Below are 57,671 nucleotides of genomic sequence, written 5' to 3'. Positions count from 1 at the left end.
TAATGCAACTAACATAGCATTAGTAAAAACAAGGTCTAAAAAACATCATAGGTTTTCGAAACCTATTATGTTTGCATAAATAATACGATAAAAAAAGTGAACCACTTGGTTCACTTTTTTTATATCTAAGCATAATTTCTTTTTACGGGTTCCAGATTTTCCAACTCTTCGGGAGTAAATAATCTGTAATGTATTTTAAAAGTTTTCCCCAATGGTGTTTCCAGAGAAAACCCACCAGGTCCAAAACCATCCAGAATATCTAACGTAAAATGCGAATACTGCCAGTATTCAAACAGATCTCTGTCTACCCAAAATTCATATTCTTTTACATGCCCGAGAAGAACGTCATTCATTCTCGGAAAGAAACCTCCTTTTTCAAAGCATTGTGGCTGTGTTCCTTCACAACATCCTCCGGCCTGATAAAACATTAACGGTCCATACTTTTGCTCCAGCTCCTCTACTACTGTCAGTGCTTTATCCGTTATATCCAATCTGGAAATCATATTTACTATTATTTTAACTTGAATTCTATATAAAACTCAAAAATTATTGTCAACACAAAGACACAAAAATTTCATTTACATAATGCTTTATTAAGGCACTCAAAGCTTTTATCTTGTGTACAAGATAAACGATATTTTGTTGTATCCTAAAAGCGCATTTAAAATGCTATAAGCTATAGTGCCATTGTGCAACCTGAAACAGGCAGTTAAAAAGAATGATTTACACTATTTTTTTACACCATACCCAGATTATATTGATGGATAATAAACAACTAAACCTTTCAGAATCTTTATATCATTCTTCAGGTTTAGTTGCTCAAACACACTATTTAAAAAAAGCCTAATTTGTTTTTATTATAGGATATCAACATATTTTTAGTCTGACGGTAATGATCGAGCATCATTTTATGATTTTCTCTTCCAATTCCGGATTGTTTATATCCTCCAAAAGGTGCTCCCGCAGGATAGGAATGGTACTGATTCACCCATACTCTACCAGCCTCAACAGCTCTCGGAATACGGTACAACTGATGTGCATCCCTTGTCCATACGCCGGCACCTAGCCCATAGATGGTATCATTTGCAATAGCAATTGCTTCTTCTTCGTCTTTAAAAGTTGTAACGGCCAGTACTGGTCCAAAAATCTCTTCCTGGAAAATTCTCATTTTATTATTTCCCCGGAACAATGTCGGCTGGATATAGAAACCATCTTCCAGACCTTCCCCTACATTATTCACATCTCCCCCTGTTAATACTTCTGCTCCTTCCTCTTTTCCGAGGTTGATATAAGACAATATTTTATCCTTCTGAATTTGGGAAGCCTGTGCTCCCATCATTACGGTCGGGTCCAATGGGTTTCCAACTTTAATTTTATTCACACGGTCTATTACTCTTTCTATAAACTCATCATAGATATCTTCCTGTACCAGTAATCTGGATGGGCAAGTACAAATCTCACCCTGATTAAGAGCAAACAGAACTGCTCCTTCAATTGCTTTATCCAGGAATTCGTCATCAGCATCCATTACTGAATTGAAGAATATATTTGGTGATTTACCTCCTAATTCCAATGTTACAGGAATAATGTTTTCCGTAGCATATTGCATTACCATACGTCCTGTTGTTGTAGAACCTGTAAATGCTGCTTTAGATACTTTGGGATTGGTAACCAGTACACGGCCTAGTTCTGCACCGAAGCCATTGACAATATTAACCACTCCGGCAGGAATAAGATCTCCTATTAGCTCCATTAAAACCATAATAGATACAGGTGTACTTTCTGCAGGCTTCAGAACTACACAGTTTCCTGCAGCCAATGCCGGAGCTAGTTTCCAAACCGCCATAAGAATCGGGAAGTTCCACGGAATAATCTGAGCGATAACTCCTAAAGGTTCATTCACTATTAATGAAACTGTATCTTTATCCAGTTCGTTATGAGAACCTTCTTCCGCTCTTATAACGCTTGCAAAATATCTAAAATGATCTATTGCCAACGGAATATCCGCTGCCAGTGTTTCCCGAACAGCCTTTCCATTATCTACTGTTTCTACAGCAGCAATATAATCCAGATTTTGTTCTATACGATCTGCAATTTTGTTCAGCATAATGCTGCGTTCTGTAGCAGATGTATTTTTCCACGACTTAAAAGCTTCATAAGCTGTATCAACTGCCAGCGCAGTATCTTCTTTAGTAGAGTGTGCTACTTTAGTAAAAACTTTTCCGTCTATTGGTGAAACTACATCGAAATAACCACCTAGTACAGGGGCCGTAAATTTTCCACCGATATAATTATCATATTTTGCCTTGAACTCAGGTCTTTTTAGTGCTTTGTCTTCTGCAAGCACAGCTTCTGTAGTACTCATAATTATTTTTTTTAAATCTCCTTCAACCGAAGTTATCTACTCTAAGACCAAACACATAGCATAATATTCCATTTTTATAGCAAAATAATCTTCACCGGACAATTTTATCATTTCATTAACAGTACTTTATGGCTCTGTTTGATTTTTATTTAATACTTTTATAAGTCACAGCTTAAAAAAGAAGTCATGAAAAATGCAAAGTCTTTAGTAAATACGCTTACACTCTTACAGGAAGATCAGCTTTCTAATTTCATAGAAAATAAGACAACATTTGGTATGCAAAACTGTGAGTTCAGTATTTATGAAACCCACAGAAGTGCTGCTGATGTAAAACTGAATTTTGAAAATCTTACTTTTACCGGAATGCTTCAGGGAAAAAAACGAATGAAGCTGGATGGGAAAACTGATTATTTCGAATACCTTCCGGGGGAAAGCGTTTTGGTAGCTCCCGGTGAAACTATGATTATCGATTTTCCGGAGGCAGATAAAACGCCATCTCAGTGTATTACACTAAGCTTTAATCCCGACTTTGTGGAAAACTCTCTGAATGAGCTTAATTTCCGAACTCCAAAAGTGGATGAGACTTCTAACTGGAATATTTCTATGGATGAATTCTATCTGTTTAATACTCCTGCTTTGGCACTTACAACCAATAATATTATCCGCATAGCTATGGATGACAATCCTCAGAAGGATGTTATGGCCGATTTTGCATTGAAAGAATTATTAATCCGGTTGATGCAGACGCAAGGCCGAAATCTTGTTGAAAAGTGCCTTATGAAAAGTAAGTCCCATATAGGATATGCTATTGAATTTATAAAAAAGAATCTGCACCAAAAACTCACAATAGATCAGATTGCAAACGTGGCCTATGTAAGCAAATCTAATTTCTTCAAAATGTTTAAAGAAGAGCTGGGAATTTCGCCTAACAGATTTATTCTGGCGGAGCGCATAAAAAAAGCAAAAGAGCTTCTGGCCAGACACGAAAGCATAAAAGAAGTTGCTTTCCAAACAGGTTTTTCGGACACCAATTACTTTACCCGAATTTTCAGGCAGCATGAAGGAATCACTCCTAAAATATTTCAGGATTCTATAGAAATTCTTTAATTTATGAGATATATTAATTGGGGTTGTATGGGGAAATATTTGCTATTTCATTTGTAGTGAATTCTCATCTCTTCGTCCATCCCATAGCGCTAACACTTTCAAATAGTATTCATCGAATTAATAGAAAAGAAAGTCATCGCGGATAATTTTCACCCGAACATTTTCCAGATCGGTTTTACGTCCTATACCAGAAGTTTCAACAACCTGCTTTATAGTGCTTATTATAAGTTTGTTTAGTTTAATACTAAACTTTTTGGATTTATTTCTTTCAATCCAGTATTCAAGAATAGCTTTTCGTTCAAGATTGGCTTTTTGTGTCCAGATTATTTTCCTTGCAGCCATTCATCAATATCTTTATTTGCTTGCTCATCTGTTAAAAAAACATCTTGAGCAGCTTCAATAATTCTATTATTTTGCGCCTCACTTAACTGAAAAACCCCCTGATCTAATTCAAAATCTAATATCTTTTGAATCTCTTCAATGATGCGAGTTTCTTTAAGTTTGGTTATTTTATTTATTATGTCAATTTTTAGCTCTGCTGTATTCATTTCCATCAGTTTACTTCAAATTTACAAATTTTAATTTCCTGATTACATTATTATTCGAACACAATATTTACACTTTAATGTAGATTTTCTTTTTATCCAACCAATAGGCCAATAGCCAGCAGAATCCAAGAAAAATAAGTGCATATAGAAAAGATCCAAATTCTGGTGAATAGGATATTGGATCACATATGTGTTTGTGAAACCACCCCAAAGGGGATAAGTATTTTATTTTTCCTTTATCATCCAAACCATTTTCAATTCTGATAAGGCTGAACAACCTTGGTACTACTCCACTGATAACATAGATAAATAACGGATTTTTTCCAAATACATCAAAGAACTTCATCAGACCATTTCTTATTTCAAGAATTTCTATAAACCATATTAACACTCCCAGAACTGTTATAGCCAGCCCTGTAGTCAGTAAAGTATAAGAACTGCTCCATATTTTCTTATTATACGGAAAATCCAATTGCCATACATAAGAAATAAAAAGCGCTATAATGCCCAGAACAAAAAGCCCCGACAACATAGAGTAGATACTATTTTCTTTCAAAGTTTTTCCAAACCACTGAATATTTCCCTTTTTCTGAATATAATTACCAACCAGGTAACCGAATAAAACCTGTGGAATTGCAGGAATGGTACTAAATAAACCTTCAGGATCAAAAGGAACTCCTTCTCCTTTATATTCATGTGCAACTCCCAGTATACTGTGATCTATTGGTACACCAATAAAGCCTTCTATACTATACGGATCTGTTCCGCCCAACAGTGATGTGAGCAACCAGTAAATAACTAGCAATGCACCACTAATCCATAAAACCATTTTCTCTTTGAAGTAATAGGCAATAACCGAGGCAAAGAAGTAGGCTATTGCGATTCTTTGTAAGACTCCCATAATACGGACGCCACTTTCTTCAGAACTTTTCCAGCTCATAAAGCTTAGGCTGTTATGATCCCATTTGAAAAACGGGCACCAATTAAGAAACAGACCTATAGCAAAGATTAACAATGTTCTTTTAATTACTTTCTTCCAGAAAACAGAACTATCCTGCTGCTGAAACTTTGGTATTACAAAAGTCATCGCATTTCCTACCGCAAAAAGAAAAAACGGAAAGACCAGATCTGTAGGAGTACAACCATGCCATTTAGCATGTTCTAAAGGTGGATATATAGCAGACCAGGTTCCGGGATTATTTACTAAAATCATTAGTGCGACCGTGGCACCACGAAATACATCTAAGGAGTAATAACGGGCTGATTTCATTCAGAAGTAATAAAATTTAACTATAATATTTCTATATTCTAACAAATATAGCTAAATACTTTACAGTATAGACAAATAAAAAACCGCAGATAGACTGCGGTTTCTTTATATCGATTAATTCTGTTTAGCCGTTGCCGGTTTTTCGTCTTTCTTTTTTGCATTTTCCTGCCATCCATCTTCAGGCATTAGCATCGCAATAATTTTACTTTTTGTAAGATACTTTTTAGCCACATTCTGAAGATCTTTTGTCGTCAGTGCTTTTACTTTTTCCTGGTAGTCAAGAATTTCATATTTATCACTGCCATCATACTGGTTTTTAGTAAGAGCATTCATCCAGTACATATTGTCTTTCAGATTTGTTTTATCATCGTTATACTCTCCTTCCTTGTATTTATCGAGATCTTTTTGCTCCGGTCCGTTGTCAATAATTTTCTGAAGTTCAGTTAAAGCACTTTTAGTTAACTTTTCAGCATTCTCCGGTCCACAAGGGAAGCTTATACTGAAGTTATAAGATCCGTAAGGAACTTTACTCATTCCTCCTCTGGCTCCTCCACCATAAATACCACTCTCATCTTCTCTCAATTTCTCAATTACTTTTATTGTTGCAACTTCTCCTAATGCAGATAATGCCAATGCGTCTTTTTCGCTATAAGGAGCTTCACCATTATAAGAGATTGTTACTAAACTTTTAGGATCTTTTCCTTTTTTGTAGACTTTATTATAGTCTCCGGTAATCTGTCTGTAACCGGAATCTTTGTATGTTGTTGATTTTCCTGCAGAAGGTAGACTTGCAATGTATTGTAAAATTTCATTTTTAAACTTAGCCTCGTCTATGTTACCCACAAAATAGAATTGGAAATTCCCGGCGTTTGAAAACTTATCTTTATAAATATCATAAGCTTTCTTATAATCCGTATTGGCCCAATCTTTTTCCATCGGAATTATACCAATAAATCTAGGATTCTTCTGATTCATAAATTTAGCATGCTCACTGGAGAAATAGAATTGAGGATTGGACAGCAGATTATTTAGCATAGCAGACTGCTTTTCTTTATAAGCATTGAATGCTGCCGGATTATAATTTAGTCCTGTAAAATAAGCATAAATAAGCTCCATCGTAGCTCCCAGATCCTTTTGGGTTGTTCTTCCGGAAATTCCCTCGGTATAAGTACTTATAAAAGGATTTACGCTCACTTGTTTACCCGCCAGGTAATTGGTCAATTCTGTTTTATTCAGACCATTTACTCCCGCCTCTGATAATGCAGAAAAAGCAAACTGGGTTTTATTATAGTCTGCATCCGGAATAAGAGAGCTTCCGCCTAAGCTTCTGGCTGTAAATACAATTTCGTCATCTTTGAAATCTGTCTTTTTAAAGGTTACTTTAGCACCGTTACTTAGTGTCCATGTAGTTGTTCCCAGCTTAGCATCTGTATCCGTTTTAGCAATTTTCCCTTCAGATTTGAATGGCTTTACCAAGTTTTTAATGGTTGCTTTTTCCTCATAAGGTTTAAGATCTGCAACTTTTACATCATCAAAAGTTTTCAATACCATAGCTTCTGTAGGCATTGTAATATTATCCTTTTTAGGTCCGGTAATTACAATAACACGACTGTCGTCTTTTACCAGCTTTTTGATCACTTCATTTGTCTGAGCAAGTGTTACAGAAGGCAGGCTTTTTTTAGTGTGCTCATACTCCCATACAATTCCCGGCACAGGTTCCTGCTCCAGGAAATTTCGAACATATTCATCAACCAGAATACCACTTTCTGTTTTATCCCGGTTATTATATGATCTTTCGAGATTGGATAAAGTCTGTGCTTTGGCCCGATCTAATTCGGACTGAGTAAAGCCAAATCTTTTTGCTCTTTCTACTTCTTCTAAAAGAACCTTCAATGCATTAACCTGACCACCTTCTTTTGTCATTGCGAATCCCTGAAAAGCTTCTTTACTTCTTGCATATGTTCCGCCATGATAGACAGAACCATAAGTAAACGGCGGATTGGTGGAGTTTACAAGTTCTCTTAGTCTGTTATTCAGCATAGCTGCTGCAATATTCTCAATCAGACTTTGATTATACTGTTCTATAGTAACGTCCGGCTTATAAGTTTCTTTATCTTTTATAATAAATCGAACCATGGAGCTTGTAGCATCCGGATCTGTTTCAATAGACACTAATGTTTCCGCATGATTCGGAAGATCAAAAGACTTTCTCTCTCTTACATTTTTAGGATTCGGATATTTCCCAAAGTTTGTTTTAATCTTTTGCTCGACCTCATCTACATTAATATCTCCTACGACAACTATTGCCATAAGATCTGGTCTGTACCAGTCTTTATGGAACTTTCTGATTACATCTGGTTTAAAGTTTTCCAGAACTTCCTTTTTACCAATCGGTAGTCTTTCTGCATACTGGGATTTATAAAGCATTTTAGGAAGATATCTGTCCATCATTCTCTTATCAGCTCCTAATCCTAGTCTTAGCTCCTCTAATACAACACCTCTTTCTTTGTTTATTTGTTCATCCGAAAGTGTTGCATTAAATGCCCAATCCTCCATTACTTTTAAACCAGAATCCAGATTTCCAGGCTTGTCCAATGGTACAGGAAGCATATATACGGTCTCGTCAAAACTGGTATAAGCATTAAGGTGCTGTCCAAATTTAACACCGATGGACTGTAAGAAATCTACAAGCTTATTATCCGGGAAGTTTTTGGTCCCGTTAAAGTTCATATGCTCCATAAAGTGAGCAAGACCTCTTTGGTTTTCATCTTCAAGAATAGAACCGGCATTAATTGCCAGCCTGAAATCAACTTTCTTCTCAGGCATAGTATTCTTTTTAATATAATACTTCATTCCGTTCGGAAGTGTTCCTGTCCTTACAGTAGGATCAACCGGGATGTTTTGGGCAAAAATATTTGCTCCCGCCAAAAAGATGACAGCAAATGATAGTAAATTTTTTTTCATATAAATACCTTTTAATTTGAAAACTAAAAGTATTAATATTTTTTAATTACATAAAATTTACTTCAAAACAATATAGTTAAAATAAAGTTAATTGTACTAAAATTAAAAAAACCGCAGATAAACTGCGGTTTCTTTAACTATTTTTTATACTCATAATATCGAGCTCCTTTCAGAACCGGATTTTCAGTTTCTGTATAATCCAGCTTAAATCCTTTTTTATCAGCTGCAACAGAATTTTCAGCCTGTTTGCGGTGAAGCTTTTCATAAGTAGGGAAATCAATGGCCTGACGTTCTTTAAGATGATCAAACAGATTCCACTTTCCAACTACACTTTTCCAGTTAGTGCCTATAGTGGCTTCGAAAACTTTCGACTTGGAACCACTTCCGTAAGCAAAGAAACCGACTTTCTTTCCGCTAAGATCTTCACCATCATTGGCAGAAACCTGAAGTGCAGAAAGTAACGCCATAAATACTGAAGCAGTATACATGTTTCCTATTTCTGAGGAAGCCCGCTGGGATGTTTCTATTTTTTCATTTACAAGTGCCTTATAAGCATCACTACCGGCAACAGCTTTCAAATCATCATTTGTTGCGTAAGGCAAATTGTTTTCTATAGCAAAAATCTCACTGAAAATTCTTTTACCATGGAATGCGTAAGGCAAATGGAATATCAGGAATCTCCAGTCTGCAAATGCATTTCCGGAAATGCCTTTCTCTTCTTTAAAGTGCTGGTAAGCTTCACGGATTCTGTCTTTAAAACATTCGTTTGAATATTGTCCGTCGAAAACAGGTTCATCGGAGAACACTTCAATTTTATCAGGAAAACTTTCCGGAGCATTATTCAGCTCTTCTTTCTTATAATGTCTTCTTGGCTTGAAAAAGTCGAAAACACTTTCCATACCTACTCCCCAGTGATTTTCTATCTCCAGCAAATCTGGTTTGGAAGAGACTAATAAAGCTACAGCTCCACCTCCTTGTGTATACTCACCTCCTGAAGCCAATTCATATTTTGCATAGTCTGATGCTATAACAACTGCTTTCTTACCAGGATTTACTCTTACAAAATCAATAGCATTTTGCAAAGCATCTACTCCACCAATACAAGCAAAAGTCATATCTAAAACATCACAATTTTTGAAACTGCGACTTCCATATTCTTCTTCTAAAGCTTGTTCTACCATTTGTACAGCAAGAGTCGCTGTAGGTTTTGCGGCATCCAGAGCACTTTCTGTTCCCAGATATACTCTGCTGATTTCTTTCGGATTAATATTGTAATCATTGATCAGCCTCAACAAAGCTTCTGCAGCAAATGTCGCAGCATCTTCATGTACATCCGGAAAAGCCATTTTATGAAGTCCTAATCCTTTTTCTAATTTTAAGGGATCGATACCTCTATTCTCTGCTAAATCTTTAATTTCCAAATACAAGTGCGGCACATAATAAGAAGCCGCTTCAACTCCAACTCTCATAAATATTAGTTTTTGTAAAAAACCCTACGAAGTTAGGGAGTTGAGTTTAAAAAGAAAAAAATATGGCGTACTATTTTACACAGTACGCCATAATTATTGATGTTGTTTTTCTGTTTATTGAGGTAAATCTTCTGATATTTTCTGTTTTTTTGAAACTACTTTCTCCAGAATATATCTTATAGAAGAAGCATCCGCAGGTGGATTAGCTACTTTTTCTTTTTTCACTTTCAATACATATTCGTATCCTGGTTCATAAGTAAATCCTTCAACGGACTGATACATATAACTCCAGATTTTAGCATCTCCTTCTTTTACCAAATAGCATTTTTGCTTTCCTACACCAGTACAGTCAACTTGTTTTGAAGCAATTAAAAATGTTTCGGCATTGCTCTCTTTAGCTGTCTTTTGTACGTTACACTGCTGAAGTACAAAAAGTCCTAATCCGGCCACAAATAGTTTACTAACTGCAAGTATTTTTTTCATAGAATTTATATTTCCGGCCTTAAAGACAAGAACCGTGCTAAAAAGTCTAATTTGGATTATTTTTTTTCGAAAAAGGACAAAAATTAAAGATCGTAGTGGTTAGGATGCTGTGCTTTAATCACATCCACAGTTCCTAAAACTTTATCTTTTAATGTATCCTGATATTGCTGTAATTTTTCTGCTATCTGCTCATCTGAGCTCCCTATTATTTTAGCGGCTAAAATACCAGCATTTAAAGCTCCATTCAATGCAACTGTTGCTACCGGAATACCACCCGGCATTTGCAGAATAGACAATACTGAATCCCATCCGTCTATAGAATTACTGGATAATATTGGAACTCCGATTACCGGAAGGGTTGTACAGCTTGCCACCATTCCCGGAAGGTGTGCTGCACCTCCTGCTCCGGCAATAATTACTTGCAGACCTCTCTGTTTTGCAGACTTAGCATATTCGAACATACGTTCTGGTGTTCTGTGTGCAGAAACCACAGTCAGTTCATATGGAATACCTAAATCATTAAGAAAATTGGCTGCCTGTTCCATAATTGGTAAGTCGCTCTGACTTCCCATAATAATTCCGATCATGTTTACTTTTTTTAGATGGTCAAAGATAATGAAATTGAAAGGAAAGCTTATTGTAATTGCTCTATTCCTAAAGCCATTTTAGCAGAAAGACTAAGCAGAGGTGCAACATTTTCTTTTTTCACCAAAAAGAAGCCATAGGAATCTCCTAAAGTATTCATATTCATTAGCTCAAGATCCCTTTCCGCCAAAGCTTTCTGTATATAAGGAAAAAGATCGTGGCTGTATGTTTCTTCAGGATAATTGAAATTCCATCTTTCATCCAAAAATGCTCCGATAATTCCTTCAATATCCTCCGGATCAAATTTCCAGTCGCTGTACCAATAATTATCTTCATGAATAATCTCAAACCTTAGTGGGAAATAACCATCATCATAATACTCCCAATCTTCATCTTTTCCCTCCAGTTCTGCAATCAGCTCATCTTTATCTCTATAATTCTGCTCATACAGATATTGAGCCTTTTCTTCTAAATCTTCAATCTCCCAGTAATTTGCTAAGTCCAGAACGTCTTTAAAGTCTTGCAATGTAATTTCTCTGGAAACTCTGGCGTTCGGATATTTATCTGTAATGCCTTTATTAATCTCTACTGCGGTTTCCTGAGACATAGCTGCCAATACTTTTTCAAGTTCAGCTACAGCTGGCTCTATTTCAGGATCCGGATTATTAAGATCAACAATATCAATTGAGTTGAGTAAGCCTGCAATACTATAATCCATACCTCTCTTGTAAAAAATACGATAAGCATTTATTTCCTCTCCATCACCTACTATTACGAAAAGTACATAGAACTTGTGGAGTGCACTTTTAAAATAGCTTCGTTCTTCTTCAGAAGGATCAGTCTGGAAATTGAACTGCATAAGATTATATTGTGCGTCTTTTTTCAACCATTCCTCTGTATCTATAAGACCAATCTCTGCTTTTTCATGAACTTTATTCAGTAATTCATAAAAATTAGAAAATCCATTTTTCTTTAACACATTCAGATCAGTCTCACTATCCCGATAAGAGTTCGGAATTTCATACCAGATCATTTCTGCGACTTTATACTGCCCTTCCACCAGTGTTTCTACATAACTATTCTCTTCCTGCAGATACATAAAAAGCTTATAAAAACTTTTGAAGTCAAAGTTGTATTTATTATGTTTTATTTTTTTCTTTTTTCTAAAAGGGTTCCACATATTAAATTATCTTTTCAGCACTTGTATTTACTTGCTACAGGCTAAAATATAAAAACTAATAATATCTTTGCAATACTTTATTCCAATCCATTTTGAGAGACTATAAATTACTATTTGCTATTCTGACGGTGGCCATCGTCTGGGGAACTACTTTTATGGGGATACGTGTTGCAGTGGAAAGCATTCCCGGATGGTTTGTAGCGGGCATACGCCAGCTTCTGGCCGCAATTATAATGGGGACAATTCTTATATTCCGGAAAGAAATGAAATGGATTGGCTGGAAAAATTTAAGATATCAGATTATTTTCTCTACCCTAATGCTTGTAGGTGCTAATGGGCTAACTACAGTTGCTGAGGAAAATGTAACAAGCAGTCTTGCATCTCTGATTAGTGCCTGTGCCCCTATTTTGGTTTTTCTGGGAAGTTTGGCTGTAGGATTACAGAAGTTCAGTTTTCGGGCAATGACAGGAATTCTGATTTGTTTCTTTGGGATTATCTTCATTTTCTGGGACGGATTAAAAGATCTGGCCAATCCAAGCTACAGAAATGGTATTATCCTCATGTTTTGTGCCATTTCAGGATGGGCATCAGGAACGATTTTCACTAAAAAAATGAATATACAAAGCGGTAATATCTCATTGAACTTATTTTATCAATTTGCTTTTGCCGGAGTTGTGCAGATTATACTGGCCTTTATATTTTCAGACCATTACAATTTTGGAAACTGGACCTTAAAAAGTATATCGGCTATGATATACCTTGCAGTTTTTGGTTCTGTGACTGCTTTTTTCGCTTTTCACTATGCACTCACCAAAATCACACCGATACAGGTTTCCATACTGGCTTATATCAATACTATTATTGCTATATTTTTAGGATGGTTACTCTTGGACGAAGAAATTTCTGTTAAGTTTATTATAGCAGCATTTCTTATTATCTGCGGTGTATTCATTACGAACTATAAACCAAAATCTGAACGCAGATTGGCATAATATATTAACACCAAGACACAAATTATATTTAATTTCTTTTGATTTCAGGACATAAATTGCTTCGTAATATTAATATATTCGGTATGAGCAAAATAAAAAGAGCACTTGCGTCTAATTCCGCAAGTGCTCTTTTATCATTAATCTGTTGTTTTTTGTGAATCTTCCAGCAGGTTATTGAGTGCTGCCAATTCCTGTATACTTAGATCCCGCCATTTACCAATCGGTAAATCCAGTCTGATATTCATAATACGGATACGTTTCAGCTTTTTCACTTCATACCCCAGAAACTCGCACATTCTCCTAATCTGACGATTAAGTCCCTGTGTAAGAACAATTCTAAATGTAAAATTATCAATCTGCTCTACTTCACATTTCTTAGTAACCGTATCCAGGATAGGTACTCCGTTTCTCATTTTATCCAGAAACTTAGGTGTTATTGGCTGATTTACTCTTACGAGATATTCTTTACCGTGATTATTTCTTGACCTCAGGATTTTATTAACAATATCACCATCCGATGTCAGTAAGATCAATCCTTCACTCGGCTTATCCAGTCGTCCGATCGGAAAAATACGTTTAGGATGGTTGATATAATCAATAATATTATTCTTTTCACGCTTAGTATCGGTTGTACAAACAATACCCACAGGCTTATTGAAAGCTATATAAACATGCTCTTCATCCGTTTTGCGAATAGAAACCCCATCCACAAGGATTTCATCCTCATCCGAGACCTTAGTCCCCATCTCCGGAAGCTTTCCGTTTATTGTGATTCTGCCTTCTTCCAGTAGCTTATCTGCTGCTCTCCTGGAGCAATAACCTACTTCTGACAGGTATTTATTGATACGTGTTTTTTCCAAATCTTTAGTTTTCTGTATTATTCTGCAATTACCTGCACCATTTCTTTTATCTTCACCAGCTTCTCCATCAGTTCCTCACGGGATTCAGCTAATACGTTAATATGCCCCATTTTTCTTCCTGGTTTGGTTTCAGTTTTACCATACAGGTGTATATATGTTTTAGGTAACCTCAGTACTTCCTCCAATCCTGCATATACTACTTTTCCGGAAAAGCCTTCTGCTCCTACCAAATTTAGCATTCCACTAAAGGTAACAGCATCTGTATCTGCTAATGGCAAGTTTTTTACAACTCTGTACATTTGCTCGAACTGGGAGTTAGCATTTCCTTCCTGACTTTGGTGTCCGGAATTGTGCAACCTTGGAGCCGTCTCGTTTACCCAAACCTTAGCTTCTTTATCCAAAAATAATTCTATAGCAAATAATCCCGGAGAATTAATTGCTGCCAAAAATTTATCTGTAATTGCCGAAATCTGGTTTTGTATATCCTCAGTCAGTGTTGTCGGACAAATATTGAAATCCAGCAGATTAAGTTTAGGATCTGCCACCATTTCGGTTACCGGGAAAGTTTTGGTTTCACCATCTTCATTTCTGGCTACAATTACTGCCAGCTCTTTATCGATATCTACCAGACTTTCCAATACAGATGGAGCATCCCACAGCTTTTGAAGATCATCTTCTGTACGGATTACCTGTACTCCTTTTCCGTCATAACCGCCGGTATTCATTTTTTGTACAAAAGGAAGAGGAAAGCTTATTTCCGATTTACTTTGTACTGTCTGAAAATCCGGGCTTGGGATGTTATTTTCTTTGTAAAATTCTTTCTGAAGAATTTTTTGCTGAATGATTTTAATAATTCTTGAATTAGGAACAACTTTTACACCCTGGCTTTCTAATGTTTCCAGAGCATCAGCATTTACATGTTCGATTTCAATAGTTACAACATCTTTATCTTTTCCAAAATCCAGGACTGTCTGATAATCATTGAAATTTCCTTGTGTAAAGTAGGATATATTGTGGCATGGTGCATCGGCTGCCGGATCTAGTGTATAAAATTCGTCATCATATTTCAGAGCACTTTGGATCAACATTCTTCCAAGCTGTCCGCCTCCTAAAATTCCTATTTTCATTATTTACTTTATTAGATTTACTTTTATAATAAGTCGATTGATATTCCTATTTTACAGATTCAGTTTTACCATCCTGAATGCAGCCATCTTTTCTTCGGGTATCTATAATATACTGTATTTTCCAGTCTCCATTTTCTTTAATCATCTGAAAACTGTTTACACCACAATGCGAGAATTTCCCTTGAAAATAAAACTGATAAGGAGTCCATACAGACGCCAAATTTCCATCAATGTGAATGGCCGAAAAAGTGATTCTTTCTTCCAGTGTATTTTTCACAGCTTTTGCTACGGTTCCGGCAAATGCAGGAATTGTTTCCGTTTTTACCTCTCCGTTTTTCATTATAGTCTGTAAAATTGCCTGCTTGGTGAAACTTGATTTAATACCTGCCGAATCGGAGTTCTTCATCGCTGTAAAGAGTTTGTTAATTCCGGCTTTCACAGCTTCGGTTTCTGAAACCTGAGAGAAAAATAAATTAGAACTTAGTCCCAGTATAAGTATGAAGCTGCTGCGCATAATATTACTTAAGTTTAAAATAGCCTAAATGCATTTCATTTTCCTGAACTTCAGCGTTGCTTTTTTCCAGAACAATGCTATACTTTTCTTTCATTTTCTTTGGGAGAATATCGCTAACATTAAAGATATCATCGATATCTACACCATGCTTGTCATCGATATGGCTTACAGCTCCTGCAAATCCCATTTGCTGATAGAACTCGGTTTGCTTCACTCTTTTTACAATTTCGCCCATCGAAGTTCCTACCATCAGGTGTTGCTCATGAAACTCTTCAAAAAAACCCGGCTTGTAACCTCCCAGGTTAATAAAGTATAACTGGTCTTCGGATTTCTGAGTACCTCTTTCCGCAATTTTCACTTCGTAACCATCTGCAAATTTTACTTCCTGATGACAATCGATATGAATTTTAGCTTCTTTCCAGAACTCCTTCATTTCAGGAATAAGCTCATCCAGTGTTTCTGCAATTCCAAAAAATACATCGTGCTGTTCGATATTTCTTCCTTCAGGAGTGGCACCCAGGATTACATAGAATAATTTCATAGCTCTTTCTTTGCAAAAATAGTGAAATATTCTGCTTCCCTGAAAATCAGATTTGATAAAATTCTAACGGTAGCTGATCCGGATCCTGTGTGAAAAAGAATTCTTTACTGGTAAATTCATCAATCCGGATGTCTTCGCATACCAATCCTTTTTTTATTAATTCCTCTCTTTTGGAGTTTATATCTTCTACCGCAAAGGCCAGATGCCGCAAACCACAGGCTTCTGGTCTGGACGGACGCTTAGGTGGATCGGGAAAAGAAAATAATTCTATCACATAGTGATCTCCTATTGCAAGATCCAGTTTATATGATTCTCTTTCTTCACGGTAAACTTCCCGGATAATATTTAGTCCTAAAACGTCTGTATAAAATTTTTTGGAAATCTGATAGTCCGAACAGATAATAGCAATATGATGAATATGCATTTTTAAATTTTTATGATTAATTCTGGTTATTTACGGGAACCACGCCCTACATATATACTACAAATTCAACAAATATTTGACTTAATTAAAAAATTAACACTGATTCATATTCAATATTACGATTAATTTATAATTTTACATGAAACACTTGTAAATCTATATTAAAATTCCCAAACAGGGGAATAAATATTATGACACCCGTCAAAATATAAAAACCAAATTAACATAAAATATATCACTATGAAAAAATTTATTAACCAATTTTCGGCCAGTCTGAAGAATAATATCTTAGTATTCCTGACTTTTCCTTTTGTGTGGACATCGTGTGCACGAGACAATTCACTCTCTTCTGAGAATAGTAATATTTCACCAAATGCTGCAGTAAGAGCAGCGGTAACTGGTACAACAAAAGCGAATATTAAATTATTCAGTTTTACAGAAGTAAATGATACCAATCCTCTTAACAATCTGAATTTCACATTAAAGAATAGTGGAAAACCATTGGTGGATATGGTTGTTTTGTTTTCTGCTAATATCAATTACGATGCTGCTACTGATAAAGTTTTTGTAAGCAATAATCCCAATGTGCAACACCTATTAACCAATCGTGCAAAATACCTAAAACCTTTACAGGACAAAGGCATAAAAGTTATATTGAGTATATTAGGAAATCATGACAGATCGGGCATCGCTAACCTTTCAACAGCACGGGCAAAAGCATTCGCTCAGGAACTTAAGAATACATGCGACCAGTATAACTTAGATGGTGTATTTTTCGATGATGAATATTCTGCATATCAGACTCCACCTCCTTCTGGCTTTGTAACACCGTCCAACAATGCTGCTGCGCGCCTGGCTTACGAAACTAAACAAGCTATGCCAAATAAGTTGGTAACTGTATACGTTTACAGCAGAACATCTTCTTTCCCTACTGCTGTTGATGGTGTAAATGCTGGCAGCTATGTAGACTACGCTATTCATGATTATGGTGGCAGCTACGATTTGGCAAGTAACTATCCGGGGCTTTCAAAGTCAGGCATGGTAATGTCTTCTCAGGAATTTAACCAGGGTAGATATGCAACAGCTCAGGCGTTGAGAAATATCGTGACAAAAGGTTATGGAGGTCATATGATTTTTGCAATGGATCCTAACCGCAGTAATTTTACTTCAGGCCAGCTTCCTGCACTTAAACTTATCGCAAAAGAATTATACGGGGATGAACTGGTATATACCAATACACCATATTCTAAGGACTGGTAAAAGTTCTAACGGTAGTTTATAATAAAACAAACCTGCCTGAAAACTATGGGATGTTTTTTGGTTTCATCCTGTAAGCTTTCGGGCAGGTTTTATTGTTTAATATTATTTAGAGGCAAAAGAACGTCTCTTGTTTTGTACTTCTTAACAAAGGAGCGGACTATCAATGCCAACTTATAGCTATTTGTATTAAGACGCTTAAAGTCCTCTGTTATTCTTTTATTATTTTTCTTGATAATAATTAGCTGCGCATCTCCGGCATATAACCCGGCGGTTTTTATTCTCTTAATATCATTCCAGACAATTAGTTCTCTACCGAAGATTTTCACGCCTTTATCACTCAATGTCAATTCAGGAAATATATAACCTAGAATCAGTTTTATAAGGGCTCCAATAACAAAAATAGCAGCCATAAAAAGCCTTATAGTTAATACATATTTCTGACTTTGTTTATCCAGCATTAGTATAGCAGGAATAACAACTACTGCCACAATCAGAACAAACCAGATTTGAATATTTGTTTTCCTAAATACAGCTTTTTCCGGGAGCTGGTTCATACAGCTGAACCTTAATTTGCGAAGAAGTCTTCTTTGTACTAAAAGTGTTTTCCTTCCTTTTTTATCTGATCCTTGATTTATAAAATTAAATCTAAATTTTAGTGAACATCTTCTTTGTATTAGAAGCTTTTTTCTTCTTTCCCTATCTGGTATTTTATTAGATAACAAATAAGTAGGTCTTATTAATTTAGGCAAAACTTGCTGCCATAGAGTTCAGCATGGATCTTACCACTAGTCTGTGGAAAGGCTTAACAAAGAAAAAGTACAGTCTCCCGAAAAAATTATGATATTGCACACCGGTAGAAATGTAGATTTTATTTTCTGGCTGAGCATAGAGCAAGGATACTTTAAAATCCAGATGCTTATCATCTTCTCCCAGAATAATTTCTTTCTCTCTCTTATCCAGCACTTTAAACAATCCGAATCTTTCACCAACTGCAAAATCAGATTGTTCCGCCTGTTGCATAATTTTACTTTTCTTATCAGATCCTTTCAATCCAAATACTGCAACCAACTTATTGCGCAGTGTAAAAAGTTTTTTAATCCAAGGAATATTGCTTGTAAAGAAAGCTTTTCCTAAATCTTCCGGGCGAATATTCTTTTCCGTTGTCACTTCTTGAAAATAAACGTCAGTATAATCAAATTTTTGCTTGATTAATGCAGAAAAGGCAGGTATAGTTTTCATATTATTTATCTTGTGAATCTTTTTTAATTTTATCAAGATAGCTTTTCTCCAGATTATTAAGGTTTTGGAAATAGTTTTGCTTATCCATAAACAATTGTGGGTTGTACGGCTCTCCTTCTTTGCGTTTTTCATGCAGATCGAACTGGCTCGCATGCGATGCTACCCAAATATCAAAATCCAGTTTTTTCATCGCATTAAAGGTATAAGCATAATCGGACTGAATATTTGGATATGCTGTAACTTCAGAGAATTTATTATCAACAATAATGGAGGGCATATTGGCTATAAGCACTCTGTATTTTCTTTTTCCATCGTTTGTATCAAATACAAAACTACAGGAACCTTTTGTATGTCCAGGATGATGGAGCATCGTAAGTGTTGTATTTCCTAATTTTATTTTATCCAGATTTTTTAACGTACGATCCGGGATAATAGGTTTAAAAGTTGCACCATATTTTCCCATTTCATAATCAGACTGCCCGCCTGTTCTCAGAACATCTGCGTCTGCGGCATCTGCATAAAATTTTGCACCTGTTTCTGTTTTAAAATCCATTAACGCACCTGTATGGTCATAATGAGCCTGTGTGAGAAGCAGAATCTTGATATCTTTATAATTGAATCCTAATTTAGCAATGTTCTCTTTTATTGTAGAAAGAGAGCCTGCTAGTCCTGTATTGATCAGAATATTTCCTTTATCTGTAACGATTAGGTAAGAAGCCAAATCATAAGTTCCTACGTAATACAGGTTACCTGCTATCCTGAATGGTTCATAATTTTGAGACCATTCTTTTGGTGTATTTTCAGGTTCTTTAACAGTCTGAGCATTCCAGCCAAAACATACTAACAGAAAAAGTAAAGTCGTTATTCTTTTCATTGGACAACAATTTTAGAAGCGCATTTCATCTTTCACCACTCCTCCATTCTGAGTAAACGGTAAAAGCTCCTGCTTTATAAATATTTTTATTTTATCACTTTCAATATCGTTCGGGAACAGCAAATGAACATTAGCTCCTGCATCCAGTGTGAAAAATAATGGTAGTCCTGTAATTCTGCGGAATTCCCATATTTTATTGATAACTTCCAGAGTTCCGGTTTTCATTAATATAAAAGCAGGATCACTCATCATCATCAATGCATGAAGCGTAAGCGCTTCGTGCTCGGTAAGTTTTATAAAACCTTCCAGATCTCCGGTTTTCAGAATATCCTTAAGCGTAGCAAAGTTTTCATGTGCTTCCTGAAAACGTCTTTCAGCATATGGATTTGTTTTCATTAGTCCATGTCCTACTGTGGAAGAAACACTTTTCTCTCCTTCGTGGATTAATAATACCCAGTCATTGAAGTTTTTGAAAACAGGGTGAATTTCATCGTTTGGATATTGTACCGCATACAAATCCGAACTTCCTTCTACTTCTTTTGTATTTCCCCATACCACGAGTCCATTGTACAGACTACGGCATGCACTTCCGCTTCCCAGTCTTGCCAAAAACGAGGCTTTTTCCAGTGATACTTCTTCCGATATACTTCCTGAAAAAGCTGCATCCAGCTGCATTAGACATTTTGCTATCGCTCCAAATCCTGAAGCTGAACTTGCAATACCTGAACTATGTGGGAAAGTATTCTCGGTTCTGATTACATATTTACCTTTCAGAATCCATGGTAAATACTGTTCAATATTTTTAAAGTATTTTTCAATTTTCTCTGCAAACTTTTGCTCTTCATTTCCGGCCAAAAATGTTTGTACAGAAAATTCCTCTCCTGCCGAAAATTCCATTGTAGTATTTGTTCTGCAGTGATTAAGTGTATAACTGATACTAGGATTAGCAGGAATCTGATTTTCATATTTCCCCCAGTATTTAATCAATGCTATATTAGAAGGGCAGCTTTCTGTAACAGTCTGACTACTGATATTAAAATTTGTATTTCCTAAAAATTCTTTTTCCATAATTACTTCATTTTAGCTGTACATCTGTTCGATAAGGTCTTTATATTTCTCTGAGACGACCTTTCTTTTAATCTTTAACGTTGGTGTTATCTCACCACTTCCGATTTCAAATTCTGCCGGCATCAGCGTAAATTTCTTTACTTTTTCAAATGACGCCAAAGAAGTCTGAAATTCTTCTATTTTAGCTTTGTACAGCTTATTGATCTCTTCATTTTTTACAATCTCACTCCAGTCGGTAAAAGGAATATTCATTTTACTTAGCTCTCCCTTCAGGAATTCGAAATTTGGTACAATTAAAGCAGAAACAAACTGTCTTCCTTCTGCAATTACCATTACCTGCTGGATATAATTGTTATTGGATAGTATATTTTCTACCTGCTGAGGTGCTATATACTTTCCGTTAGATGTTTTTAATAAATCTTTTATTCTTTCTGTAATCGTAAGATTTCCCTGGTCATCGATATTTCCAGCATCACCTGTTTTAAACCATCCATCTTCTGTAAAGACAGCTTTTGTTTCTTCAGGTTTGTTGAAGTAGCCTTTCATGATACCGCTTCCTCTGGCTTGTATCTCGCTTTCAGCTCCAATTCTTATCTCTACTCCCGGTAATATTTTACCGCAGCTTCCGTATTTGTATTTTGTAAAAGGGAAAAGCGAAAGCGTTGCCGTAGTCTCTGTAAGGCCATAACCTACTGTAAGATGAAGTCCTAAGGCATCGAAAAATTCTGTAACCTCAGGTGAAATAGAAGCTCCACCACAAGGTGTAAACCATAATCTTCCGCCCAATTTTTCTTTCATTTTACTGAATACCAAAAGATCTGCCAGTCCATATTTGGCTTTTAATCCAAAAGGAATTTCTTTTTCGGTTCTTCTTAGTTCTGCATATTGTTTCCCAACACCTACAGCCCAGTTAAAGATTTTTTTCTTTGTCGGAGAACTTTTCTCTACTACATCATGAATACCTGCGTATACTTTTTGGAAAAACCTTGGAACTGTACACATCATCGTCGGTTTTACCTCCGTTAATGCATGGGCAATATTTTTAGGGTCCTCCAGAAAATAAACTTTTGCACCTCCATACAAACTCAGAAGCGACCAGCTTCTTTCAAAAACGTGTGTTAAAGGAAGAAAAGCCAATGAAAGTTCGTCTTCAAAGTTTTTGAATTTGAAAAATTCAAAATGGGCATCAAATTCTTTGCGAAAATTCCCGTGTGTAATCATTACACCTTTTGGTATTCCTGTTGTCCCGGAAGTATAAATAAGTGTAGCTGTATCGTCATCTTCTTTCGAACAGAATTCAGAAACAGAAGACTGGTCCGCAATAAACTCACGAAGAAAAACAGTATTCTCTTTTTTTCCGATTACTTTATTCTTGGCAACAACAATCGTTTTTAAATAATCATTTCGTTGTAACAACTCATAACAAGCATTGTATTGTTCCTGATTACCTGCCAGAATAACTTTAGACTGCGAATCGTTGATAATATATTCGGCTTGTTCCGCATTATTCGTAGAATAAATGGGAACAGTAATAGCACCTATAGATAATATAGCCAGATCAAAAATTATCCATTCAGCCGAGTTTTCTGAATAAATAGCGACTCTGTCATTCTCCTGAACCCCTGCTGCTTTAAGTGCATTAGCTGTTTTAGCGATCATTTCACTAAATTTCTTCCAGCTCAGTTCTTTCCACTGGTTTTCTTTTTTAAAACCAACAGCAGCTTTCAGCGCATGCTTTTCCAGGTTTCGGGTTATAATTGATTGTGCTAAATTCATTCGTTAAGACTTCAATTTTTTGTCTTTAATATAATTATTCAGGTGAAAGTCTATACTTTCGTCAAGCGGGATAAACTGATAACCCAGTTGCTCCTTTATCTTTTTGTTGGATATTTTATTATGTGCCGTTATCGCTTCTATATTGGATTTGTTAAGCATTTTAAGAGTTGGTATAAGGAAGCCCAGCTTTCCGAAAATTCGGGAAAAGTGTAACAAACCATCCGGAATAATCTTAGGAGCAGAAAGCCCTAATTTGCTGCGTACTTTCTCAGAGAAACTCTTATAAGTGCTGGTTTCGCTTATTGTAATAAAGCGTTCTCCAAAAATATTTTTTTCCATTAACTCTATTGCGATATTCGCAACATCTCTGCCATCTACATATGCAGAACTGCCGGAAAATGTATAGGGAGTTACTTCGAAAGAGCTAAATAGCTTACCACTACTTGCCTCCCAATTTCCTGTTCCCAGAATAATTCCCGGGAGTAGAATCACAGTGTTTAGTCCTTCTGCTGAAGCACGCCATACCTCCATTTCCGAAAAATGTTTGGACTTTGCATATGCAGAGTGCTCCAAAGCATGTTTAAAATCGGACTCTTCATCTAATTCTCCACTTTCATTAAATCCGTCTAAAACAGCTATAGAACTTATAAAACAAAATTTATTTACCGAAGAACCTTCACAGGCATAAAGCAAGTTTTTGGTACCATCAATATTGGTATGGTACAGCTCTTTTCTGAACTTAGGATTAAAGCTGACTCTTGCGGCACAGTGATATACCTCTGTAACGCCTTCTAATGCATGTTGCAAAGAATCTGCATCGTCAAAATCAGTATCAACCCACTGGATTTTATTAAAATATTCTTCTGCCTTATCTGTATAGGCATACCAGGAATGTTTCACATCGTTTATATTACTCGACGGACGCTTTGTAGCCTTTACACTGAATCCTTTTTCTAAAAGTTTCAGCACAATGACTCTTCCTAATATTCCTGTTGCTCCGGTAACTAAAACCATGTTATTGTGTTAAAAATTCTTTTACTTCCGCATTAAAGTCTTTCGGGTTTTCTGCTTGTACCCAATGTCCGGCATTTGCGATTTTTTTGACTTCAGAATCCGGAAACTGCTGTCTGATCAGGAGTCCGTCCTGTGGCAATATATAATTGGAGTTTGCTCCTGCCAAGAATAAAACAGGTCCGTTATAAACTCCATACTTTACAGCATTAGTTACGAAAGTAGTGTACTTATCCGTAAGTACCGGAAGGTTAAACCTCCAGTTTAGTTTTTTATCTTCTGTCCAATACAGGTTTTTCAGAAGGAATTGGATAACACCAATCTCCGGAATATATTTTTTCAGTTCTTCTTCTACCTCTTGTCTGCTGGTTACCTGAGTCAAATCTACACTATTAAGTGCTTTAAAAATCCCCTGATGATGTGGCGGGTATGCTTTTGGTGCCATATCAGCTACTATAAGCTTTTCTACTTTTTCGGGATTGGTGATTGCATATTGCATCACTACTTTCCCTCCCAAAGAATGACCCAACAGATACACTTTTTCCATTCCGTAATGATCCATATAAGCCTGGATATCGTTCACCATTGCATCTATGGTCATCTCATCGGAATGGAAGCTTTTTCCATGATTACGAAGATCGATAAGGTGTACCGGCATTAATTCGCCAAATTCACGTCCGAAAGACCCCCAATTGTCCAGCATTCCAAATAAACCATGAAACACCAATAATGGTGTTCCGGTTTTATCTTGTCCGTATATTTTTGAATGTAAAATTTCCACTTCTTTAATTTTAAATAATAAAATTTAAATTCTCAACATTATTCTAACCTTCAGTATTCCAAACCTACCACTGTGCTATGCGCTTCAGGTAAGACTGAATAGTATTTTCCAGACCCAAATATAAGGCTTCAGAAATTAGTGCATGCCCAATAGAAACTTCCAGTAAATTAGGAATCTTATCTGCAAAATATTTCAGATTATCCAAGCTAAGATCGTGTCCGGCATTGATGCCTAAGCCAAATTCTGTTGCTTTTAGTGCTGTTTCATAGTAAGACTTTATAGCGGCCTCTTTATCTTTTGGATAATTTGTAGCATAAGCCTCAGTGTACAACTCTATTCTGTCTGTTCCTGTTTTAGCAGCATATTCTACCATCGCAGGATCCGGGTCTAAAAAAATAGAAGTTCTGATACCTGCATTTTTAAATTCCGCAATAATATCAGTTAGTTTATCCAGATGAGTTTTACAATCCCATCCCGCATTAGAGGTTATTGCATCATCTGCATCCGGTACCAATGTTACCTGCTCTGGCTTCACGTCCAGTACCATATCTATAAATGAGCGGTGTGGATTTCCTTCTATATTAAATTCTGTGGTTACCAAAGGTTTAAGATCATAAACATCTTTTCTGGTAATATGTCTTTCATCCGGTCTCGGATGTATTGTTATTCCCTGTGCTCCAAATTTTTGTGCATCAACAGCTATTTGTGTTACACTCGGTACATCACCCCCTCTCGCATTTCGCAATGTTGCTATTTTATTAATATTGACGCTTAATTTAGTCATGTTCTTTTATTGTATGTAATTTACTTTCTTAAACTTTGTTCACCTGTATTACTTCCAGACCGAAGTCGTGTGTAGCAACTAACAAATGATCGAAAATATCGGATTGTACTCTTTCGTAATCTTCGAGATTAGAGTAAATGGTGAAACAGTATATTTCTAATGGCATTCCCTGTGGTGTAATTTCCAGCTGGCGTACCAATATAATCTCTTTCTGTTCTATGTTGGGATTGTTACGCAGATAATTTTCAGCATATTTTCTGAAAACTCCGATATTGGTTAGCTGCTGACCATTCAGCATATTATCTGCATTATGAAGATCCAGCTTTTCGGAATCAATCTCATTCTTTTTAGTAATGATATAATCCGAGATCAAATTTACTTTTTCCAGCCTTTCATAATCTTCTTTGGTCAAAAACTGGAAAGATTTAATATTGAAAATCATGGAACGCTTTATCCTTCTCAGATTACCTTCAGTCATTACCTGATAATTCCGGATTTCCGTGGACATCAGATCGTAGGTAGGAATTGTAGATACTGTTTTATCAAAATTTACAATTTTGGTAGTCAACAGGCTAATATCTGTAATATTCCCTTCAATATTATATTTTGGAATTCCTATCCAGTCACCTACTTTCAGATTTTTGGATGTAGCGACATGAATCCCGGTAACAAACCCCAAAATAGTATCCCGGAAAACCAATACCATCACGGCAGTTATGGCTCCTAAACTTCCCAGAATAGTACCACTATTGATTTTGAAAACAATCTTGATGGCAATAAAAAACAGAATCACACCACCAAAGATTTTAAGCGTCTGGGATACTGCTTTGAAAGCAATAAGCTTATAATTTTCTTTAATCAGAATATAGTAAATCTCTACAGATTTATACAAACGAAGTCCCGCACTACCGATTACAATTAACTGTCCTATCTGAACAATTACATCCAATATAGATTTGGTAGCCGGATGCATATTCTTATAGAAAATAGAATCCAGTGCAAAACTGCATAAACCTAATGCAATAACATGTGCCATAGCACGGGGAAACTTTGACTGATAAAGTGCTTCTACAAACGGATACTTATCTTTCTTTATAATCTTATAGAGAAAGTTGAAGAAAAGTCTTATCCCCAGGTCTACAATAAAGTAAAATGCAAGAAGAACTAAAATCTTACTGGTGACCTGAAATATCCACGCAATACTGCCATCAAAGTACTTTGCAAAGAATACATTAATGTCATAACTGATTTGCTGTAGAAAATCTCTTGTTTCCTGTAAATCATTATTCATGTAGCGGGATGTAAATTTCGTTTAATACACAAAATTAACAATTTATTCTTCACTTTCTTTAAATTCCTTACATTTAAACCAGATATTTACAATATGGAAGAGGGGCTTGTAACGCTTGTTTGCATTATTTTACTGATCATAGGAATATTGGGTACATTCCTGCCGGTATTACCCGGACTTATTGTTAGTTATGCCGGACTTCTGATTTATAAATTCGGCACCAATTCTGATATGTCCATGGGATATATCTGGATTTTCGGGATACTAACCCTTCTATCTGCTATACTGAACTATGTCATTCCTGCCAAAACCAACAAAAAATATGGCGGTACCCGCTGGGGAAGCATTGGCTCATTTATTGGCACTATATTGGGTATGTTTTTTATACCGGTAATATTCGGATTTTTAATAGGAATGCTAATCGGTGTTTTTGTTGGTGAATTACTCCACGATCGTAAAGATCATAAAAAAGCATGGAACTCTACTAAAGGAGCTTTAATCGGTTTTCTTTACGGAACCGGGTTTAATTTTGTAGTAGGCTGCGCTATGCTTATTGTAGTAATAATTGATTTATTTTAAACAAACCAAATTACATTATATGAAAGCTTATCTTTTCACCGCTTTATTAGGGCTAAGTGCTTTGTCATCCTGTAAAGCAACATCTAATACCAGTTATATAGAAGGGCCGGTTATCACTCTGAAAATGGGTGAGGAAAAATCTCTGCAAAAGGAGAAATTAAAAATAAAATTTGTGGACGTTCCGGAAGATTCCCGATGTCCTATGAATGCCAGATGCATATGGATTGGTAATGCCAGAATAAAGCTGAAGGTAAATAATCAGACTCTTATACTGGACACTCAGGATATGCCGGACAGAAAATATGCAAAAACTCAGATTTTGGGTGGATATCGGTATACTCTGGAAAGCATTCAGCCGGATAGAGTTACCAATATTGAACTTAAAAAGAGCGATTACAGCATTAGTGTAAGAGTTGAAAAAGTTTCGAAAACAAACTAACAATATAAATGTCATCCCGACCAGATATTAATAGCCTTCTCAAAGATGAAAATCTGTTTGAGAAGGCTATTATTCTAAATAGAAATGAGTACCTGAAAGAGTCAGGCAGCACCGACACCAATATTTATTTCATACGGGAAGGCAGCGTAAGAATCTTTATCTCCGACGATGCTGAAGAACGCAATATTCGTTTTGGTTATTCTGGAAATATTATTGTTTCCCTCGATTCTTTTTTAAGCAATAAACCTTCACCACTCTATATTCAGGCTCTAAAAAAAACTACAATCCTTGTTGCTTCCAAAGGCTCTTTTATGCAAATAATGAATAAAGATCCGCAACACCTTCAACTATGGAATAGTATTCTGGAAGATTTAAATCTGCAGCAGTTCGAAAGAGAAATAGATCTTCTCACCCAATCACCACGCGAGCGCTACTATCGCCTGCTAAAAAGAAGTCCTCAGGTTTTCCAACAGATTCCGAATAAGCATATTGCCAATTACTTGCGTATGACTCCGGAGACGCTCTCCCGCATTAAAAAATCTTGATCTCAATCAAGGGTTTAAAAGAACCAATTGCTGAATTTTGCTAAAAGTATCAAAGCCCATGTAGGACTATTCTTTTCTATATACTGCCATTATATCAATTAAAACAATGGCACAATTTAGTTTAGAATATTAATCCTTTTTTAAAGACACGAAGGGAAAATCATAATTTTTATCGTAAGATAAAATCTTTGTGCCTTAATAGTATGTTTATTTTGTGGCTTTGGGTTAATCTAAAATCGTATTAAAAAAATAAGAAATGAAAATTCAGTTTGATCAGTTTTACAATGAATTAACCACACTCGTACAATCGCATATACAGATTATAGAAAAACTGAAATCGAAAGCAGAAATGAAGCTAAATCAGAAAACTTCTGCTGAAAGTTGGAGTGCCTTGGAGTGTATTGAACATCTTAACCGCTATGGAAATTTCTATTTACCGGAAATTGAAAATAGAATAAAAAACTCTTCTTATCTTTCTGAAAACACGTTCAAAAGCGGAATATTAGGTAACTATTTCACCAACCTTATAAAGCCCAAGGAGAAGCTTAATAAAATGAAATCTCCTAAAAATATGAATCCATTGGGCAGTAAACTGGATAGCTTTATTCTGGATACTTTTCTTAAGCAACTTCATCAAACATTAATGTTGTTGGAGGAATCAAAAGCAGTAAGCTTAAACAAAACGAAGGTTTCTATCAGTATCTACAAACATTTAAAATTAAAACTGGGTGATACTTTTCGCTTTTTTATTTACCACAACGAAAGACATCTTCAGCAAGCGATAAAAGCTACCAGCGAAATTATAATGTAAATACTTATCAATGAAAACGTTTTCGCTATAGTTTTCATTAAAAACGAGTATCAAGTTTCTTTTTAATTATTTTTACTTTAAACTAATTAATCATGAAATATATTACTCCTATTGTATTTACATTGTTAATGTCTTTTAGCTGTGTAAATGCACAACAAAGCTTTGACGCAATTGCTTCTGTTTCTCATCCACGGTTATTTATGCAAAAGGATGAAGAAAAAACATTAATCAACGCTATTACTCACAATTCCGATTTAAAAAAGGTAGATTTTGCCCTGAAAAAATCCGGAAATTCAATAATAAATCTTCCCCTTCTGGAGCACAAAAAAATAGGAAAAAGACTGTTACATATTTCCAGAGAAGCATTGAGAAGGGTTTTTGTTCTTTCTTATTTATACCGTACAACTAAAGAACAAAAATATTTTGATGCTGCTGAAAAAGAGTTGTTACAATTGTCATCGTTTACAGATTGGAATCCTATTCATTTTCTGGATGTAGCAGAAATGACACTCGCTGTATCTATAGGCTACGATTGGCTGTATGATAAATTATCGGACACCTCGCGTGAGAAAATCAGAACTGCAATTATTGAAAAAGGATTAAAGCCTTCACTGGATAAAAAATATAACAGTTGGTTAAAAGTACAAAACAATTGGAATCAGGTCTGCAATGCCGGAGTTTCTTTAGGTGCTATGGCTGTATATGAAAATGATCCGGCAATGGCTTCTCAAATTATTTCAAGGGCAATAGAATCTATCAAAGTCCCTATGAAAAGATATGAACCTAACGGAACTTATCCCGAAGGTTATTCTTATTGGGCTTACGGAACAACCTACAATGTTATATTTCTGGATGTGCTGAAAAAATTAACCAAAAGTGATTATGGCTTAGGACATGCCCCTGGCTTTACAGCTACAGCAGAATATTTCCAGCATTTGATGGGTACATCCGGACTATCTTTTAATTATTCCGATAGCATGTCGTCTCCGGAAATGAGCTCCGCAACTTTCTGGTTCGCTAAAAATCTTAATAATCCGTCACTGGTATGGAACGATCTTCAATACATAAGAAATTCCGATAAAGCTAAACAACTTACTTCTGATCGTTTTCTTCCTCTGATTCCTATATGGGGGAAAGATATACAAAAATTATCACCTCAGCGTCCGGAAAAATTATTCTGGTCTGGAGAGGGTGATAATCCTGTAGCTATGATGCGCAGCAGCTGGACAAATCCTAAGGCTTTATTTCTGGGGTTCAAGCTGGGATCTCCAAGTGTTGAACATGGACATATGGATGTAGGTTCTTTTGTCTTTGATTCCGATGGCGTAAGATGGGCAATGGATTTTGGACAACAAGAGTATGAATCCCTTGAATCTAAAAACATTGATCTCTGGAGTTATGGGCAGAACGCACAGCGTTGGACAGTCTTCCGTTACAACAGTCTGTCTCATAACATGCTTACGTTTGACAACGATCAACAATATTCAAAAGGAAAAGCTACATTTCTGAAAAAAACAGATAATAAAAACTTCAGCTTTGCAACCTCAGATCTTTCTGACCTGTACAAAAACAAAGTCTCTAAGGTTGTCCGAGGTGTTGCTCTCAAGGATCAGGATTATGCACTTATTCAGGACGAAGTTCAGACAGGAAGTGCCTCTACAATAGTACGCTGGAGAATGCTGACTCCTGCTGATGCAGAAATTATTTCTCCAACTGAAATTTTATTAAAAAAAGACAATAAGAAATTACTCTTAAAGATTAATTCTGCCACTCCTGTCACACTTAAAACATGGAGCACAGCTCCGACAAATTCTTATGATGCCCCTAATCCGGGAACTGTACTCGTGGGATTTGAAGCCGAGTTGCCTGCTAATACCAAAAGCATATTTGCCGTACAACTAATTCCGAAAGGTAAAATGAAAAAACGCTTCGAAGCGAAAGTACAACCTTTGGAAGAGTGGAAATAAAGCATCGTTATAACTAAGGATCATTAAGTTATATAAAAAATAATTCATCTCTTCTAAAACCAAAGTCTTTCTTAAAAAGTATTATAATAATACTTTTTTGTGCTAATTTTGCATTAATGAATGAAAAAAATCTTTACATTATTGCTGGTTGTAACGGAGCTGGAAAGACAACGGCTTCTTTTACAATTTTACCTGAAATACTAGACTGTAAAGAGTTTGTAAATGCTGATGAAATTGCTAGAGGGCTTTCTCCTTTTCAACCAGAAAAAGTAGCTTTTGAAGCTGGGAGGATAATGCTTAACAGGATTGATGAATTATTTAAAAATCAGGAAACTTTTGCATTTGAAACAACCTTGGCAACGAAAACTTACAAACAAAAAATTGAGTATGCAAAAGAAAACAATTATAATACGACCTTGCTTTTCTTTTGGCTTGAAAGTTCAGAACTAGCAAAGGAACGTGTAAGGATAAGAGTTAATGAAGGTGGCCATAATATTCCTAAAGATGTCATTGAAAGAAGATATCTGAACGGAATTAAGAATTTGTTTGATATTTATTTAGAAATTGTTGATCAAATTCTAATTTTTGACAACTCAGAAGGAAAGCATATTTTAATTGCTGAAAAGTCTTATGATGAAGATATTATCATTTATGATTTAGAAAAGTTTAATAATTTAAAAACTTATTATGACAAAAGAAGCTAAAAACGAAAGAAAAACTAAAATACTACAGGGACTTGAAAAAGCATACGAAAGGATGCTTAAATTCAAAAGAGAAAAGAACAGCGAAATTGTAGTTATTCGTGAAAACAAAATCGTAAGAATAAAACCATAATTTGTTTTCCAAATATATTATGGTATGCCAATATAAAAAGCCTCATAGATCTTAGAAATCTATGAGGTTTATATATTAAGTTCAGAAAATTACTGATTACTATCCCCAAACAATAGGTTTCTTTCCTTTTGTTTCCAGATATTCATTGATTTTAGAAAAAGGCTTGCTTCCATAAAAACCTCTGTATACTGAAAAAGGCGAAGGATGTGCCGATGCCAGAATATGATGTTTTGAAGTATCTATCAGCGCAGCTTTTTTCTGTGCAAAAGCTCCCCAAAGTACAAAAACTACATTTTCTTTTTTCTCAGAAATCTGACGAATCACATAGTCTGTGAATTTCTCCCATCCCAAGTCTTTATGTGAATTAGGTTGATGTGCTTGTACAGTAAGTGTTGCATTAAGAAGTAAAACCCCTTGTTGTCCCCAGTCATCCAGTTCCTTTTTGCTTCTGGTAATGCCAAGATCATCTTTCAGCTCTGTAAATATATTTTTTAGAGAAGGAGGTGCAGTTACACTTTCGGATACGGAAAAGCACAGACCATTCGCCTGACCATCGTTATGATAAGGATCCTGCCCTATAATTACCACTTCTACATCATCGAACGGAGTAAGCTCCAGCGCCCTGAAGATCTGATTCTTCGGCGGAAAGCATTTTTGTGTTTTATACTGTTCGTTAACCTTCTTCCATAAGGTTTCAAAGTATTCAGAACTTTTAATAGGAGCTAAAACCTCAGACCACATCATTTTTCTTATTTATTTTTATAGTGTACCGAAGAGCCCGCAAAAGCTCTGTCGGTAGGCAGATTAATATGAATATTCTCTTTTCCGATCCCCAAATTTACTTCTTTTTCTTTTCTTGAAGGGTCGGAAACGAAAACTTCAGGATTTTGTGCTTCCAAATTTTCGATTAGTAATGTACAGGCACGGTCCGCCTTAATCATCTGTCCCATCAGTTCGATCTCTCCCGGTCTGAAGAAGACCAACATTAGCTTTTTAGAAGATTTCTGATACACTGCATGTACATCTTTCTGATTCCATATGGTAAAATCAGCAGTAATTTTCTTCGCTCTGTTCACATTACGGATGCCAGGTACAATAAAATACTGATAACTGCCATTATTCACTTTTTTGCCATGATTAATCCATAATTTGAATACGGCTGATTGCTTTTCTTCCGTACTTCCCAGTTCTGTCAGTTCTTTCCATGTTCCTTTCTGTATCTGGGAAGAAATAGTCAGATTAGTTTTCTCCGGAAATATGTAAGCTGTATTCCGATGTAAAAGGATCTGCTGATCATTGCTATTTACCAACTGTCCTTCTTTTACTTCATATTTATCAACACAGTTCCGATAAGTAACTTTATCTTTAAAGAAATTCTGTTCTACTGTTGTTAGTACCTCATCATCTTTATCCGTGAAAATCTGATTACCGACACAAACAATTTCTTTTCCAAACATAAACCACGATTTTTGGGCTTTTACTTCAAACTGATCTTGCAAAAATGCTGACACTCCGGTTTTACCATCACTTACCCCACCTGCAAATACAGATTTTCCCGGAGTTAAATATTTAGTATCCGGTAAAGGATAATTTTCCAGCGTAGTCGTTCCCGGGATTTTTCTCCAGTCCCATACCGGATAAATATTGTAGTACTCTGTACCATCCTGCAATAATGCATAAGAACCAATAGAGCGGTTTCCACCTTTTTTGTTTTCACCATTCAGATCGGTTTCCGCTTGCTGTGTATATTTAGACGACATTCTTACAGAAAACTGATAAACAGGATTCTGATAAAAGGTAAAATCGGTATTCCAATAGTGCTTTTGAAGTTCTGCGATATGGAAATTTGGTTTTTTCTTTTGATTAATTCTCTCAATTGCATCCTGATAAATACTTGTATTCATCTTATCCATTAAGATTAGCTTTTCAAAATAAGGAGCCAGCCATTTCATATCTGTAAAATCTTCGCGGGCAATCTGTCGTCCGAATGATGTCCAATTCGTATAACGCCCTCTGATTTGCGGAATCAATGTTCTCGCAATAAAGTTGGTGAAAGTTCTCAGTTGTTCGCCTTTCATCGCAAATTTGGTATCAGCCACCATAGCACCGATGTAAGTTTCCACTTTCAGGTATTCTGTTCCGTAACCAAAAATATGCAGCATAATTTCGTGTTGAGCATACGAGTTATCAAACTGTACTCCTTCTTTTATTGTTGCTTTATTGATAGAAAAAATATTTTCCAAGCCTTTCCGAATCTCTTCTTCATTCTGATTCAACAAACCACTATAAAAAATATGGGTATCAAAATCGGCAAGGTTAACACCAGTGACACCGTTCGTTCGTTTATAATCCATCTGTTTTACCAAACTACTGAAAAGTTCACCAGGCAATTGTTTTCCATTATTTCGTTCCAGCATAATCAATATTACACCAATGGTTCTTGGAGCTTCTATCTCATTCCACCACCAGTTAATATTTTTCATTTTGGCTTTATTCCAGAATAACAATCCATTTTGAATAGCTTCAAAAGTTTTCTCATCATTTCTCAATGAACTCCAGGGAGCTGTATATGCAATGGTCATTTCCTTTACTCTTTTCAGGTGCTGAAATGCTGTCCAGATAGCACGTGTAGGATTTTTATAGTCTACATCCTGCCATTGTTGATCCGCCTGTAATGTCTGCGTCCATTTCTGTGCATCCCGGATTATCTCGGTTCGGTTGATATCATTAGACCAGTTCCATTCCGCAATTCTTTGTTTTATTACCTCTATCTCGTCAGCTTTACAAAATCCCACAAAAACAAAGCAGCATAGTATTAGTAAGAGTTTTTTCATGTTGATTTATAATTATGGATTAGTTTTTTTATAGTGAACGGATGAAGCTGCATAATCTAAAGTAACAGGAAGCTGAATATTAATTTTTTCTGTCCCTAATTCTATATTTACTTCTTTTGCTTTCCGGGAAGGATCTGCTACATATAACTCCGGATTTTCGGATCCGGGATTTTCGATTAGTATAACACATGCCTGATCTGCTTTTATCTTTATTCCTTCGATCTCCGTTTCCGAAGGTCTGAAGAAAACCAACATTAGCTTATTAGCAGATTTACTATACACAGCCTGTACATTTGTCTGATTAAGTATCACAAAATTATCTGCCAGTTTTCTTGCTTTTGCAGGTTTGTTTATCCCGGGCATAATAAGGTATTGGTAAGCTGCTTTATCAGCTTTCTCTCCATGATTGATCCACACCTTAAATACTGCATTTTTATGTTCTTCATTACTTCCTACATCGTTAATATCTTTCCAGCGGCCATTCTGAACCTGTGTACTGACATTCAGATTTGTCTTTTGTGGAAAAAGATAAGCTGTATTATTATGAATAAGTACCTGCTCCCCAACATTATTTATCAACTGTCCGGCTGCAACTTTTTTAGTTTCTTCATTATTCTGATAAGCCAGTCGATCTTTAAAAAAACTTTGCTCCACAGTTGTGAAGACTTCCCCTTCTCTTTCAGCTGAAATATTATTGCCCAGACAAATAACTGCACCTTCAAACATAAACCATGATTTTTCAGCTCTCACACCAAACTGATTTTGCATAAATGCAGATGCACCTATCTTACCGTTACTTACCCCACCTGCAAAACCAGAAACTCCGGGAGTAAGGCAATAGGTATCCGGAATCGGTAATTGATCCAAAGTGGTTGTTCCCGGAATTTTTTTCCAGTCCCATACTGGGTATATGTTGAAATATTCTGTCCCGTCCTGTAATATTGAATAAGAGCCTATAGAACGGTAACCTCCAAGTTTGTTTTCTCCATTTAGATTGGTCTCTGCCTGCTCTGTAAATTTAGAAGACATCCGAACTGAGAACTGATAGTTTTTATCCTGATAAAACGAAAAATCGGTATTCCAGTAATGTTTCTGAAATTCTGCAATATGATAATTCGGTTTCTTCTTACCTTCAAGACGTAATATAGTGTCTTTATAAATCTGAGTATTGGCTTTATCCATCAGGATAAGACTCTCCAGATAAGGAACCAGCCACTCCAGATCAGTAAAGCTTTCCCGTGAGATCTGTCTGCCAAAGGATGTTGAATTGGTATAACGACCACGAATCTGTGGAATTAAAGTTTTAGTAATAAAATCAGTGAATACTCGTAAGTGCTCACCTTTCATGGCAAACTTTGTATCGGCTACCATGGCGCCGATATAGGTTTCTACTTTCAGATATTCGGTTCCATAACCAAAGATATGCAGCATGATATCGTGCTGTGCATAGGAATTATCAAACTGAATTCCTTCCTTTACCGTTGGTTTACTAATAGAGAATATATTATTCAGTCCGCTTTGGATTTGAGATTCATCATTATTGATTAATCCACTGTAGAAAATATGCGTATCATAATCCGCCATATTTACTCCTGTATCACCTTTATAGCGTTTATATTCCATTTGCTTTACCAGATTTGCAAACAGCTCACTGGAAAGCCTATTTTGGTTATCCTTCTCACTAAGCATAATAAGGATAACGCCCAATACCCTGGGTGCTTCTATTTCGTTCCACCACCAATTTTTATTTTTAGGCTTACTCCTGTTCCAGTAGACAAGAGCATTTTCAATGGCTTTGAAAACTTCCGGATTATTCTTCAGACTGCTCCACGGTGCAGTATAAGCAACCGTCATTTCATGAATGCGCTTCAGATGGTCTATGCCCTTCCACACACTTGGAGATGGATCTACATAATCTACATCTTTCCATTGTTGATTATCTTGTAGTGTTTGCTGCCATTTTTGTGCATTTCGTACTGTTGCAGCTTTATCCAATCCTTTTTCCCAGTGCCATTCAGCAATCCGGTGTTTAATAAGATCTATTTCATTGGCCTTACTTATGCTGATACATACAACACAGGCTATGAAAAAAAATAATTTTCTCATATTGAGGTTCGCGGTTAATTAGTTTGAAGCAAGTTAGTGAAATTTCTTTTATCATTGATTATCTTTGCATTGTGCAAGTAACAAAAGACAATTTATCGGAATTAGAATTTCCGCAACTCTTAGAACAAATCGTTCCTTTTGCATTTTCTTCGAAAATAGCAGAACAGATTACCCATATACTACCAATGCCTTTGGATGAGGCCAGAATAAGTCTTACTAAGGTGTCGGAATATGCATCTTCATACGAGAATGACAATGCTATCCCCTTCAATGAGTATGAGGATATAGAAGCAGAGCTAAAGGTAATGGGTATAGAAAACTATCGTCTGGATGCAGCATCTTTCATGAAGATAAAGAATATCTCCATGATGGTAGGAAAACTGGTGGTTTACTTCAAAAAGTTCAATGAATATTATCCTGTACTTTTTAGTGAGTCTCAGGAAATTGAACTGACTAAAGAAATTATTGAGAAGATTAATAATGTATTTAACCGCTATGGTGAGGTAAAGTCTGATGCTTCTCCGGATCTGGAAATTATACGTAAGGAGATCAGCCATGCAAGAAAAGCCATTCAGGAAAATTTCAACCGGGCATTAACAATGTACGGACAATCGGAACTTTTGGATGACATTCGTGAAACTATTATAGACGATCAAAGAGTATTAGCCGTAAAATCAGGATTCAAGAAAAGAATACCAGGCAGAACACTTGGAGTATCCAAAACAGGTTCTATTACTTACATACAGCCGGAAAGTGTTGTAAAGCATCAGTTTCGTCTTCGTGAGAGTGAAGAAGAGGAGAAAAAAGAAATAGACAGAATTCTGCGCCAGCTTACTGCAGAGATCGCTATCTTCCAACCTTTGCTGGAGGAATATCAGGCTTATATTTTTGATACTGATCTTACACAGGCTAAAGCCAGATTTGCCCATAAAGTGAATGGTATACTTCCTGAAATTAATGAAAAGAAAAGACTAAAACTTATCAATGCTTTCCACCCGTTACTATGGATGAGAAATCAGGAAGAGCAAAAGCCTATCTACTCACAGACACTGGAACTTTCCGAGAGAAACAGAATTATCTGTATCTCCGGACCCAATGCAGGAGGAAAATCCATTACATTGAAAACTGTAGGATTACTACAATTAATGATTCAAAGTGGAATTCTGGTACCTGTACACCCAAAATCTGAAATGTTCTTCTTCGATAAAATACGTACGGATATTGGTGATAATCAATCTATCGAAAATCACTTATCTACCTACTCTTCGCGTTTGAAGAAAATGGCAGGTATTATTCGTGAGGCAGATGATAATACTTTATTGTTAATTGATGAATTCGGAACAGGATCCGATCCTGAACTTGGCGGTGCTTTAGCAGAGGCTTTTCTGGAATTTTTCTACGACAAGAATAGCTTTGCTATTATTACGACCCACTACACCAACATCAAGTTGGTTGTGGAACAACTTCCAAATGCTATTAATGCAGCTATGCTCTTTGATGAAGAGACTCTGGAGCCTATGTACAAATTGGAAATTGGCCAGGCCGGAAGTTCATTTACTTTCGAAGTAGCTGAGAAAAATAAAATACCAAGATTTATTATTAAAAATGCTCAGAAAAAGGTAGAACATGATATTGTAAATCTTGATAAAACTATTGTAAAACTGCAGCAAGAGAAATATGAGGTTGAAAAACTAAAATCTGATCTTACTGAAAGAAAGGAATCTGTAGAAGACAAACGCGATAATCTGCAAAAACTAAATGAGCAGCTTCAGCAAAAACTCTTCAACTTTCAGAAGCTATATGAAGAAGAGCACCGCAAGCTACAGTTTGGAAATCGTGTAGAATCTTTTATCGATGGTTATGTAAACGGGAAGTCCCGAAAAGATATTGTAAAGGATTTTGTGAAAATCCTGGAACAGGAAAAATACCGCCGCAAGGAAACTGATAAGACTACCAATGACAGACTAAAAGTAGTAAAGCGGAAAATTACCCAACAACTGAAAAAGGATGATGTGAAAGAAAAGATTGCTGAAACCAATGAAAAGCTGGAAGAGAAAAAACAAAAAGAACGTGCGCTGTGGCTAAAAGAAGGTCAGCGTGTACGTATCTCCGGAAGTACAAGTGTAGGTACTATCGAAAAAATCTCTAAAAATAAAGTGATTGTAAATTACGGAACATTTAAGACAACCATAAATGCAGATGAGTTAGAAAGAATCTAATTCGGATTTCCGAAATCCCATACAACTTATATCAATCCCTTAGCAGCTGTGTTAAGGGATTTTTTATTATTTGAGCTAAATCCCTATTTTTACCAAAATACCAATTATGAAACCATTAAAAGTCATTTCAGATCTATTACCGATTCCCAGCTACAGTATAATTATTATATGTTTCTTCTTTCCGTTTTTTCTTGTGAAGTGTGGCAGCACAACACTAGTATCTGTTAAAGGTACCGATTTGGTGACAGGTATTTCCAAAGAAAAAATGAACAGACAAATGAAAGAAACACTAAAAAAAGATTCTCCTTTTGGCTCTTTTGGAAATGATAACTCGTCTGATGAAATCGGTTATTCTCCAATGGATAAGTCGGATAATTCCAAAGGCAATATTCCGCCAAACCCATTTATTATTATTCCATTGTTATCTGCGGTTTTAGGGACCATTCTGCATGCTATCCGAAGTATAAGGAAAAAATATATTTACCATATTGTGCTTTCTGCAATAGCATTAATATGTTTATCTGTCTTTTATTGGACTTTTCAATCTCAAATGAATGGATTGGGAGATTATAAGGTTGGTTTTGGAAGCGATTTATCTATTACATTAGGTTTTGGAGGTGCATTTTATATATGCTCTCTCCTTTTTGCCATATTGTTATTATTCCATTGCATATTTGTTTATTTCCTGCGTAATAATCCGGAGGCGATATATGGCCCAAAAAAGCCAGACACAGCACTATAACTGGGTATATTTTAGTTGTATTTTCATTTGAAAAAAAATATTTAACTTGCTATTGTACAATCATGTACTAAACTTTTATAATATTTTTTTTAACCAAAATCACTGAAAAATGAAAACATTAAAAGTAAACGCTTTAAAGCTTAAAAGCCAAAAAGCATTGTCCAGAGAACAGATGAAAAGCATTAACGGTAGTGCTGGTAACTGGTGCACCTATGAGTGTTGTCCGGAAATACCTAAACCTCTTTGCCCGGGATACAAATGCCCTGCAGTAATCTGTCCACTGTAGAAGTAATAAGAGCCTGTGAAAATTTTATTGTTAATACTCTTCGACAGGCTCAGAGTGACATTGTTCATTCAAGATATCTTACTTTTAGGAGTGTCAGACTGAGCCTGTCGAAGTCTAATATTTTTTTAATCAAAATTTAAATAGGCTCTAACAGTAATATTAAAAACAGAAAGCCCTTTTACGGGCTTTTTTGTTTGTCCATCTTTCTTTGTTCAATAACTTTTCAAAAAATATAAAAATTCTGCCTATTTTTCAGCCTTGAAATAATTTTATGAAACACCACTCCACAATACTTACAAAATACTTTCTGTTACTTTTTATGCTAATGATATGTATCCGTATTTACGGAAATATGGCAAAACCTTATTCCGACGGAACTACAAGCTCTCCTATATTCGGAAGTAAAGATTGTAAAGTACTGAGTGAAAAAATGGATTTAACTGTAGTTGCTTCAGATATGTATGATGACTATTCTGAATTTTACAGGGTGAAGTACAAGATATCTTATCAGATATATTCCGAAAAAGAAGCTAAACTCCCTTTACTCTTTATTGCACAAAACATGGCTTCCGAAAGCACGGTATCTGTTAACGGAAAAAAGATAAATACTCCGAAAATCACTAACCAGAACATTTCTCAGTTTTCATTTATACACAAAGATCAGGATAGTGAAGATTTATATAATATTAGCTTTGAGCAGAATTCTCCAAAAAATGTTAGCCTGCATGAACTTATCTATTTCGAGACCGTTCTTCAAAAAGGAGAAAACAATATTGTTGTAGAATACGAAGGTGTCCCGGAATACAATATATACGGACTATTAAGAGAATTTAAGATAGCCTATGCCCTATATCCTTCTAACTACTGGAAATCTTTTGGACCAATAGAAATAAACCTACACCTGCCATCGAATCTGGAAATAATAAAAACCAATATTGGTAAGCTTCAGGAAGGACAAAACGGAAATTATAAAATACAGATTAATAGTGTAACACAAGAACAGCTGGAAATTACTTTTTCGAAAAAGGTTTCTGTATTCGGTAAAGTTTTACTTTTTTTAGATCCTATTGGCATTATGACTATCGGATTTCTGATTATGTTTTATTTCCATATCAAATGGATGCGCAGCCGCAGGAGAAAACATCCTAAAAAATTCAATTATACTATATTGTTGGGTTCTTTAATTATTGCTATACTTACATCCCTCATTTTCATATTCTCTTACGACTTTATCCAATGGGTCGTTGACGAACAAGGAATGAAGCAAGGTTATGTTCTTCTGGCAGTATTTGTTATTTTCCCGTGTATTCTGATTTTCTACAGTGTATTTGCATGGATTACAGACCTTTGGTATAAAAACAGAATTAGTCAGAATATTCGTTAATCGAAAAATCTTTCAGGATTAATGATAAGCCTAATATTAATCCTGAAAGTTTTTATTTTTTACTGATGATTAAAATAGTTTTCAAACAATGATAGTTGATTAGATAAAGCCCGGCTCCAGTATTCAGTATTATGTTCTCCTAAGGATTCTATATAAAGGTGTTCAATTTTTTTGCTGAGCAATTCCTGATGAAAACTCTGATTCTTACTGATAAAAAAATCATTTATTCCGCAGTCCAGAATATAATATTGCCCTGTGTTCAGCATTTTATCAGTACTATCAGACAAAATATATTCTGAGTTTAAAGAAGATAATGGACCTAAAACTTTATCCACCTGATAATTGTTATAACCTTCATTGAAAGTCCGGAAATCCAAAGCTCCACAAGAGCTCCCCACAATCCCGAATGTTTCCGGAAAAGAAGTCCCGATATACAGAGATCCAAAACCTCCCATACTCCACCCTAAAATTCCTCTGGATGTTTTTTCAGCCTTTGTAGGATAGTGTCCATCGATATACTGTACCAATTCTGAACCAATAAAAGTTTTGTATTGTGATTTCTGATCAACCGGACTATCCACATACCAGCTGTTGTAATTACCATCGGGTAAAATATAGATGGTATTATAGGCTTTCGCCTTAGTCTGTAAATCCGGAATATCCTGCTTCAACGTTCTTTCCGGATTCCCACTGTAACCATGTAAAATGTACACTGTTTTGTACTGCTGATGAGGTTTAATGTCCGGAGTTACAATAATGGTGCTGATTTCTTTTTTCATCTTTGCACTAAAGATCTTTTCACGAATAACTTTTTGTGCAAAAAGTGAATGTGAGAATACCAATAAAAGTGTGAGATTAAGTAATGTCTTCATAATTTTTATTATTAATTAATGAGACAAAATTGAGGTGTAAAAAAACTAAAAGCATCTACATATGTAAATGCTTTTAATCTTTTATTTCTTTTCTTATGCGACTGAGCTGGGTTGGAGTCACTCCCAAATAAGACGCAATATGATGCTGCTTCAGCCTGTTGTACAAATCTGGATCTTTCAATAATTTCAGATAACGCTGCTTTGCTGTTTCATGCTTTAGAGAAATCTCCAGCGGCTCTTTATTTACCACCCAATTTTGCTCCAGATAGCGGATATGAAACATGGCCAGGTCATGATGTTTAGAAAGCAGATCCCGATATTCTTTTGCCGGGTATTTTATAACTGTACAATCTTCAAGTGCTATAATACTAAAATCTCCGGGCTCTTTTTTAATAATAGAAACCGTAGCTGCAGGAAAACTTTTCTCCGCAAAAAATAACTTGTAAACCTGCTCTCCATCTTCATCTATCATATAATATCCCACCAGACCGGATTTTAAATAATAATAGTATCTGGCAGTTTCACCGGATTTTTGCAGCAACTCGTTCTTTTTAAAATGGTCCTCTTTACATATACCAAGGAGAGCATCAGTTGTTTCTGCTGACAAAGGATAATAAGAGTTAATCTGTTTTATAAAGTCCTGCATAATCTGCAAAATTGAAAATTAATTTTTCAACATTCCCTCATCAATACTTTTCTGTAGCAGGATATCGAAAGCTTCTCCCATTTCATCTGAAGCACGCTTAATTGCATTTTCCAGCATATTGCGCACCTGATTTTCTGAAATTCCAGCTTCAGTCCAGCTTTTCCCGCTAGTATTAGAATTAAGAATAAAAGGCATAATTCTGTCTATAGCACAAGCAAATATGGCATCAGGAGTTTCTTCACCTTCAAATTCTATCCACAAATTGTAAAACTCAGATTGCAAAGGCTCATCTAAAATTCCGAAAATCTCTTTTGCTGCGATTTTCTCACGTTCAAACTTACCTTTCATCATTTCTTCATCAAAAAGAAATGTGTCTCCGGCGTTTATTTCTACAAGATCGTGAATAGAAAGCATACGGATAACTCTTAGTAAATCAACCTGTTCTTTATTTTTAGCGTATGGATAAAGGATTTGTGCCAGTATTACGATTTGCCAGCTGTGTTCTGCTGTATTTTCTCTGCGGGAATCATCTGCATTGTAGTTTCTGCGCTGCACATTTTTGAGTGCATCTACAGCCAGTATAAACTGGATTTCTTTCTCTAATTTCATCTATCAAAGGTACTAAACTTATTTAGTACCTTTAGATGATTACCTGTTAAATTACAGGAATATTTGTAGTACTAACCCGCTGCAAATACAGAAGCAAAAATTCGGGTAACTTTATTGTTTTTCAGTTTGAAGATAAGGATTCTTTCGCCTTTGTCTTTCTGATATACGGTAAAAGTATCGCCAGTAGTGTCTGTCGATTCTTTAGCATAAGCCTTCTTTAGTTCTGCCAACGTACTCCCGATTCCAACCAGATTTTTACCTTTACTCTTCGGATCAGTTGTTGCAACAGAATAAACCAAAGTTTTATCAGGACTGTAGAAGTCCTTTACAAAGATGATACTATACTTTGTTCCATTAATAGTTACCGGAGTAAAGTTCTCTGGTTCATCTGTAAAGTTTTCTACTACTTTTGGTTTAATATCCTGCTTGAACTTAGCATTTAGTTCTGTTAAAGGCATGTTCACCTCTATTCCGTTAATTTCGTTTGTTGTGATTTGTGCAAAAGCGGCCCCTCCTATAAGCAAAGAAGCCAAATAAAACATTTTTTTCATAATTCTTTTTCTCAAATTTAATATTATTTTAAACTTAAACGTATTATCGTTGCAATTTCATATAGCAAAGTCAACAAAATTTCATATTTATTTTTAACCAAGTTTCATTATTTAGCATCAATTGTAATGTAGCTTCAGGATTAAATATAAAGATCCTACTTATTCAGATACAAATTTCAGGTATATAGAGAGAAAATATTACTGTTGTGAGATAGTATTCCTCTGGAATACTTACTTTTTGATACACTTGCTTTTACACAGATCAAGCTCCTCCGGAGCATCTTTCTGATTTCTCATATCATGGAAATATGGTTCAACATAATGAATGAGGAGCTCCATTAGGAGCTTTATCTTTATAGATTATAATTATGAAAATTCAGAGCGTTCCGGAGGAACGTTATCTTTATCAGGGGAAGTAAAAATCAAAAGCTATAGATTACCAATTCTAAAAAACATGAAGAATTTCAATTAAGTTTAAATATTTTGCTCAATACAAAGATGCTGAGCCGAGTTTATAATAAGCCTAACTAAATTATCGAAGTATATTATCCAGTTTGAAAAAATCAAACTAACTCTTATATCAGCAAGTTCATTTTTATCCATAATTCAAATAATTTTCATTAAAAATTGCTTTATCTAAAATAATCATAAAAATACAGTTGAAATTTTTATGACTGATCTACAAGTACTTACATTAGGTATAAAAATTATTTTACTACTTTGTATTGCATAATACCATTTAATTTATATATCTTTGTAATGTAAAATCGGAATAAGCTTAAAATCAGCTGAGAGTTTATTCTGAATATTAATTTAAAATCAAACCATTACACAGATGAATACAGAGAATACCAAAGCGCAAATGCGAAAAGGCATCTTAGAGTTCTGTATTTTAAGTCTTATCAATAAAAAAGAAATGTATGTATCAGATCTTATTGATGAGCTGAAAAAAGGAAAACTAGATGTTGTGGAAGGCACACTTTATCCGTTGCTAACCCGTCTGAAAAACGGAGAATTTCTCTCCTACCGTTGGGAAGAGTCTACAAGCGGCCCCCCACGAAAATATTATGAAATAACTGAGAAAGGAAAATTGTTCCTGAACGAATTACAAAACACATGGACGGAATTAACAGATTCTGTTAACCAAATAACAAAAAGCCAAGACAATGAATAAAACACTATCAATAGGACTTGCAGGTTTCTCCTTCACAATCGAGGAACATGCCTATATAAAGCTTAATGATTACCTTGCTGCCCTTCGTCGTTCTATGGAACCGGAAGAAGCTAATGAGGTAATGCAAGATATAGAAATGCGTATTGTAGAGATCTTCAAAACCAGACTTGGTAAACGTGAAGTGGTTAACGATGAAGATGTAGAGGCTATAATTGCCCTTATCGGTACGCCAGAGCAGATTGACGAGCAAGAGCAGGAGTATACTTCCAAAGAAAAGAGCGGAAGTTCCAGAGCCAGCGGAAGTGGCTTCAGCAGAGACAAGCAACTATTCCGTGATCCTGAAACAAAAATGATCGGAGGTGTATCTGGTGGATTAGCCGGGTACCTTGGAGTAGATATTGTATGGATTCGTTTGGCTTTTGTACTATTACTTTTCGCTAAAGGCTTCGGAGCTCTTATCTATATTATCTTATGGATAGTAGTTCCTAAAGCAAAAACTGCAGGTGATTTCTTAAAAATGAGAGGTAAACCTCTTAATTTTGACAACCTGAAAGAACAAAGCAACAAAGTTGTACAGTTTGCAACAGATTCTTCTGAGAAAGTAAATCAGTTTTACCAAAGCAATAAAGGACAGGCAAACGATGTAGGAAATGCTTTTCTAAAGGCTCTTTCTATAATCTTTGGATTATTCACTTCAGCAATTGCAGTATCATTTTTCTTAGGAAGTATTGCAGTATTATTCGGAGGGTTATCATTTGGAGAAGGCGCTATAGATATTCCTGAAAACATCAACTTTTATTTTAACGATGGTGTAACAGGTAGCGCAATTATCTTCTTCGGATTCCTGAGCATGTTCATCCCTGCTATTATCTTTACACTGATTTCACTGAAATTATTCAGTCCAAATCTGAAGATAAAATATATGGGATACCTTATCGGGACACTTGTATTGTGCTGGATTGTACTTATCGGATTCATTGGTTACTCCGCATCTAAAACTAATTTCAGATTCAACGGGCATAATGAAGAAACAGAGAATATCTCGATCAATACTAAGTCTGACAGTATAATACTGGATAACAAAAAGGTTATTATTCCGGAGAACTTCAAATCATACATCAGCGATATCTATTCTGATAAGAAAACTATCTTCGAAAAAACTTATCCATACATACATGTTGAAAGAAAAGATGTTGCTGCACCATACCTGATTGTAGAAAAATCTGCAAACGGTTATAACAAACCATTACAAATGAAGCTTCCGGTAGAAGTTATTGATAACAAAATTTTGCTACCAAATTACTTCTCTTATAACTACGACAACAGATTCCGTCACTACAGAATAGAATATAAACTTGTAGTACCGAAAAAAATGAAAGTAGTAACTGCACCAGGTGCTGATATTAGCCTAAACGAAAAGGATAACGACGATGATGACAGCTTCAATGGCAACATCTCTATCAGTACAACTGGTAATGAGGATGCTCCGGACAGTATCATAGTAAACGGTAAAAAAGTAGCTGTCGACGATATTAAAATCGGAAAATCCGAAGACAACAACAAAATTAAAATAGACAAAGATTCTATTAAAGAAGTGAACGTAAGCATCAGCAACGGCAAAAAAGAGGTTAAAATAAAAACCAGATAATCTAAATTATTGTAAAAAAATTAACACCACTTTTTGGGTAATTTTCAAAAAAAATTCTAAATTTGTGGTGTTAGTTTTAAAGAAATTTAACACCAAAACCCACAGTCATGATCCAGTTTGTTTTCGAAATAGTCCTCAAAATTATGGACTTTGTTTCATCCTTATTTTAAAAGTATAAGCATAATCTTTATATTTGTAGAACGATTGCAGCTATTGCAATCGTTTTAATTATTTATTCAAACCGGAATGAAAAAACTTATTGGTAGTACTCTTCTTAAATTACTTGGATGGAAAGTTCAGTTAGATGGTGATCTTAAAAATCTGGACCGCTGTATTCTGGTAGAAGCGCCACACACCTCCAACTGGGATTATCTGTTGGGAATTATGGTATACTGGAAATTTGGCAAACGCCTGAAAGTAATCATTAAAGACTCTCATACCAAAGCTTTCTACGGAGGCATTATTAAATCTATCGGAGCTATTGGTATAGACCGCTCTCAAAAGAATGACCTTATTAATGTTATTGCAAGAGAATTTGAGAAAGAAGACTTCAGCCTTGTAATTACACCGGAAGGCTCCCGTTCTTATGCTAAAAAATGGAAACTCGGTTTCTACCACATGGCACTGCAGGCTAAAGTTCCAATTGTACTGGCGTCAGGAGACTACAAATATAAAAAGATAAAAATAGGCTATATGATACCTTATGAAGATCTTACTAAAAGATCTTTTGAGAGTGTTATGGATGAAATTGAAAACTACTTCAAGGATATAAATGCTAAATATCCTGAAAACTACAACCCTAAGATCTACTAAGATGACAAAGGAAGAGCAGCTACAAGCATTAAATGATTGGAACAGAAATACATTATTACAGACACTGGATATAAAATTCACAGATGTTGGTGATGACTTTCTGGTAGCAACAATGCCTGTAACACCTATCGTACATCAGCCATTAGGAATGCTGCATGGCGGTGCCAGCGCTGCATTGGCTGAGAGTTTAGGCTCATGTTTGTCCAACATTGTACTGGACAGATCTGTAAATGCGGCTGTAGGAACTAACCTTAACTGTAATCACCTTAAATCTAAAAAAGAAGGAATGGTTACCGGAACTGCAAGACTTATCCGCAAAGGAAGAACACAGCACTTTACCGAAATAGAAATAAGAGACGAGAAAGGTGACCTTATCTGCCATTCTACGATGACCAATGTGGTAATTAATGTCAGGTGACGGTACAATAATAAGATAACAAGTACACATGCTTATTCCGGATTTGTTCTGCAATAAGTATGTTGTTTATTTTATTTTACTGATTATACCTTTACATTCTTTACTAACATAAAATACAAAAGTGATACTTTTTAAATTTCCTTTTAAAGAGGTTTTTTATACTCTTAACAGTGATACTCCTCTTAACAATACAATCAAATTTCATTCTTTTGACAATCTGAAGGAGATCACATTTGATGGTTCTTTTCAGCCAATTACTGAACAAGAAATTCTAAGCCTGAATATTACCAGCCAAAACATTCAGCAGGAATATTATGATATGCCTGAAACCAAGAATGATTATCTAGTCCGTATAGAAAATGTAATCGGAATTATTAAAGAAAATCAGCTACCAAAAGTTGTAATATCGCGACAAAAATGGGTTGATATTCCGGAGCATGAAACAATAGATCTGGGTAAAACTTTTTTGAAATTGTGCAAGGATTATCCAAATGCATTTATACACCTTTTTGTAGATAAGAACGAGGCATGGATAGGGGCTACACCTGAGGTATTGGGACAATATGATAAAAATACAGAAGATTTTGAAACGATGAGCCTCGCAGGAACTCTTCCTGTGTCCGAGGACTGGTCTGAAAAAGAAATTGAGGAACAAAAACCTGTAAGTACTTATATACAATCTGTACTTAGCCAATATTCTCAACAAGTACAAATCAGCCCTGTATATGACCATATATCAGGCAACATAAAACACCTGCGCAACGATTTTAAAGCAGTAATCAGCAAACAGGATATTTCCAGCCTTATAAAAGAGTTACACCCTACTCCCGCAATATGTGGCGTTCCTAAAGATTTATGCTCTCAGATTATCAAAAATACTGAAAAGTATAACAGAGCATTTTATGCTGGCTATATACAAATAGAACAGGATAGTAAAACAACCTGTTATGTAAATCTTCGCTGTGCACAACTTTTTCACAACGGCGTTTTGCTTTATGCCGGTGGTGGAATAACAGCTCTGAGTGAGCCTGAAAAGGAATGGAAAGAAACTGAGATGAAAGCTGACGCTGTATTACAACGACTAACCTTTCTTGGTGCTTAGGCGACTCCAGAAATCCAGAATAAACACAACGATTATTCCTACAACTGCAGCAGCGATGGAAAACCAAAATTTATCATTTTCTTCATTAAAAGCGCCAAGATTCCACTGAACTGCGTAAAAATTGATACCGATAAAAACAATAAACAATACTAAAAACACCTTATAAAACGTCTTCATAAAATAAAAATTTAAAAGTTGATATAGCTCTTGATCAACTGTGCAAAGTTAGCTGTAAATAATTTAATAGAGATAGCTAAAAGAATAATTCCGAATATTTTTTGCAAAACCTGCAGAGATGCATCTCCAAGCTTCTGCTCCATCCAGTTTGCAGACCTCAATACCACATAGATAAGAATAATATTCAGGATAATTCCCAGGATAATATTAATATCGTGAAAGCCTGATCTAAGTGAAAGAATTGTCGTTAGAGAACCTGCACCGGCAATTAAAGGAAAGGCAATAGGAACAATAGAAGCCGAGTTTACTTTTCCAGGTTTATTGATCTCTATTCCAAGAATCATTTCCACGGCAATAATAAAAATCACAAAAGCTCCGGCTATTGCAAATGAATTCACATCTACTCCGATTAGCTTTAGTATTTTATCACCTATAAATAAAAAGGAAATCATAATACATCCGGCCACGATGGATGCCTTCTCCGCTTCAATCTTTCCAAACTTTTGTTTCAGACCTACAATAACGGGAATTGAGCCAATAATATCTATTACGGCAAACAAAACCATGAAGGAGGTCATGATCTCTTTAATTGAAATATCTTCGAGCATACAGAAAATTAATGGTACAAAATTATAAAATAAAATTGTTTATTTTTCAATTTTCGAATATGCGGAGTAGATCTGCTGTAACAAATCGTTCATAGAATCTTCTTCCTTAAATGGAGAGAACTTCATTAGCTCAACGCGATTTTGTACATCTTTAAAGGTTTCCATATCACTTCTTCCGAAGGTATCTTCAATATAATCCAATACCGTCATATTGTGATGGATATCAATATCGTGTTCCAGATCCACATTCATTTCTGCATAAGCATTAAAGAAACCAGAGTAATCTTTCTGCTTGATGAGTGTTTCCAAATATTGAAGATGCGCAGGAATATCTACAGACATCTCTTCGCGAATTTGTCTTTCAGACTCTTCAACATTAGTTACAGGCTTAAAGTGCGGGGAATAGTTTTTCCCGGTAGGTGAAGCTGTTTTGTTGGAGCTGTATATTTTATAGAAGAAATAAAGGAAGAATGCTACAAATGCTAATGCCAAAAATAGTAACCATACAGGAATATTTTCTGAACTTTTCGGCATAAAACTATGATCAGCATCCACCTGGGCTATAACTGGTAATTTTACTTTCTGATTGAGTACATTTGCAGTATTTTCCATAACTTTTTCTACAGTCGATCTGTCAGATGCCATTTGTTCTGGTGTCTGAACAAATAATGGTATTGTAGACAAAGCCACTTGCTTATATTTCTTTTCTTCCGGATCAAAATAAGAGAAACCTTCCAGGGCAATTGGAAAATTACCCTGCTTTTTAGGTACTATAATATAGTTGGCCGTAAGTTCTCCTCTAAATCCTTTGCTTCCCGAAGGCTTTACATTATAATTTACTTTTGGCTTATATACGCTGTAATATTCGGAATTAGCAAATTTCGGCAAATTTACATCTTTAAGATTTCCCACACCAGTAAGCTTTACTTCAACGCTAACAGGTTTATTTATTTCAAGATCTCCTGGTGTTTTCACAGCAACTTTTGCATCGTATTTACCAACAGCATTCTGGAAATCTGCAGGTGCATTTTCCGGTAGTGGTTTTACATTCAGGCTTACACTGTTCGCCTTAATCTTTGTTGTACTGCCACCTTGTACTACTTTAGCACTAGCAGGAGGAATAATAGCTCTGCCTGCTTCTTCCGGGAACAAAAGATAAATAGCCATTCTCATGGAATATTCTTCTTCATGATCGTTCACCTCACCATTGCTGTCTCCTACTCTGTAGTACCGGATACCTTGTGCAGGTGGAAGCTGAACATCTTCAACGTTATCCAGACTGTTCATATTTCTGCTATATGCAGTTACTACAGCCATTGTAGCCTGATTTACATAGACATCATTATCACTAACATTTGTTCTGATATATACTTCGTTATTATTGCGGACAGGAGGTCTGTTTTCTACATACTTTTCGTTCTTAACAAAAATATCTTTTGCGTCACTTTTATACATTACATTATCTACTCTGGCTAAGGCACTACCAATTTTTAGTGCCCCAGGAACTTTAGGCTTTACAACAACCAAAGCAGAAAATCTCGTTAGAGATACACCTTTGTCATCCAGAAAATACTCCGTATTGGTAGCCGGAAGTGATACATCATACTTTTTAGGATCAAAATATGGTAACTTCATACGGACATCAAGAGAAGATTTGGAGGTAGCAATAAATACAATAGGTATTTCCTGACCAATCTTATAGCTAGGTTTCTCATCCATAACCACGTCGACTTCAACCTGTGCATGAATCTGCAGGCCAGTTAACAGAAATAATATGTAAAGGAACACGCGGTTCATTACCAGTCTTTTTCGTTGCTTATAGGGCTACTGTTTGCTTTTTGATTAAGAATTCTTTTTGATGTATTTTTTTCTTTATCCCCCATCTGACGGAGAATTTCCTTTTCTACATCTTTTGGAAGTTTGTTTTTTCCTTCATTTTTATTTTGATCCTGCCCGTCGCCCTGACCTTTATTCTTTTGGTCATTGCCTCCTTGCTTATCTTTTTTATCGCCCTGATTATTGTCTTGCTGCCCCTGATTACCTTGTTGGTTTTTATTATTCTGGTCATTTCCGCCGCCACCATTCTTCTGCTTTTTCTGTTTATCTTTCAGCATAGCAATTTCATAGTTTTTGCGGAGTGAAGAATCTGCAGGGGATAACTTCAGCGCTTCCTTATAGTATTTTGCAGCCTCTTCATGGTTGTTTTGCTGCATCATAGCATTTCCCTGATTATACAGAGAAGCCATTTTATCATTTGTATTTTTACTTAACTCCGCAGCTTTTTTATATTCAGCATGAGCCTCTTTGTACATCTTTTGTTTGTACAAAGCATTTCCTAAATTATAATGAGCCGTAAAGTCTTGTGGATTCTTTTTTATGGCATCTAAATATTTAGCCGAAGCATCATCGTACTTCTTATTCTCAAAATTTTTATTTCCTTTATAAACTAAAGCATTATAATCCTGAGCATAAAAAATCCCTGTTGCAAATACGAATAATATGAATAAAGTGCTTTTTTTCAACATCTTAATACGCTACAAAATTAGCCTTTTATATGTTAAGATCTCTTTTTGGATTTGTTAAATATATTATAAAAAACAGAATAAACGAAATCCCTAAAAACCACTGATAATAATGGATTGAAGACTGGGAATTGGTTGTAACCTCGGTATCACTTTTTAGCTTATCCAAAGCACTAACCAATTGGTTTGCTGCATTATCGTTGTTTCCGTCTATATAGGTTCCCCCTGTTCCGTTGGACATCTGTACCAGAGCCTGAGTTTCCCGTTTGGAAATTACTGGTTCGCCATAAGGTGTATTTTTATAACCCATTAACTGGCCGTACATGTAGTCAGGAACCGGAGCTCCCTGTTCTGTACCTATTCCGACAGCAGTAATCTTAATATTCTGACTTTTAGCCAAAGCAGCAGCTTCCTTATCATGCCCCTCGTTATCTTCACCATCACTTATTAATACTACGTTTCTACCACTCTTTCCTGTATTCTTATACATTTTAGCTGCTTCCCTCATAGCCACCAGAAAATCAGTCCCCTGCTGCCCGATAATGCTTGTTTCTATGGAATTGATATAAGTTTCAACAGCAGCATAATCCGTAGTCAGTGGCATAATAGATACTGCATTACCTGCAAAAACTACAATGCCAACTCTTTCATCTTTCATTTTCTTCAGCGTCTCCAGAACAATCTTTTTCTCACGACTTAATCTGCTGTCCGGCTGAACATCTTCTGCATTCATAGAGTTAGATACATCCATCAACAAGACTACATTAGCAATCTTATGACTTACTTTCATTTCCTCTTTACCCCCTAACAAGTCTGCAAAAGCAAGGATTAAAAAGGTAAAAGCAAGAATATAAAGAGGAATGAAAACATATTTATACTTGCTTTTAGGAGCAAATAAAATGGTATGAAAACCAGAATCTGCAAACAATTTTCTGCGTTTTTCGCGCCAGCGTATAAAATTAGCGATCAGCAGCCACATCAGTGGCACCAATAGTGACAGAAACAGATAATTATAATTTTCAAAAGTCCAGTCCATTACGTCAAAATTTTATACATTATCCATCTCCATAAAGCATCCAAAAGCAATACGATAAGCGCTATCCACAGAAAATATCTGAAATACTCTTTATAATCATACATTTTGGCCACTTTGATATCTGATTTCTCCAGCTGATTAATCTCTTCATAAATCTGCTGAAGACTTTCATTAGAAGTTGCCCGGAAATATTTACCTCCTGTAACTGAAGCTATATTTTGCAATGCCAGTTCATCGATTTCTACTTTCTGCTCTGTATAAATAAGATCACCAAAAAAAGGATCAATCCCCGTAGGTGTCAGTGCATAACCATTTGTTCCGATTCCGATGGTGTAAACCTTAATATGATTATTTGCAGCCAATTCTGCAGCAATAGCAGGCTCCAGACTATTTTTGATAGTCTGCACTCCATCTGTCATCAGAATGATAATCTTACTTTTTGCTTTACTGTCTTTAAGGTGATTAACCGCAACCGCCAACCCTTCTCCTATTGCTGTACCTGCTGACAATTCATTTGGATTCAGACTTGCAATTTCCTGCTTAACGGCTTCATGGTCTGTCGTAAGCGGTACCTTCAAAAATCCTTCTCCGGCATAAGCCACTAATCCTATTCTATCTCCAGGTCTGTCACCTATAAATTTTTGTGCTATTTTAGACAAAGCACGCAGTCTATCCGGCTCCAAATCCTTAGATAACATACTAAAAGAGACGTCTACCGACAGCATAATATCTATCCCTTTTCCATCATTCTGATCTTGAGCTACCGTAAATGTTCTTGGACGGGCCAGAGCCAATATAATACATGAAAGAATGATATACTTTGTACATTTCAGTATAAAAAATAAGAATCCAATACCAGAAGGACGAGCCATTCCTTCGGTTGTAGGAACTTTAATCCCCTCATTCTTCCCCCTCATAAGATCCCTTATTAAGAGTGGAATAAATAAGAGAAATAAAAGTAAAAGCCACGGGCTTTCAAACTCGAAGTTTAAACCTAAAGGAGCAAAAAGATCAGACATGTTTTCTCAAATTTTCAAATTCTATGTCTTTATAAGACCTTTTCACAAATTCTTTAATATTATTGAAATCAGCTTCCATTTCTGTATGCGAAGGAATAACCTTTGCAAATTTAGCTAAATCTCCACGTTCAAAGACTTCAGCAAGAATTTTTTCATTGGCTTCCGATATTTTGTTCTGTCCCTTCATGTAATCCAACAGGTCATCTGTCAACAACTCCTTTGCCGGGAAGCCATATTGACCGGACAAGAAATTTCTTGTAATATCAATAAGCTCTATATAAAAGCTACGGAAGTCATTATTTTCAATATAATTTTTACTTCTTAGCTTTTCCAGTTCCTGAAGCGTGAAATTGGTTTTTACAGTTGGTGAAGATTTTTTAGCTCTTCCCCATTTAACAAGCATCCAGATCAAAACAATAATCGCAATAACCACTAATGCAATCCATATATAGAATTTATACAGACTCCAGTAATCCTGCCAGCCCAGTTCAACATCCTTATTATTCATAATATCGTTGATCTGTTCACCTTTTTTGGCAGTGTTTATAACTTCTATTTCATAAGGTATTGTCGTCAGTATTTTATCTCCGGCTTTAATTTCGATTGGTGGAATCTTAAACTTCCCTTCTTCAAAAATCTGGAATTTTATAGTTCTTGTATACAGATTAGGGGTACGCTGAATACTATCACTAAGGATTTCGAAATGAAAAGGCAATATCTCATTTTTCGGAGCTGCCTGAACATCCAGTCCCGTAACATTACTAACATTAATCTTAAATTCTCCCTGTTCTCCCAAAACCAGGGTATTGTCGGACAATTGCGAGGAGAGTGTTTGTCCGAAACCTAAAAGGCTAATTGCTATAAAACAGAATAAAAAAATTCTTTTCATCATCAATTTTATCGTGTCTGAAAATAATTATACAATGGCTTGGTATAATCCTGCCCTGTATTGAGTTTCAAGAATACCGAAGCACTTTTATCAAATGCTTCTTCTGTATTTTTAATTTTTTGTTTTTGTTGCTCTGCAAACTGATACCGCCATCTTGCACTGGACGTATTCACCCATTTTTTTTCTCCGGTCTCAGCATCATTTAGTAAAGCATATCCTATATCCGGAATCTGCATATCTTTTTCATCATATATCCCGAAACCCAGAAGCTGATGTTTATTTCCTACAACCCGAAGGCTCTTTACATCAAATTGATCGTTGAAATCTGAAAGAAGAAAAACATAACTCTTCTTTTTAAAAGCTTTCATCAGGTAGCTGAGTGCACCATCCAGATTTGTTGTTGACGGAATATAATCAGCATTCAGAATACTACTGATAATAGCCAATACATGTGGTCTTCCCTTTTTAGGTGGAATAACTTTATAGACCCTATCTGCGAACAGGATAAGCCCTACTTTATCATTATTAGTAACTGCAGAAAATCCTAATGTAGCACAAATTTCGGCTACATATTCTCTTTTCAGCGAGGCATGAGTTCCATAATTCATAGAAGCTGAGATATCAACCATCAGCATTACAGTCAGCTCTCGTTCCTCTTCCATTACTTTTACATAAGGCTCCCGGAAACGTGCTGTTTTATTCCAGTCAATTCTTCGGATATCATCTCCGAACTGGTATTGTCTGACTTCAGAAAAAGTCATCCCCTGCCCTTTGAAAGCGCTGTGATATTGCCCCATGAGCATAGCATCCGTACTTCTCTTAGTCCGGATTTCTATCTGCTTTACTTTTTTTACAATATCTTTTATATCCATTGTTATGCTTCATCCAAAACACTGTCCAGACCTCTTCTGAAGCCTTTAAAAGTGTTTATCTTTTTAATCGCCAGAATTGCTCCTTGTACATAAGGTTCAGCTCCCATACCGGAATCATGGCGAATTGTTAAGCGTTCATCATTTAATCCAAAAATAGATTCTACAGAAATCATATAATTAGGAAGTCTTACTGAATGAACTCTGACTCCGTTTATTTTTTCACCTCTTGTCTTGGCATAACCAATTACATCTTCATCTTTTATCATATCAGTAGAGGTTTGTACTTCCGATATTTTCTTTGCCAATTCCAAAGTCGTTCCACTTGGAGCATCCGGCTTTGAGTGGCTGGCATAATCTATAATTTCGAAATTAGGAATATACTTTGCTGCCATTACTGAAAATTTCTGCAGCAACACAGCTGTAATTGCAAAATTTCCAACCGCTAAAACCGAAACTCCATATTGATTCGCCAACACTTCAATTTCTGCATAGTCACTATCCGACAATCCGGATGTTCCTACAATAACATCTTTTCCGGCTTTTATAGCCTGTGTAATGTTATGTTTGGCAATCGTTGGTTTAGTAAATTCAAAAAGAACATCAAAAGAAGGCCCTTCCAGAGCTTCTTCGATATCTTTGAAAACCGGAATTTCGGGAGTTGTAACATCAAGAATATCCGCAAGGTTACTCCCTGCATTACTTCTGGACATTCCTGCAACCAAAGTAATATCCGATTCCTTCAATACTCCTTTACTAAGTGCCGAACCTGCCCAGCCTGTTGCTCCGGCAATACATATCTTTATACTCATTTTATAAAATAATTAGGGAGCCTGTACTTTAGACAAAACAGCATCAATAATTTTCTCAGCCGTCATTTCTTCAGCTTCAGCCTCAAAACTTAATCCTATTCTGTGGCGTAATACATCCTTCGATATTTCTTTCACATCTTCCGGAATAACAAATGCACGCCCTCTGATAAATGCTAATGCTCTGGAAGCAATTGCTAGGTTGATAGATGCCCTTGGTGATGCTCCGAAAGTAATGTAGTTTTTAAGATCTGATAATCCATATTGCTCTGGATAACGAGTTGCAAAAACCATATCCAGAATGTATTTTTCTATCTTCTCGTCCAAATAGATTTTGTTGATAAGTTCTTTAGCCTCAACAATCTGTTCCAACGATATAATAGGATTAATTTGCGGGATATCCGATGTAGAAACCATACGCATTACTTTACGCTCATCTTCAAATGTAGGATAGTCTATACTGCACTTCATCATAAAACGGTCGGACTGCGCTTCTGGCAACAGATAGGTACCTTCCTGATCAATCGGGTTTTGGGTAGCCAATACCAAAAATGGTTTTGGTAACTTCATTGTTGTATCTCCTATCGTTACTTGCTTTTCCTGCATTACTTCCAATAATGCTGACTGTACTTTTGCAGGTGCACGGTTAA

At 35.8% G+C, this 57,671-nt stretch carries 60 protein-coding genes (1 of these 60 only partly in view); 19 read left to right on the top strand and 41 right to left on the bottom strand.

The genetic code is table 11. From position 1 onward, the window contains the following. Window positions 1-125: 125 nt before the first annotated feature. Together BAZ10_RS05295 and BAZ10_RS05290 are read right to left on the bottom strand one after the other, a co-directional pair. Window positions 126-503: a DUF779 domain-containing protein gene (locus BAZ10_RS05295; protein ID WP_078771175.1), complete on the bottom strand. Its 378-nt coding sequence runs from the start codon at window positions 501-503 to the stop codon at window positions 126-128. Window positions 504-832: 329 nt separating this feature from the next. Further along, a complete protein-coding gene (locus tag BAZ10_RS05290) occupies window positions 833-2,365 on the bottom strand; it encodes an aldehyde dehydrogenase family protein (RefSeq protein ID WP_059323898.1) in 1,533 nt (510 codons plus the stop codon). Window positions 2,366-2,551: 186 nt separating this feature from the next. Here BAZ10_RS05290 and BAZ10_RS05285 point away from each other — a divergent pair, with 186 nt between their 5' ends. Then, entirely contained in the window at window positions 2,552-3,472 is a 921-nt protein-coding gene (locus BAZ10_RS05285; RefSeq protein ID WP_078771174.1) for an AraC family transcriptional regulator, read from the top strand. 117 nt (window positions 3,473-3,589) lie between these two features. Here BAZ10_RS05285 and BAZ10_RS05280 read toward each other — a convergent pair whose 3' ends face one another. The 8 genes from BAZ10_RS05280 to BAZ10_RS05245 all read right to left on the bottom strand — a co-directional run bounded on the left by BAZ10_RS05280 (window position 3,590) and on the right by BAZ10_RS05245 (window position 11,890). Then, window positions 3,590-3,814 (bottom strand): type II toxin-antitoxin system RelE/ParE family toxin, encoded by a 225-nt coding sequence (locus tag BAZ10_RS05280; protein WP_245803761.1) that lies wholly within the window; start codon window positions 3,812-3,814, stop codon window positions 3,590-3,592. Next, window positions 3,796-4,020 (bottom strand): hypothetical protein, encoded by a 225-nt coding sequence (locus BAZ10_RS05275; RefSeq protein ID WP_059323901.1) that lies wholly within the window; start codon window positions 4,018-4,020, stop codon window positions 3,796-3,798. The genes BAZ10_RS05280 and BAZ10_RS05275 overlap by 19 nt, the downstream gene beginning before the upstream one ends. 67 nt (window positions 4,021-4,087) lie before the next feature. Then, window positions 4,088-5,290: an acyltransferase family protein gene (locus BAZ10_RS05270; RefSeq protein ID WP_078771172.1), complete on the bottom strand. Its 1,203-nt coding sequence runs from the start codon at window positions 5,288-5,290 to the stop codon at window positions 4,088-4,090. Between the two features lie 114 nt (window positions 5,291-5,404). Then, window positions 5,405-8,254, bottom strand: coding sequence for a M16 family metallopeptidase (locus tag BAZ10_RS05265; RefSeq protein ID WP_078771171.1), 2,850 nt, complete (start codon window positions 8,252-8,254; stop codon window positions 5,405-5,407). A 137-nt stretch (window positions 8,255-8,391) separates the two neighbouring features. Continuing rightward, entirely contained in the window at window positions 8,392-9,723 is a 1,332-nt protein-coding gene (locus BAZ10_RS05260; RefSeq protein WP_078771170.1) for a hydroxymethylglutaryl-CoA synthase family protein, read from the bottom strand. Between the two features lie 114 nt (window positions 9,724-9,837). Next, entirely contained in the window at window positions 9,838-10,206 is a 369-nt protein-coding gene (locus tag BAZ10_RS05255; protein ID WP_078771169.1) for a DUF4377 domain-containing protein, read from the bottom strand. Window positions 10,207-10,289: 83 nt separating this feature from the next. After that, entirely contained in the window at window positions 10,290-10,793 is a 504-nt protein-coding gene (gene purE, locus BAZ10_RS05250; protein WP_078771168.1) for a 5-(carboxyamino)imidazole ribonucleotide mutase, read from the bottom strand. A gap of 47 nt (window positions 10,794-10,840) precedes the next feature. Next, the gene (locus BAZ10_RS05245; protein WP_245803760.1) at window positions 10,841-11,890 is read right to left on the bottom strand and encodes a DUF6630 family protein; all 1,050 of its coding nucleotides are present in this window, start codon (window positions 11,888-11,890) and stop codon (window positions 10,841-10,843) included. 173 nt (window positions 11,891-12,063) lie between these two features. On the opposite strand from BAZ10_RS05245, the gene BAZ10_RS05240 reads away from it, so the two are divergent. Next, window positions 12,064-12,963, top strand: coding sequence for a DMT family transporter (locus tag BAZ10_RS05240; protein WP_078771166.1), 900 nt, complete (start codon window positions 12,064-12,066; stop codon window positions 12,961-12,963). 137 nt (window positions 12,964-13,100) lie between these two features. On the opposite strand, the gene rluF is transcribed toward BAZ10_RS05240, so the two are convergent. Genes rluF through gloA2 form a run of 5 tightly spaced genes read right to left on the bottom strand, consistent with a single transcriptional unit; the run spans window position 13,101 to window position 16,429 of the window. Next, window positions 13,101-13,823: a 23S rRNA pseudouridine(2604) synthase RluF gene (gene rluF, locus BAZ10_RS05235; protein WP_078771165.1), complete on the bottom strand. Its 723-nt coding sequence runs from the start codon at window positions 13,821-13,823 to the stop codon at window positions 13,101-13,103. A gap of 17 nt (window positions 13,824-13,840) precedes the next feature. Further along, on the bottom strand, window positions 13,841-14,950 hold the full coding sequence (locus tag BAZ10_RS05230; RefSeq protein ID WP_078771164.1) for a 5-(carboxyamino)imidazole ribonucleotide synthase: 1,110 nt from the start codon (window positions 14,948-14,950) through the stop codon (window positions 13,841-13,843). A 46-nt stretch (window positions 14,951-14,996) separates the two neighbouring features. Beyond that, window positions 14,997-15,464, bottom strand: a complete 468-nt coding sequence (locus tag BAZ10_RS05225; protein WP_078771163.1) for a nuclear transport factor 2 family protein — start codon at window positions 15,462-15,464, stop codon at window positions 14,997-14,999. A 4-nt stretch (window positions 15,465-15,468) separates the two neighbouring features. Further along, complete coding sequence (locus BAZ10_RS05220; RefSeq protein ID WP_078771162.1) at window positions 15,469-16,005, bottom strand: DUF1543 domain-containing protein; 537 nt, start codon at window positions 16,003-16,005, stop codon at window positions 15,469-15,471. Between the two features lie 46 nt (window positions 16,006-16,051). After that, window positions 16,052-16,429 carry an SMU1112c/YaeR family gloxylase I-like metalloprotein gene (gloA2, locus tag BAZ10_RS05215; RefSeq protein ID WP_078771161.1) on the bottom strand — a complete coding sequence of 126 codons (378 nt, stop codon included), beginning with the start codon at window positions 16,427-16,429 and terminating at the stop codon, window positions 16,052-16,054. Between the two features lie 240 nt (window positions 16,430-16,669). On the opposite strand from gloA2, the gene endOF1 reads away from it, so the two are divergent. Further along, window positions 16,670-17,689, top strand: a complete 1,020-nt coding sequence (endOF1, locus tag BAZ10_RS05210) for an endo-beta-N-acetylglucosaminidase F1 (RefSeq protein WP_078771160.1) — start codon at window positions 16,670-16,672, stop codon at window positions 17,687-17,689. Window positions 17,690-17,778: 89 nt separating this feature from the next. On the opposite strand, the gene BAZ10_RS05205 is transcribed toward endOF1, so the two are convergent. From BAZ10_RS05205 to BAZ10_RS05165, 9 genes are all read right to left on the bottom strand, one after another. Continuing rightward, window positions 17,779-18,243: an ABC transporter gene (locus BAZ10_RS05205; RefSeq protein ID WP_245803759.1), complete on the bottom strand. Its 465-nt coding sequence runs from the start codon at window positions 18,241-18,243 to the stop codon at window positions 17,779-17,781. 187 nt (window positions 18,244-18,430) lie between these two features. Next, window positions 18,431-18,928: a DUF2867 domain-containing protein gene (locus tag BAZ10_RS05200; protein ID WP_078771291.1), complete on the bottom strand. Its 498-nt coding sequence runs from the start codon at window positions 18,926-18,928 to the stop codon at window positions 18,431-18,433. Window position 18,929: 1 nt separating this feature from the next. Then, entirely contained in the window at window positions 18,930-19,802 is an 873-nt protein-coding gene (blaGOB, locus tag BAZ10_RS05195) for a GOB family subclass B3 metallo-beta-lactamase (RefSeq protein WP_078771159.1), read from the bottom strand. A 12-nt stretch (window positions 19,803-19,814) separates the two neighbouring features. Continuing rightward, entirely contained in the window at window positions 19,815-20,870 is a 1,056-nt protein-coding gene (locus tag BAZ10_RS05190) for a diphosphomevalonate/mevalonate 3,5-bisphosphate decarboxylase family protein (RefSeq protein WP_078771158.1), read from the bottom strand. Between the two features lie 12 nt (window positions 20,871-20,882). Then, the gene (locus BAZ10_RS05185; protein WP_078771157.1) at window positions 20,883-22,646 is read right to left on the bottom strand and encodes an AMP-dependent synthetase/ligase; all 1,764 of its coding nucleotides are present in this window, start codon (window positions 22,644-22,646) and stop codon (window positions 20,883-20,885) included. 3 nt (window positions 22,647-22,649) lie between these two features. After that, complete coding sequence (locus BAZ10_RS05180; RefSeq protein WP_059323089.1) at window positions 22,650-23,660, bottom strand: SDR family oxidoreductase; 1,011 nt, start codon at window positions 23,658-23,660, stop codon at window positions 22,650-22,652. Window position 23,661: 1 nt separating this feature from the next. Then, window positions 23,662-24,438: an alpha/beta fold hydrolase gene (locus BAZ10_RS05175; protein WP_078771156.1), complete on the bottom strand. Its 777-nt coding sequence runs from the start codon at window positions 24,436-24,438 to the stop codon at window positions 23,662-23,664. Window positions 24,439-24,502: 64 nt separating this feature from the next. Next, the gene (locus BAZ10_RS05170) at window positions 24,503-25,222 is read right to left on the bottom strand and encodes a pyridoxine 5'-phosphate synthase (protein WP_078771155.1); all 720 of its coding nucleotides are present in this window, start codon (window positions 25,220-25,222) and stop codon (window positions 24,503-24,505) included. Between the two features lie 28 nt (window positions 25,223-25,250). After that, complete coding sequence (locus BAZ10_RS05165) at window positions 25,251-26,513, bottom strand: mechanosensitive ion channel family protein (protein WP_078771154.1); 1,263 nt, start codon at window positions 26,511-26,513, stop codon at window positions 25,251-25,253. Window positions 26,514-26,606: 93 nt separating this feature from the next. On the opposite strand from BAZ10_RS05165, the gene BAZ10_RS05160 reads away from it, so the two are divergent. The 7 genes from BAZ10_RS05160 (at window position 26,607) to BAZ10_RS19010 (ending at window position 31,688) form a co-directional block, all read left to right on the top strand. After that, window positions 26,607-27,092, top strand: a complete 486-nt coding sequence (locus BAZ10_RS05160) for a DUF456 domain-containing protein (protein ID WP_024567824.1) — start codon at window positions 26,607-26,609, stop codon at window positions 27,090-27,092. A gap of 19 nt (window positions 27,093-27,111) precedes the next feature. Continuing rightward, the gene (locus BAZ10_RS05155; protein ID WP_078771290.1) at window positions 27,112-27,531 is read left to right on the top strand and encodes a hypothetical protein; all 420 of its coding nucleotides are present in this window, start codon (window positions 27,112-27,114) and stop codon (window positions 27,529-27,531) included. A gap of 8 nt (window positions 27,532-27,539) precedes the next feature. Continuing rightward, a complete protein-coding gene (locus BAZ10_RS05150) occupies window positions 27,540-28,076 on the top strand; it encodes a Crp/Fnr family transcriptional regulator (RefSeq protein WP_078771153.1) in 537 nt (178 codons plus the stop codon). Between the two features lie 256 nt (window positions 28,077-28,332). Continuing rightward, the gene (locus BAZ10_RS05145) at window positions 28,333-28,887 is read left to right on the top strand and encodes a DinB family protein (protein ID WP_078771152.1); all 555 of its coding nucleotides are present in this window, start codon (window positions 28,333-28,335) and stop codon (window positions 28,885-28,887) included. A 92-nt stretch (window positions 28,888-28,979) separates the two neighbouring features. After that, the gene (locus tag BAZ10_RS05140) at window positions 28,980-30,854 is read left to right on the top strand and encodes a heparinase II/III domain-containing protein (protein ID WP_078771151.1); all 1,875 of its coding nucleotides are present in this window, start codon (window positions 28,980-28,982) and stop codon (window positions 30,852-30,854) included. Between the two features lie 116 nt (window positions 30,855-30,970). Then, window positions 30,971-31,558: a zeta toxin family protein gene (locus tag BAZ10_RS05135; protein ID WP_078771150.1), complete on the top strand. Its 588-nt coding sequence runs from the start codon at window positions 30,971-30,973 to the stop codon at window positions 31,556-31,558. Further along, a complete protein-coding gene (locus tag BAZ10_RS19010; protein WP_165689553.1) occupies window positions 31,542-31,688 on the top strand; it encodes a hypothetical protein in 147 nt (48 codons plus the stop codon). The genes BAZ10_RS05135 and BAZ10_RS19010 overlap by 17 nt, the downstream gene beginning before the upstream one ends. 99 nt (window positions 31,689-31,787) lie before the next feature. On the opposite strand, the gene BAZ10_RS05130 is transcribed toward BAZ10_RS19010, so the two are convergent. The 3 genes from BAZ10_RS05130 to BAZ10_RS05120 are packed head-to-tail and all read right to left on the bottom strand — an operon-like array spanning window position 31,788 to window position 36,628. Next, window positions 31,788-32,432: a uracil-DNA glycosylase gene (locus BAZ10_RS05130; protein WP_078771149.1), complete on the bottom strand. Its 645-nt coding sequence runs from the start codon at window positions 32,430-32,432 to the stop codon at window positions 31,788-31,790. A 5-nt stretch (window positions 32,433-32,437) separates the two neighbouring features. Continuing rightward, window positions 32,438-34,522 carry a polysaccharide lyase family 8 super-sandwich domain-containing protein gene (locus tag BAZ10_RS05125; RefSeq protein WP_078771148.1) on the bottom strand — a complete coding sequence of 695 codons (2,085 nt, stop codon included), beginning with the start codon at window positions 34,520-34,522 and terminating at the stop codon, window positions 32,438-32,440. 12 nt (window positions 34,523-34,534) lie between these two features. Beyond that, window positions 34,535-36,628, bottom strand: coding sequence for a polysaccharide lyase family 8 super-sandwich domain-containing protein (locus BAZ10_RS05120; RefSeq protein ID WP_078771147.1), 2,094 nt, complete (start codon window positions 36,626-36,628; stop codon window positions 34,535-34,537). A 71-nt stretch (window positions 36,629-36,699) separates the two neighbouring features. Here BAZ10_RS05120 and BAZ10_RS05115 point away from each other — a divergent pair, with 71 nt between their 5' ends. The 4 genes from BAZ10_RS05115 to BAZ10_RS05105 all read left to right on the top strand — a co-directional run bounded on the left by BAZ10_RS05115 (window position 36,700) and on the right by BAZ10_RS05105 (window position 41,259). After that, on the top strand, window positions 36,700-38,847 hold the full coding sequence (locus BAZ10_RS05115; RefSeq protein ID WP_078771146.1) for an endonuclease MutS2: 2,148 nt from the start codon (window positions 36,700-36,702) through the stop codon (window positions 38,845-38,847). A gap of 106 nt (window positions 38,848-38,953) precedes the next feature. Beyond that, window positions 38,954-39,589 (top strand): hypothetical protein, encoded by a 636-nt coding sequence (locus tag BAZ10_RS05110; RefSeq protein WP_078771145.1) that lies wholly within the window; start codon window positions 38,954-38,956, stop codon window positions 39,587-39,589. A 109-nt stretch (window positions 39,590-39,698) separates the two neighbouring features. Beyond that, on the top strand, window positions 39,699-39,875 hold the full coding sequence (locus tag BAZ10_RS19005) for a hypothetical protein (RefSeq protein WP_165689684.1): 177 nt from the start codon (window positions 39,699-39,701) through the stop codon (window positions 39,873-39,875). Window positions 39,876-40,146: 271 nt separating this feature from the next. After that, a complete protein-coding gene (locus BAZ10_RS05105) occupies window positions 40,147-41,259 on the top strand; it encodes a hypothetical protein (protein ID WP_078771144.1) in 1,113 nt (370 codons plus the stop codon). A gap of 59 nt (window positions 41,260-41,318) precedes the next feature. On the opposite strand, the gene BAZ10_RS05100 is transcribed toward BAZ10_RS05105, so the two are convergent. The 4 genes from BAZ10_RS05100 to BAZ10_RS05085 form a co-directional block, all read right to left on the bottom strand. Next, window positions 41,319-42,131 (bottom strand): alpha/beta hydrolase, encoded by an 813-nt coding sequence (locus tag BAZ10_RS05100; RefSeq protein ID WP_078771143.1) that lies wholly within the window; start codon window positions 42,129-42,131, stop codon window positions 41,319-41,321. A gap of 73 nt (window positions 42,132-42,204) precedes the next feature. Next, window positions 42,205-42,777, bottom strand: a complete 573-nt coding sequence (locus BAZ10_RS05095; protein WP_078771142.1) for a Crp/Fnr family transcriptional regulator — start codon at window positions 42,775-42,777, stop codon at window positions 42,205-42,207. Between the two features lie 18 nt (window positions 42,778-42,795). Continuing rightward, window positions 42,796-43,386, bottom strand: coding sequence for an HD domain-containing protein (locus BAZ10_RS05090; protein ID WP_078771141.1), 591 nt, complete (start codon window positions 43,384-43,386; stop codon window positions 42,796-42,798). A 71-nt stretch (window positions 43,387-43,457) separates the two neighbouring features. Further along, a complete protein-coding gene (locus tag BAZ10_RS05085; protein ID WP_078771140.1) occupies window positions 43,458-43,937 on the bottom strand; it encodes a hypothetical protein in 480 nt (159 codons plus the stop codon). Window positions 43,938-44,772: 835 nt separating this feature from the next. On the opposite strand from BAZ10_RS05085, the gene BAZ10_RS05080 reads away from it, so the two are divergent. From BAZ10_RS05080 to BAZ10_RS05060, 5 genes are all read left to right on the top strand, one after another. After that, entirely contained in the window at window positions 44,773-45,111 is a 339-nt protein-coding gene (locus BAZ10_RS05080) for a PadR family transcriptional regulator (protein WP_021348241.1), read from the top strand. Further along, window positions 45,104-46,759 (top strand): PspC domain-containing protein, encoded by a 1,656-nt coding sequence (locus BAZ10_RS05075; RefSeq protein WP_078771139.1) that lies wholly within the window; start codon window positions 45,104-45,106, stop codon window positions 46,757-46,759. The genes BAZ10_RS05080 and BAZ10_RS05075 overlap by 8 nt, the downstream gene beginning before the upstream one ends. A 246-nt stretch (window positions 46,760-47,005) precedes the next feature. Beyond that, window positions 47,006-47,572, top strand: coding sequence for a 1-acyl-sn-glycerol-3-phosphate acyltransferase (locus BAZ10_RS05070; protein ID WP_078771138.1), 567 nt, complete (start codon window positions 47,006-47,008; stop codon window positions 47,570-47,572). A 1-nt stretch (window position 47,573) separates the two neighbouring features. Further along, window positions 47,574-47,990, top strand: a complete 417-nt coding sequence (locus BAZ10_RS05065; RefSeq protein ID WP_078771137.1) for a PaaI family thioesterase — start codon at window positions 47,574-47,576, stop codon at window positions 47,988-47,990. A gap of 121 nt (window positions 47,991-48,111) precedes the next feature. Beyond that, complete coding sequence (locus BAZ10_RS05060; RefSeq protein WP_078771136.1) at window positions 48,112-49,092, top strand: chorismate-binding protein; 981 nt, start codon at window positions 48,112-48,114, stop codon at window positions 49,090-49,092. Here the strand turns inward: BAZ10_RS05060 and BAZ10_RS05055 are convergent. The 10 genes in view from BAZ10_RS05055 to BAZ10_RS05010 are tightly spaced (at most 39 nt apart) and all read right to left on the bottom strand, a layout consistent with a single transcriptional unit that may run on beyond the window. Continuing rightward, window positions 49,072-49,269: a hypothetical protein gene (locus tag BAZ10_RS05055; protein WP_009089492.1), complete on the bottom strand. Its 198-nt coding sequence runs from the start codon at window positions 49,267-49,269 to the stop codon at window positions 49,072-49,074. The genes BAZ10_RS05060 and BAZ10_RS05055 overlap by 21 nt on opposite strands. Window positions 49,270-49,280: 11 nt before the next feature. Beyond that, window positions 49,281-49,877 carry a MarC family protein gene (locus BAZ10_RS05050; RefSeq protein ID WP_034866300.1) on the bottom strand — a complete coding sequence of 199 codons (597 nt, stop codon included), beginning with the start codon at window positions 49,875-49,877 and terminating at the stop codon, window positions 49,281-49,283. A 39-nt stretch (window positions 49,878-49,916) separates the two neighbouring features. After that, window positions 49,917-51,674, bottom strand: a complete 1,758-nt coding sequence (locus tag BAZ10_RS05045) for a BatD family protein (RefSeq protein WP_078771135.1) — start codon at window positions 51,672-51,674, stop codon at window positions 49,917-49,919. Then, window positions 51,674-52,402: a tetratricopeptide repeat protein gene (locus tag BAZ10_RS05040; RefSeq protein WP_078771134.1), complete on the bottom strand. Its 729-nt coding sequence runs from the start codon at window positions 52,400-52,402 to the stop codon at window positions 51,674-51,676. The genes BAZ10_RS05045 and BAZ10_RS05040 overlap by 1 nt, the downstream gene beginning before the upstream one ends. A 25-nt stretch (window positions 52,403-52,427) precedes the next feature. Then, window positions 52,428-53,435, bottom strand: coding sequence for a VWA domain-containing protein (locus BAZ10_RS05035; protein ID WP_078771133.1), 1,008 nt, complete (start codon window positions 53,433-53,435; stop codon window positions 52,428-52,430). Continuing rightward, entirely contained in the window at window positions 53,435-54,454 is a 1,020-nt protein-coding gene (locus BAZ10_RS05030) for a VWA domain-containing protein (protein WP_078771132.1), read from the bottom strand. Before BAZ10_RS05030 ends, BAZ10_RS05035 begins: the two co-directional genes overlap by 1 nt. Beyond that, window positions 54,447-55,346: a BatD family protein gene (locus BAZ10_RS05025; protein WP_078771131.1), complete on the bottom strand. Its 900-nt coding sequence runs from the start codon at window positions 55,344-55,346 to the stop codon at window positions 54,447-54,449. The genes BAZ10_RS05030 and BAZ10_RS05025 overlap by 8 nt, the downstream gene beginning before the upstream one ends. Before the next feature lie 5 nt (window positions 55,347-55,351). Continuing rightward, window positions 55,352-56,215, bottom strand: a complete 864-nt coding sequence (locus BAZ10_RS05020) for a DUF58 domain-containing protein (RefSeq protein ID WP_078771130.1) — start codon at window positions 56,213-56,215, stop codon at window positions 55,352-55,354. A 2-nt stretch (window positions 56,216-56,217) separates the two neighbouring features. Continuing rightward, a complete protein-coding gene (dapB, locus tag BAZ10_RS05015) occupies window positions 56,218-57,024 on the bottom strand; it encodes a 4-hydroxy-tetrahydrodipicolinate reductase (protein WP_078771129.1) in 807 nt (268 codons plus the stop codon). A gap of 12 nt (window positions 57,025-57,036) precedes the next feature. Beyond that, on the bottom strand, window positions 57,037-57,671 hold the 3' portion of the coding sequence (locus BAZ10_RS05010) for an AAA family ATPase (protein WP_059155224.1). Its footprint extends 370 nt past the window's final position; 635 of the gene's 1,005 nt are visible here — the last part of the coding sequence; the start codon falls outside the window, past its right edge; it ends in the stop codon at window positions 57,037-57,039.

Source organism: Elizabethkingia occulta, from assembly GCF_002023715.1.
In the GTDB taxonomy this organism is placed as follows: domain Bacteria; phylum Bacteroidota; class Bacteroidia; order Flavobacteriales; family Weeksellaceae; genus Elizabethkingia; species Elizabethkingia occulta.
The sequence above is the reverse complement of the archived record's forward strand: the minus strand, read 5'-3'. Positions and strand labels throughout refer to the sequence as shown.

Bases quoted from the DNA above. Each gene is read 5' to 3' on its own strand.
- dapB (WP_078771129.1), bottom strand. From the start codon at position 57,024: ATGAGTATAAAGATATGTATTGCCGGAGCAACAGGCTGGGCAGGTTCG.
- purE (WP_078771168.1), bottom strand. From the start codon at position 10,793: ATGATCGGAATTATTATGGGAAGTCAGAGCGACTTACCAATTATGGAA.
- BAZ10_RS05050 (WP_034866300.1), bottom strand. From the start codon at position 49,877: ATGCTCGAAGATATTTCAATTAAAGAGATCATGACCTCCTTCATGGTT.
- BAZ10_RS05295 (WP_078771175.1), bottom strand. From the start codon at position 503: ATGATTTCCAGATTGGATATAACGGATAAAGCACTGACAGTAGTAGAG.
- BAZ10_RS05190 (WP_078771158.1), bottom strand. From the start codon at position 20,870: ATGGAAAAAGAATTTTTAGGAAATACAAATTTTAATATCAGTAGTCAG.
- BAZ10_RS05090 (WP_078771141.1), bottom strand. From the start codon at position 43,386: ATGAAATTAGAGAAAGAAATCCAGTTTATACTGGCTGTAGATGCACTC.
- BAZ10_RS05230 (WP_078771164.1), bottom strand. From the start codon at position 14,950: ATGAAAATAGGAATTTTAGGAGGCGGACAGCTTGGAAGAATGTTGATC.
- BAZ10_RS05095 (WP_078771142.1), bottom strand. From the start codon at position 42,777: ATGCAGGACTTTATAAAACAGATTAACTCTTATTATCCTTTGTCAGCA.
- BAZ10_RS05275 (WP_059323901.1), bottom strand. From the start codon at position 4,020: ATGAATACAGCAGAGCTAAAAATTGACATAATAAATAAAATAACCAAA.
- BAZ10_RS19005 (WP_165689684.1), top strand. From the start codon at position 39,699: ATGAAAACATTAAAAGTAAACGCTTTAAAGCTTAAAAGCCAAAAAGCA.
- BAZ10_RS05140 (WP_078771151.1), top strand. From the start codon at position 28,980: ATGAAATATATTACTCCTATTGTATTTACATTGTTAATGTCTTTTAGC.
- endOF1 (WP_078771160.1), top strand. From the start codon at position 16,670: ATGAAAAAATTTATTAACCAATTTTCGGCCAGTCTGAAGAATAATATC.
- BAZ10_RS05080 (WP_021348241.1), top strand. From the start codon at position 44,773: ATGAATACAGAGAATACCAAAGCGCAAATGCGAAAAGGCATCTTAGAG.
- BAZ10_RS05120 (WP_078771147.1), bottom strand. From the start codon at position 36,628: ATGAGAAAATTATTTTTTTTCATAGCCTGTGTTGTATGTATCAGCATA.
- BAZ10_RS05290 (WP_059323898.1), bottom strand. From the start codon at position 2,365: ATGAGTACTACAGAAGCTGTGCTTGCAGAAGACAAAGCACTAAAAAGA.
- blaGOB (WP_078771159.1), bottom strand. From the start codon at position 19,802: ATGAAAAGAATAACGACTTTACTTTTTCTGTTAGTATGTTTTGGCTGG.
- BAZ10_RS19010 (WP_165689553.1), top strand. From the start codon at position 31,542: ATGACAAAAGAAGCTAAAAACGAAAGAAAAACTAAAATACTACAGGGA.
- BAZ10_RS05075 (WP_078771139.1), top strand. From the start codon at position 45,104: ATGAATAAAACACTATCAATAGGACTTGCAGGTTTCTCCTTCACAATC.
- BAZ10_RS05220 (WP_078771162.1), bottom strand. From the start codon at position 16,005: ATGAAATTATTCTATGTAATCCTGGGTGCCACTCCTGAAGGAAGAAAT.
- BAZ10_RS05155 (WP_078771290.1), top strand. From the start codon at position 27,112: ATGAAAGCTTATCTTTTCACCGCTTTATTAGGGCTAAGTGCTTTGTCA.
- gloA2 (WP_078771161.1), bottom strand. From the start codon at position 16,429: ATGCATATTCATCATATTGCTATTATCTGTTCGGACTATCAGATTTCC.
- BAZ10_RS05030 (WP_078771132.1), bottom strand. From the start codon at position 54,454: ATGTCTGATCTTTTTGCTCCTTTAGGTTTAAACTTCGAGTTTGAAAGC.
- BAZ10_RS05270 (WP_078771172.1), bottom strand. From the start codon at position 5,290: ATGAAATCAGCCCGTTATTACTCCTTAGATGTATTTCGTGGTGCCACG.
- BAZ10_RS05160 (WP_024567824.1), top strand. From the start codon at position 26,607: ATGGAAGAGGGGCTTGTAACGCTTGTTTGCATTATTTTACTGATCATA.
- BAZ10_RS05085 (WP_078771140.1), bottom strand. From the start codon at position 43,937: ATGAAAAAAATGTTTTATTTGGCTTCTTTGCTTATAGGAGGGGCCGCT.
- BAZ10_RS05245 (WP_245803760.1), bottom strand. From the start codon at position 11,890: ATGTATCTGCAGGAAGAGAATAGTTATGTAGAAACACTGGTGGAAGGG.
- BAZ10_RS05110 (WP_078771145.1), top strand. From the start codon at position 38,954: ATGAAACCATTAAAAGTCATTTCAGATCTATTACCGATTCCCAGCTAC.
- BAZ10_RS05165 (WP_078771154.1), bottom strand. From the start codon at position 26,513: ATGAATAATGATTTACAGGAAACAAGAGATTTTCTACAGCAAATCAGT.
- BAZ10_RS05100 (WP_078771143.1), bottom strand. From the start codon at position 42,131: ATGAAGACATTACTTAATCTCACACTTTTATTGGTATTCTCACATTCA.
- BAZ10_RS05265 (WP_078771171.1), bottom strand. From the start codon at position 8,254: ATGAAAAAAAATTTACTATCATTTGCTGTCATCTTTTTGGCGGGAGCA.
- BAZ10_RS05180 (WP_059323089.1), bottom strand. From the start codon at position 23,660: ATGGTTTTAGTTACCGGAGCAACAGGAATATTAGGAAGAGTCATTGTG.
- BAZ10_RS05065 (WP_078771137.1), top strand. From the start codon at position 47,574: ATGACAAAGGAAGAGCAGCTACAAGCATTAAATGATTGGAACAGAAAT.
- BAZ10_RS05045 (WP_078771135.1), bottom strand. From the start codon at position 51,674: ATGAACCGCGTGTTCCTTTACATATTATTTCTGTTAACTGGCCTGCAG.
- BAZ10_RS05125 (WP_078771148.1), bottom strand. From the start codon at position 34,522: ATGAAAAAACTCTTACTAATACTATGCTGCTTTGTTTTTGTGGGATTT.
- BAZ10_RS05280 (WP_245803761.1), bottom strand. From the start codon at position 3,814: ATGGCTGCAAGGAAAATAATCTGGACACAAAAAGCCAATCTTGAACGA.
- BAZ10_RS05260 (WP_078771170.1), bottom strand. From the start codon at position 9,723: ATGAGAGTTGGAGTTGAAGCGGCTTCTTATTATGTGCCGCACTTGTAT.
- BAZ10_RS05225 (WP_078771163.1), bottom strand. From the start codon at position 15,464: ATGCGCAGCAGCTTCATACTTATACTGGGACTAAGTTCTAATTTATTT.
- BAZ10_RS05170 (WP_078771155.1), bottom strand. From the start codon at position 25,222: ATGACTAAATTAAGCGTCAATATTAATAAAATAGCAACATTGCGAAAT.
- BAZ10_RS05150 (WP_078771153.1), top strand. From the start codon at position 27,540: ATGTCATCCCGACCAGATATTAATAGCCTTCTCAAAGATGAAAATCTG.
- BAZ10_RS05105 (WP_078771144.1), top strand. From the start codon at position 40,147: ATGAAACACCACTCCACAATACTTACAAAATACTTTCTGTTACTTTTT.
- BAZ10_RS05035 (WP_078771133.1), bottom strand. From the start codon at position 53,435: ATGGACTGGACTTTTGAAAATTATAATTATCTGTTTCTGTCACTATTG.
- BAZ10_RS05070 (WP_078771138.1), top strand. From the start codon at position 47,006: ATGAAAAAACTTATTGGTAGTACTCTTCTTAAATTACTTGGATGGAAA.
- BAZ10_RS05285 (WP_078771174.1), top strand. From the start codon at position 2,552: ATGAAAAATGCAAAGTCTTTAGTAAATACGCTTACACTCTTACAGGAA.
- BAZ10_RS05130 (WP_078771149.1), bottom strand. From the start codon at position 32,432: ATGATGTGGTCTGAGGTTTTAGCTCCTATTAAAAGTTCTGAATACTTT.
- BAZ10_RS05255 (WP_078771169.1), bottom strand. From the start codon at position 10,206: ATGAAAAAAATACTTGCAGTTAGTAAACTATTTGTGGCCGGATTAGGA.
- BAZ10_RS05205 (WP_245803759.1), bottom strand. From the start codon at position 18,243: ATGAACCAGCTCCCGGAAAAAGCTGTATTTAGGAAAACAAATATTCAA.
- BAZ10_RS05040 (WP_078771134.1), bottom strand. From the start codon at position 52,402: ATGTTGAAAAAAAGCACTTTATTCATATTATTCGTATTTGCAACAGGG.
- BAZ10_RS05025 (WP_078771131.1), bottom strand. From the start codon at position 55,346: ATGATGAAAAGAATTTTTTTATTCTGTTTTATAGCAATTAGCCTTTTA.
- BAZ10_RS05185 (WP_078771157.1), bottom strand. From the start codon at position 22,646: ATGAATTTAGCACAATCAATTATAACCCGAAACCTGGAAAAGCATGCG.
- BAZ10_RS05135 (WP_078771150.1), top strand. From the start codon at position 30,971: ATGAATGAAAAAAATCTTTACATTATTGCTGGTTGTAACGGAGCTGGA.
- BAZ10_RS05145 (WP_078771152.1), top strand. From the start codon at position 28,333: ATGAAAATTCAGTTTGATCAGTTTTACAATGAATTAACCACACTCGTA.
- BAZ10_RS05020 (WP_078771130.1), bottom strand. From the start codon at position 56,215: ATGGATATAAAAGATATTGTAAAAAAAGTAAAGCAGATAGAAATCCGG.
- BAZ10_RS05200 (WP_078771291.1), bottom strand. From the start codon at position 18,928: ATGAAAACTATACCTGCCTTTTCTGCATTAATCAAGCAAAAATTTGAT.
- BAZ10_RS05055 (WP_009089492.1), bottom strand. From the start codon at position 49,269: ATGAAGACGTTTTATAAGGTGTTTTTAGTATTGTTTATTGTTTTTATC.